At 53.5% G+C, this 57,671-nt stretch carries 54 protein-coding genes, 2 tRNA genes and 1 riboswitch (1 of these 57 running past the window's edge); of the genes, 40 read left to right on the top strand and 16 right to left on the bottom strand.

Going from position 1 to position 57,671, the window contains the following annotated elements; translation table 11 throughout:
* On the bottom strand, positions 1–206 hold the 5' portion of the coding sequence (locus C0623_06035; GenBank protein PLY01101.1) for a hypothetical protein. Its footprint begins 1,075 nt before the window's first position; 206 of the gene's 1,281 nt are visible here — the first part of the coding sequence; its start codon is at positions 204–206; its stop codon lies off the left edge, out of view.
* Positions 207–715: 509 nt separating this feature from the next.
* Between C0623_06035 and C0623_06030 the strand changes: the two genes are divergently transcribed.
* From C0623_06030 to C0623_05925, 22 genes are all read left to right on the top strand, one after another.
* Positions 716–919, top strand: coding sequence for an ArsR family transcriptional regulator (locus tag C0623_06030; protein ID PLY01100.1), 204 nt, complete (start codon positions 716–718; stop codon positions 917–919).
* 252 nt (positions 920–1,171) lie between these two features.
* Positions 1,172–1,247, top strand: a riboswitch (cyclic di-GMP riboswitch).
* Between the two features lie 79 nt (positions 1,248–1,326).
* Positions 1,327–1,719 carry a hypothetical protein gene (locus tag C0623_06025; protein ID PLY01099.1) on the top strand — a complete coding sequence of 131 codons (393 nt, stop codon included), beginning with the start codon at positions 1,327–1,329 and terminating at the stop codon, positions 1,717–1,719.
* 80 nt (positions 1,720–1,799) lie between these two features.
* Positions 1,800–2,744: a peptidase M23 gene (locus C0623_06020; GenBank protein PLY01098.1), complete on the top strand. Its 945-nt coding sequence runs from the start codon at positions 1,800–1,802 to the stop codon at positions 2,742–2,744.
* 94 nt (positions 2,745–2,838) lie between these two features.
* Positions 2,839–3,297, top strand: a complete 459-nt coding sequence (locus tag C0623_06015; GenBank protein ID PLY01097.1) for a hypothetical protein — start codon at positions 2,839–2,841, stop codon at positions 3,295–3,297.
* A complete protein-coding gene (locus C0623_06010; GenBank protein ID PLY01096.1) occupies positions 3,294–4,514 on the top strand; it encodes a hypothetical protein in 1,221 nt (406 codons plus the stop codon). The genes C0623_06015 and C0623_06010 overlap by 4 nt, the downstream gene beginning before the upstream one ends.
* Positions 4,515–4,706: 192 nt before the next feature.
* A tRNA-Met gene (locus C0623_06005) sits at positions 4,707–4,783 on the top strand.
* A 53-nt stretch (positions 4,784–4,836) separates the two neighbouring features.
* The gene (gene tilS, locus C0623_06000) at positions 4,837–6,210 is read left to right on the top strand and encodes a tRNA lysidine(34) synthetase TilS (GenBank protein ID PLY01095.1); all 1,374 of its coding nucleotides are present in this window, start codon (positions 4,837–4,839) and stop codon (positions 6,208–6,210) included.
* 106 nt (positions 6,211–6,316) lie between these two features.
* On the top strand, positions 6,317–8,206 hold the full coding sequence (locus C0623_05995) for a cell division protein FtsH (GenBank protein ID PLY01094.1): 1,890 nt from the start codon (positions 6,317–6,319) through the stop codon (positions 8,204–8,206).
* A gap of 88 nt (positions 8,207–8,294) precedes the next feature.
* Entirely contained in the window at positions 8,295–9,113 is an 819-nt protein-coding gene (gene folP, locus C0623_05990) for a dihydropteroate synthase (protein PLY01157.1), read from the top strand.
* Entirely contained in the window at positions 9,106–9,900 is a 795-nt protein-coding gene (locus tag C0623_05985; protein PLY01093.1) for a TIGR00159 family protein, read from the top strand. Before folP ends, C0623_05985 begins: the two co-directional genes overlap by 8 nt.
* A 2-nt stretch (positions 9,901–9,902) precedes the next feature.
* Positions 9,903–10,577 carry a YbbR domain pair protein gene (locus tag C0623_05980; GenBank protein ID PLY01092.1) on the top strand — a complete coding sequence of 225 codons (675 nt, stop codon included), beginning with the start codon at positions 9,903–9,905 and terminating at the stop codon, positions 10,575–10,577.
* Complete coding sequence (locus C0623_05975) at positions 10,577–11,953, top strand: phosphoglucosamine mutase (GenBank protein ID PLY01091.1); 1,377 nt, start codon at positions 10,577–10,579, stop codon at positions 11,951–11,953. The genes C0623_05980 and C0623_05975 overlap by 1 nt, the downstream gene beginning before the upstream one ends.
* 2 nt (positions 11,954–11,955) lie before the next feature.
* A complete protein-coding gene (locus tag C0623_05970) occupies positions 11,956–12,675 on the top strand; it encodes a pyridoxine 5'-phosphate synthase (protein PLY01090.1) in 720 nt (239 codons plus the stop codon).
* Between the two features lies 1 nt (position 12,676).
* Positions 12,677–13,060 carry a holo-[acyl-carrier-protein] synthase gene (gene acpS, locus C0623_05965; GenBank protein ID PLY01089.1) on the top strand — a complete coding sequence of 128 codons (384 nt, stop codon included), beginning with the start codon at positions 12,677–12,679 and terminating at the stop codon, positions 13,058–13,060.
* Positions 13,057–14,616 carry a bifunctional ADP-dependent NAD(P)H-hydrate dehydratase/NAD(P)H-hydrate epimerase gene (locus C0623_05960; GenBank protein PLY01088.1) on the top strand — a complete coding sequence of 520 codons (1,560 nt, stop codon included), beginning with the start codon at positions 13,057–13,059 and terminating at the stop codon, positions 14,614–14,616. The genes acpS and C0623_05960 overlap by 4 nt, the downstream gene beginning before the upstream one ends.
* Entirely contained in the window at positions 14,610–15,059 is a 450-nt protein-coding gene (locus C0623_05955; protein ID PLY01087.1) for a hypothetical protein, read from the top strand. Before C0623_05960 ends, C0623_05955 begins: the two co-directional genes overlap by 7 nt.
* Positions 15,056–15,538 carry a tRNA (adenosine(37)-N6)-threonylcarbamoyltransferase complex ATPase subunit type 1 TsaE gene (locus tag C0623_05950; protein PLY01086.1) on the top strand — a complete coding sequence of 161 codons (483 nt, stop codon included), beginning with the start codon at positions 15,056–15,058 and terminating at the stop codon, positions 15,536–15,538. Before C0623_05955 ends, C0623_05950 begins: the two co-directional genes overlap by 4 nt.
* Positions 15,539–15,542: 4 nt before the next feature.
* Positions 15,543–16,940 (top strand): dihydrolipoyl dehydrogenase, encoded by a 1,398-nt coding sequence (lpdA, locus tag C0623_05945; GenBank protein ID PLY01085.1) that lies wholly within the window; start codon positions 15,543–15,545, stop codon positions 16,938–16,940.
* Positions 16,941–16,988: 48 nt separating this feature from the next.
* On the top strand, positions 16,989–18,224 hold the full coding sequence (locus C0623_05940; protein ID PLY01084.1) for an aspartate kinase: 1,236 nt from the start codon (positions 16,989–16,991) through the stop codon (positions 18,222–18,224).
* A gap of 74 nt (positions 18,225–18,298) precedes the next feature.
* Complete coding sequence (locus C0623_05935) at positions 18,299–19,873, top strand: citramalate synthase (GenBank protein ID PLY01156.1); 1,575 nt, start codon at positions 18,299–18,301, stop codon at positions 19,871–19,873.
* On the top strand, positions 19,870–20,442 hold the full coding sequence (locus C0623_05930; protein ID PLY01083.1) for a hypothetical protein: 573 nt from the start codon (positions 19,870–19,872) through the stop codon (positions 20,440–20,442). The genes C0623_05935 and C0623_05930 overlap by 4 nt, the downstream gene beginning before the upstream one ends.
* 142 nt (positions 20,443–20,584) lie before the next feature.
* Positions 20,585–20,740, top strand: coding sequence for a hypothetical protein (locus tag C0623_05925; GenBank protein PLY01082.1), 156 nt, complete (start codon positions 20,585–20,587; stop codon positions 20,738–20,740).
* A 119-nt stretch (positions 20,741–20,859) separates the two neighbouring features.
* Here C0623_05925 and fadJ read toward each other — a convergent pair whose 3' ends face one another.
* Entirely contained in the window at positions 20,860–22,971 is a 2,112-nt protein-coding gene (gene fadJ, locus C0623_05920; protein PLY01081.1) for a fatty acid oxidation complex subunit alpha FadJ, read from the bottom strand.
* A gap of 182 nt (positions 22,972–23,153) precedes the next feature.
* On the opposite strand from fadJ, the gene C0623_05915 reads away from it, so the two are divergent.
* Both C0623_05915 and C0623_05910 read left to right on the top strand, forming a co-directional pair.
* Complete coding sequence (locus C0623_05915) at positions 23,154–25,658, top strand: hypothetical protein (protein ID PLY01080.1); 2,505 nt, start codon at positions 23,154–23,156, stop codon at positions 25,656–25,658.
* A gap of 41 nt (positions 25,659–25,699) precedes the next feature.
* Positions 25,700–26,503 carry a hypothetical protein gene (locus C0623_05910; protein ID PLY01079.1) on the top strand — a complete coding sequence of 268 codons (804 nt, stop codon included), beginning with the start codon at positions 25,700–25,702 and terminating at the stop codon, positions 26,501–26,503.
* A gap of 80 nt (positions 26,504–26,583) precedes the next feature.
* On the opposite strand, the gene C0623_05905 is transcribed toward C0623_05910, so the two are convergent.
* The 4 genes from C0623_05905 to C0623_05890 all read right to left on the bottom strand — a co-directional run bounded on the left by C0623_05905 (position 26,584) and on the right by C0623_05890 (position 30,203).
* Complete coding sequence (locus C0623_05905) at positions 26,584–27,072, bottom strand: universal stress protein (GenBank protein ID PLY01078.1); 489 nt, start codon at positions 27,070–27,072, stop codon at positions 26,584–26,586.
* 127 nt (positions 27,073–27,199) lie between these two features.
* On the bottom strand, positions 27,200–28,603 hold the full coding sequence (locus C0623_05900) for a C4-dicarboxylate ABC transporter permease (protein PLY01077.1): 1,404 nt from the start codon (positions 28,601–28,603) through the stop codon (positions 27,200–27,202).
* Positions 28,600–29,157, bottom strand: a complete 558-nt coding sequence (locus C0623_05895) for a TRAP transporter small permease (GenBank protein ID PLY01076.1) — start codon at positions 29,155–29,157, stop codon at positions 28,600–28,602. The genes C0623_05900 and C0623_05895 overlap by 4 nt, the downstream gene beginning before the upstream one ends.
* An 83-nt stretch (positions 29,158–29,240) precedes the next feature.
* On the bottom strand, positions 29,241–30,203 hold the full coding sequence (locus tag C0623_05890; protein PLY01155.1) for a C4-dicarboxylate ABC transporter: 963 nt from the start codon (positions 30,201–30,203) through the stop codon (positions 29,241–29,243).
* Positions 30,204–30,646: 443 nt separating this feature from the next.
* On the opposite strand from C0623_05890, the gene C0623_05885 reads away from it, so the two are divergent.
* The 12 genes from C0623_05885 (at position 30,647) to C0623_05830 (ending at position 41,036) form a co-directional block, all read left to right on the top strand.
* Entirely contained in the window at positions 30,647–31,507 is an 861-nt protein-coding gene (locus C0623_05885; protein PLY01075.1) for a 4-(cytidine 5'-diphospho)-2-C-methyl-D-erythritol kinase, read from the top strand.
* A 5-nt stretch (positions 31,508–31,512) separates the two neighbouring features.
* A tRNA-Gln gene (locus C0623_05880) sits at positions 31,513–31,587 on the top strand.
* 102 nt (positions 31,588–31,689) lie between these two features.
* Entirely contained in the window at positions 31,690–32,628 is a 939-nt protein-coding gene (locus C0623_05875; GenBank protein ID PLY01074.1) for a phosphoribosylpyrophosphate synthetase, read from the top strand.
* 58 nt (positions 32,629–32,686) lie between these two features.
* Positions 32,687–33,355 (top strand): 50S ribosomal protein L25, encoded by a 669-nt coding sequence (locus tag C0623_05870; GenBank protein ID PLY01073.1) that lies wholly within the window; start codon positions 32,687–32,689, stop codon positions 33,353–33,355.
* A gap of 17 nt (positions 33,356–33,372) precedes the next feature.
* Positions 33,373–33,948 carry an aminoacyl-tRNA hydrolase gene (locus tag C0623_05865; GenBank protein ID PLY01072.1) on the top strand — a complete coding sequence of 192 codons (576 nt, stop codon included), beginning with the start codon at positions 33,373–33,375 and terminating at the stop codon, positions 33,946–33,948.
* Between the two features lie 27 nt (positions 33,949–33,975).
* Entirely contained in the window at positions 33,976–35,991 is a 2,016-nt protein-coding gene (locus C0623_05860; protein PLY01071.1) for a sodium-translocating pyrophosphatase, read from the top strand.
* Between the two features lie 156 nt (positions 35,992–36,147).
* Positions 36,148–37,242: a redox-regulated ATPase YchF gene (locus tag C0623_05855; protein PLY01070.1), complete on the top strand. Its 1,095-nt coding sequence runs from the start codon at positions 36,148–36,150 to the stop codon at positions 37,240–37,242.
* 133 nt (positions 37,243–37,375) lie between these two features.
* Complete coding sequence (rpsF, locus tag C0623_05850) at positions 37,376–37,873, top strand: 30S ribosomal protein S6 (protein ID PLY01069.1); 498 nt, start codon at positions 37,376–37,378, stop codon at positions 37,871–37,873.
* Positions 37,874–37,906: 33 nt separating this feature from the next.
* Entirely contained in the window at positions 37,907–38,152 is a 246-nt protein-coding gene (gene rpsR / locus C0623_05845; GenBank protein PLY01068.1) for a 30S ribosomal protein S18, read from the top strand.
* Positions 38,153–38,158: 6 nt separating this feature from the next.
* Entirely contained in the window at positions 38,159–39,112 is a 954-nt protein-coding gene (locus C0623_05840) for a hypothetical protein (protein PLY01067.1), read from the top strand.
* Between the two features lie 24 nt (positions 39,113–39,136).
* Positions 39,137–39,589 carry a 50S ribosomal protein L9 gene (locus C0623_05835; protein ID PLY01066.1) on the top strand — a complete coding sequence of 151 codons (453 nt, stop codon included), beginning with the start codon at positions 39,137–39,139 and terminating at the stop codon, positions 39,587–39,589.
* Between the two features lie 76 nt (positions 39,590–39,665).
* A complete protein-coding gene (locus C0623_05830; GenBank protein ID PLY01065.1) occupies positions 39,666–41,036 on the top strand; it encodes a replicative DNA helicase in 1,371 nt (456 codons plus the stop codon).
* 57 nt (positions 41,037–41,093) lie between these two features.
* Here C0623_05830 and C0623_05825 read toward each other — a convergent pair whose 3' ends face one another.
* Positions 41,094–41,582 (bottom strand): dihydrofolate reductase, encoded by a 489-nt coding sequence (locus C0623_05825; GenBank protein PLY01064.1) that lies wholly within the window; start codon positions 41,580–41,582, stop codon positions 41,094–41,096.
* 115 nt (positions 41,583–41,697) lie between these two features.
* On the opposite strand from C0623_05825, the gene C0623_05820 reads away from it, so the two are divergent.
* Positions 41,698–41,940: a hypothetical protein gene (locus tag C0623_05820; protein ID PLY01063.1), complete on the top strand. Its 243-nt coding sequence runs from the start codon at positions 41,698–41,700 to the stop codon at positions 41,938–41,940.
* Between the two features lie 58 nt (positions 41,941–41,998).
* Here C0623_05820 and C0623_05815 read toward each other — a convergent pair whose 3' ends face one another.
* On the bottom strand, positions 41,999–42,478 hold the full coding sequence (locus tag C0623_05815; GenBank protein ID PLY01062.1) for a hypothetical protein: 480 nt from the start codon (positions 42,476–42,478) through the stop codon (positions 41,999–42,001).
* A gap of 56 nt (positions 42,479–42,534) precedes the next feature.
* A complete protein-coding gene (locus C0623_05810) occupies positions 42,535–43,212 on the bottom strand; it encodes a hypothetical protein (protein PLY01061.1) in 678 nt (225 codons plus the stop codon).
* A 163-nt stretch (positions 43,213–43,375) separates the two neighbouring features.
* Between C0623_05810 and C0623_05805 the strand changes: the two genes are divergently transcribed.
* Positions 43,376–45,859, top strand: coding sequence for a hypothetical protein (locus C0623_05805; GenBank protein ID PLY01060.1), 2,484 nt, complete (start codon positions 43,376–43,378; stop codon positions 45,857–45,859).
* Positions 45,860–45,873: 14 nt separating this feature from the next.
* Here C0623_05805 and C0623_05800 read toward each other — a convergent pair whose 3' ends face one another.
* Genes C0623_05800 through C0623_05775 form a run of 6 tightly spaced genes read right to left on the bottom strand, consistent with a single transcriptional unit; the run spans position 45,874 to position 53,728 of the window.
* Positions 45,874–48,060: a hypothetical protein gene (locus C0623_05800; protein PLY01059.1), complete on the bottom strand. Its 2,187-nt coding sequence runs from the start codon at positions 48,058–48,060 to the stop codon at positions 45,874–45,876.
* On the bottom strand, positions 48,050–48,271 hold the full coding sequence (locus C0623_05795) for a hypothetical protein (protein ID PLY01058.1): 222 nt from the start codon (positions 48,269–48,271) through the stop codon (positions 48,050–48,052). Before C0623_05795 ends, C0623_05800 begins: the two co-directional genes overlap by 11 nt.
* Complete coding sequence (locus tag C0623_05790; protein PLY01057.1) at positions 48,272–50,089, bottom strand: hypothetical protein; 1,818 nt, start codon at positions 50,087–50,089, stop codon at positions 48,272–48,274.
* A 12-nt stretch (positions 50,090–50,101) separates the two neighbouring features.
* The gene (locus C0623_05785) at positions 50,102–51,535 is read right to left on the bottom strand and encodes a two-component system response regulator (protein PLY01056.1); all 1,434 of its coding nucleotides are present in this window, start codon (positions 51,533–51,535) and stop codon (positions 50,102–50,104) included.
* 50 nt (positions 51,536–51,585) lie between these two features.
* Positions 51,586–52,695, bottom strand: coding sequence for a PAS domain-containing sensor histidine kinase (locus C0623_05780; GenBank protein PLY01055.1), 1,110 nt, complete (start codon positions 52,693–52,695; stop codon positions 51,586–51,588).
* On the bottom strand, positions 52,679–53,728 hold the full coding sequence (locus tag C0623_05775; protein PLY01054.1) for a tRNA dihydrouridine synthase DusB: 1,050 nt from the start codon (positions 53,726–53,728) through the stop codon (positions 52,679–52,681). The genes C0623_05780 and C0623_05775 overlap by 17 nt, the downstream gene beginning before the upstream one ends.
* Before the next feature lie 285 nt (positions 53,729–54,013).
* Between C0623_05775 and C0623_05770 the strand changes: the two genes are divergently transcribed.
* Positions 54,014–55,327, top strand: coding sequence for a type I citrate synthase (locus C0623_05770; protein PLY01053.1), 1,314 nt, complete (start codon positions 54,014–54,016; stop codon positions 55,325–55,327).
* A gap of 72 nt (positions 55,328–55,399) precedes the next feature.
* On the opposite strand, the gene C0623_05765 is transcribed toward C0623_05770, so the two are convergent.
* Entirely contained in the window at positions 55,400–56,200 is an 801-nt protein-coding gene (locus C0623_05765; protein ID PLY01052.1) for an SAM-dependent methyltransferase, read from the bottom strand.
* Between the two features lie 234 nt (positions 56,201–56,434).
* On the opposite strand from C0623_05765, the gene C0623_05760 reads away from it, so the two are divergent.
* Entirely contained in the window at positions 56,435–57,436 is a 1,002-nt protein-coding gene (locus C0623_05760) for a hypothetical protein (protein PLY01051.1), read from the top strand.
* Positions 57,437–57,671 lie beyond the last annotated feature (235 nt).

Raw genomic sequence — 57,671 nt, 5'->3', positions numbered from 1 at the left:
TCTTTGAAGCGATATAATTCGAACCCAACGGTTAATCCCGGAATAAGTTCGGCATTTTTGTTCCCAAGATTTTCAACAGCAAAATCTATGTCATAATTAAGTCGGCAGCCACCCATTACACCTTTTTCTAGAGTTTGGAGGTCGGGTTCAAATATTGCTGCTGTATGCCAATTGTGGTTTAGATATATTTCGATATGACAGTTCATTTGGTTCACTATAGTGATTTGAAATTGTCTTTTTTTGTCTTTTTAGTTCACTTAAGTGAACTTCTGCGGGTCTTTTAGTTGCTCTTTTTCTCTTTTTATTCACTATAGTGAGCCAAAATGCGTGTGTCTGCAAGAAAAAAATTCACTATAGTGAACTTGGTGAGTGGATGGATAGGTGCTGTCTTTTAAATAGGAAACTTTCCTCAAACTTTCCTGGGATCTGTGGGGATAGGTGGGGTTGTATGGGTTTTGGCGTATAATTCCGGAGGGCCCTTTTTTTTAACTTGCTGATATTTAGAGGTTTTTGTAATATCGACATGTAAGATAAATGACTGTGGGGGAATTCAAATCCTCCCCCCGCAACCAGAAAGTTAAAGGGATCTGCTTTTTAAGCAGGTCCCTTTTTGTTTGCAGGGGACTGCGCAGAAAAGGTGCCGGTCCCCTTTAATTTGATCGGTCTGATGCTATGCTTCTATAAACAGAACAAGCGGAATTTTACGGGAGGTACCATGAGTCAGGTCAATATTAAAAGAGTGACACCGCAAGATGCGTATAAAAGGGTCAACTCGGGTGAAGCGCTGCTGGTCTGTGCCTACGATTCAGATGAAAAGTTCGACAAGATGCATCTTTCCGGGGCGATTTCATACGGTGATTTCCAGGCTCGTTTGCCCGATCTTCGGATCGAGCAAGGGTTGATCTTCTACTGCGCCTAACCGGAGGAGGACAGCGCTGCCGGTCGGGCAGCCGAATACCAGAACCAGGGTTTCAAGAATGTTGCCGCCTTGCTCGATGGCGTCGATGGCTGGAAAAAGGCCGGCTATGCTCTTGAGTAGGTGGCCGGAAGAAAAAGCAGCTCGCCAGCCAGGCGGTGAGCGGCGAAATATTCTGTCTTGAAGGTGTTTAATAAGAAAAACTTATGTTGACATCGGAAGCTCTAACTGGCTAAGTGTATAGAAAATAAGTAACTCCGATAATGGCAAACCGCGGGTAACCGCGGGACGCAAAGCCACGGGTCCTGTTAAGGACAGCCGGGCTACCGAAGAGTCAGCTGGCGATAGAGCCGGCGTTAAGGTCTTTTCTTTTATCGGAGAAAAGACCTTTTTTGTATCCGGGACTTAATATGAGCTTGCGCATTCTTGTGATTGATGATGAAGAGAGCATCCGTGATTCTCTGGCCCTTTATTTTCGTGAGAAGGGTTACGATGTTGTCAGCGCGGATCACCCGGCACGTTGCGATGGCAACCGGAATCGGCTGTGTCATGGTTACGATGAGTGCGCCGATGTGCTGATCATTGATCAGTGGATGCCGGAGATGACCGGCCTTCAGTACCTTTCCGGCCGCCATGACTGGGGGTGCCGGGCCATGGCCCAACACAAGGCCTTGATGTCAGCCAACCTGCCGAACGAGCTGCGGGCCCAGGCGATTGAACTCGGCTGCAAGGTTTTTGCCAAGCCGGTCCGCTTTGCCGATCTCGATCAGTGGCTGGAATCGGTAGTCCGCGAGCGGGGGTAAGAGGGACTGCAGGACGATAAGACGCTTCCCTTTTTAGCGATAAATCTTTTACAATAAATGACTACCGCTTCGGAGTCATCATGACGTGTCGCTTGCCAATAATCTTTTCTCTTCTTTTTGTCGCTTTTTGTGGCTGGCCGAATGCCGGCCTGGCTGAAAAGCTGTTCAAGTATGTTGATGACAGCGGCAATGTGACCTTCACCGACCGCCAACTGAGCGGCAGCAAAACGGTCCGGGTTGATCAGGTCGAGAAAAAAGAGCCCGATCAGCGCTTTTTTATGAACCTGCGCGGAACCCGATCCTACGGGACATTGCAGGCAATCAACCAGTACTACGGCCCGGTCGAAGTTGAGTTGACGATGGCATCGCGGGAGAATGTAACCGTCGATAAGGAGCTGCCGATGCGGTTCGTGGTGCCGCCGCGTGATGAGGTTCCGGCCCTGCAGGTCAGGCAGCAGCGGAAGTTCCGGAGCTTCTCCTATCGGTACTCGTACTCGGTTGTCTTTGGCGATCCGGCGGCCACGCATACACCATCCCTGCCTTACCGTATCCCGGTTCCGGTGGGCAAGTTTTTCCGGATTTCCCAGGCGTTTCACGGCGACTCGACTCATAATGATGAACAGAACCTGTATGCCGTCGATATTCCGATGGAGGAAGGAACCCCGGTTCATGCCGCCCGGAGCGGGGTCATTATGGATGTTGCCAACGATTTCTTCAGTGGCGGCGTTGATGACGAGGCGTTTGCCCAGCAGGCCAATTATGTGAGGATTTTGCATGATGACGGGACCATGGCGGTCTATGCCCATCTGAAGCTGGAAACCTTGCAATTCCCGATCGGCACCCGGGTCATCCGCGGGCAGATGGTCGCCCTTTCCGGTAATACCGGTTATTCGACCGGGCCGCATCTGCACTTTGTTATCCAGAAGAATGCCGGGATGAAACTGGTTTCCCTGCCGTTTCAGTTTTCCGGAGCAAACGGGCAGGGTTTCACGCCGCGCGAAGGGATGGTTGTTGCTGTTAATTAGTTTGTTTTTTATTCATGATTTCAGGTAGTTAGGGTTGTTTTCTGTTGTATCGTCCAGGCTTTTACTGTATAAAGCTATGGAATAGCCTGAGGAAGTGATCCCGTTTTATTCGTTCAGTGAGGGGAGTGAAGGGTATGTCAAAATGACAATTCGCTCAGCGACTGAAGAACGGCAGCATCTGGATTTGATCGATGCCCTGGTCGTTAACCTCCAGCAGCGGGGTTATGAATCGATCCGGGCTGGGCACCTTGAAGGATTTGCCAGCCTGCGGCCGGAGCCGATATATTCAACGGAGCACGATCATCATTTTGTCCCCGATGTTATGGCGGAAAAAGACGGCCGCAAGGTCCTGTTCGAGGTGGAAACAGAGGGCAGTCTCGATGCTCCGTCGGCCCGGGCCGAACTGAAAACGTTTGCTGTTTATGCATCAGAGAACCAGGTTCTCTATTACATAGTTGTTCCGGATAATGTCCGCAAAAAAGCCGAGGCGATGCTTGCGATGATTCCGGAACGGCGGCAACGCGAGTCTTTTGTGTTGTCGATGCCTGCTTGAACTTGTTTGCACAAAAAATGAGGACAACCATGTTGCGAAATACAATCCTGATCACGCTGATACTCGGACTGCTTGTTTCACCCCTGTTTGCGGCAGTCGATATTTATGAACTTCTCGACAAGGCCGAAGCCGGCGATGTTAATGCCCAGTTTACGCTCGGCCGCATGTACGAAACCGGTGAAGGGGGTTATGTCGATGAGTACGAGTCGGTAAAATGGTATGAAATGGCGGCCGCCCAGGGGTTGCGCGAGGCGCAGCTGAATCTCGGGCGGATGTATGCCGAAGGGCGGTCTGTTGAGCAGAATATGGAAAAGGCGGCCGAACTGTACCGGCTGGCGGCGCAGCAGCAGCAGCCCGAGGCGATCAGTAATCTGGCGATGCTATACGCAACCGGAGAAGGTGTTGAAAAGGATATGGCGGAAGCTGCCAAGTGGTTCAAACAGGCGGCTGAATTTGGCGACGAGGAAGCTCAGTATAATCTCGGGGTTATTTATCGCGATGGCATAGCCGGTGAAAAAAATCCGGCCGAGGCAATCAAGTATTTCGGCATGGCGATCGAGCAGGGCCACGTCAAATCAAGTCTCGCTGCTGCTGATATGTATTTCTTCGGCGCAGGGATCGGCCAGGATTTTGCCAGGGCCGCTGAATTTTACCAGAAGCCGGCCGAGAATGGTGACCTCCGCTCGCAGCAACAGCTGGCCGATCTCTATTACGAGGGCAAGGGGGTTCCGCAGGATTATCGCGCCGCGGCCAAATGGTATGAAAAAGTTGCCAGGACCGGCGACGCCGATGCCCAGTACATGCTTGCCCTGATGTATGCCGAAGGGCAGGGCGTGCTCAGGAGCGATCGCCAGGCGGCCGACTGGTACCGGAAAGCCGCGAATCAGGGGCACCTGGAAGCCGAAGCGAGCATGGGACTGATGTATCGTCAGGGGCGCGGCGTCGAGCAGAGTGACCGAAAGGCTATCGGCTGGTTCGAAAAAGCAGCCCGCAAGGGCGAGCCGATTTCCCAGTTTAATCTGGCTGATTACTACCTGACCTGCAAGGGGGTGCTGGCTGATCTGGTGAAGAGTTACGCCTGGCTTTCGCTGGCCGCCGAACAGGGGAACGCCGATGCGGCGAGTGCCCTGCCGCGGGTGAAGGGCTTGCTTAACCCTTCACAGATTGCCCAGGCCGGAGTCGAAGCCCGGAAGTATCGCTCCGGCTATGCAGAGTGATGGTTTTTCCCACCCTTTCTGCTTGACATCAGCCGAGGCTTGTTATATAAATTTCTCCCTGTCGGCCGCCGCCACGATTGATTTGGCAAACCCTTGAATTTAAAGGGTAAAGCGACTACCTGTCAGCAGGCCGTCATGAGCTTGAGTGATTAATACCGGTTGCTTCCACGGGAGGCGCGGTTGAAATTTTAAGGCGGTGTAGCTCAGTTGGTTAGAGCATGCGGCTCATATCCGCAGTGTCCGGAGTTCGAATCTCTGCACCGCCACCATTTCAAAAAGCCCTTTCCGGTTTCCGCGGAGAGGGCTTTTTATTTGAGACCAGATGACTGACATGTTGAAGCGACTCGAACAGGTTCTCCGCACAGATGATCTCGTTGCCGACGATGAAAAATTGCTTGTTGCGGTCAGCGGCGGGGCTGATTCCATGGCCCTTCTTCATCTGCTTGCCGAATTGGCGCCGGCTTATCCTTTTTCACTTGCCGTCGCTCATCTTGACCATCAACTGCGGCCGGAAAGCGCTGCCGATGCCGGTTTTGTTGCCAATGTTTGTCACCAGCTTCAACTCGAACTGTTCCAGGAATCTGTTGATGTCAGGCAGCTGGCGACGACCCGGAAAACCGGGATTGAGGTGGCCGGGCGTCAGGCCCGGCGGAGTTTTTTCGAGCGGCTGGCCCGGCAGCAGAAATGTGCAAAGATCGTCCTTGCGCACCATGGCGATGATCAGGCCGAGACCATACTGTTCAGGCTGCTGCGCGGGAGCGGCCTGAGCGGCCTTGCCGCCATGCGGTTGAAGGCGGACCGGTACCTCCGGCCACTCCTCGGTTTCCGGGCGGACGAATTGCGCGAGTACCTGCAGCAGCGAAACCTTTCCTGGCGCGACGATTCGAGTAATGACGACATCGCCTTCACGCGGAACCGGATCCGGCATCAGTTGATGCCGCAACTTGCGGAGTATAATCCGAACCTGGTCGATGCGCTGAATCGACTGGCCGGCCAGGCGGCCGATGAGGAGGATTACTGGGCTCGGCTGTCCCGGACGCTGCTCGACGAGCATGGTGAATCGGCCGATGATGGCTGCATCTTCCCGATCGCGGTTCTCGAATCGATCAGCCGGGCTGAGCGGCGGCGCTTGCTCCGTGCTTTCCTGCGGCAGGTTCACAATGATCTGTCCGGTCTCGAGGCCGGACATATCGACCAGATTGAAGCGCTGATCTCCGGCAGTCGTCCGCAGGCGGATCTTGATTTGCCGGGCCTCTGGGTCGGACGTCGTTACGGCCGTTTGCTGTGCAGCCAATCGCGACCCGAGGTTGAAGCTTTTGAGCTGTCTGTTCCCGGTCCGGGCGATTATGCGCTGCCATCCGGTGACCTCCTGCGGGTCAGCATTAATGGCCAGGGTGAGGAGGACCACCGAACCGTTCTCTTCCCCGCATCGGCGCTCCGTTTTCCGCTGGTCGTCCGCTCACCACGTCCCGGTGACCGTTTTCAGCCCTCGGGCATGGAGGGGACCCGGCTGGTCAAGGATTACTTTATTGACGCCAAGGTCGAACGGGAAGAACGGCTGAAAACTCCGGTTGTTTGCACCGGAGAAGAGATCATCTGGCTGGCCGGAAAGAGGCGGTGCGGCCGATATTTCCCCGTTGGCAATGAAAAACTTTTAAAAATCACACTTCTTACGCCAAAACAAGCTGTTGAATAGCTTGTGAGGCGTCATTTTTTGTGTTAAATTTCCGTGTTACATAAGCCTAATATTTACGCATGATTACAAACGAAACTTCCACTCTCACACACTCTTAGGGGGTACGGTGAACCAGTTCTATAAAAATCTCGCACTCTGGCTCGTGATCTGTCTGGTCATGATCATGTTGTTCAACATGATGGGGCAAAAAAATCAGGATGAGAAACCGATCAGTTATACCGCTTTTCTGACCGCGGTCGAAGAGGGCCGGGTCGAGAAGATTACGGTGCAGGGGTCGGATATCACCGGATCCTATGTCGACGAAGGCAAGTTTACGACCTATTCGCCGAACGATCCGAACATGATCTCCGAGCTCCGGGATAAGGGGGTCGTCATCGAGGCGAAGCCGGACGAGGATCGCAGCTTCTGGTTTACGCTCCTCGTCTCCTGGGGGCCGATTCTCCTGCTGATAGCCGTCTGGATCTTCTTCATGCGGCAGATGCAGTCGGGCGGCGGCAAGGCGATGAGCTTCGGCAAGAGCCGGGCCAAGCTGCTCTCCGATACCATGGCGCGGGTCACCTTCAGCGATGTCGCCGGGATTGACGAAGCGAAGGATGAGCTCGAGGAGATTGTTTCCTTTCTCAAGGATCCGAAGAAATTCTCCCGCCTCGGCGGCCGGATTCCGAAGGGCGTGCTCCTGGTCGGGCCTCCCGGAACCGGTAAAACCCTGCTCGGCCGCGCAATCGCCGGCGAAGCCGGTGTCCCGTTCTTCTCGATCTCCGGTTCCGATTTTGTCGAGATGTTTGTCGGTGTCGGCGCCAGTCGGGTTCGCGATCTTTTCGTCCAGGGCAAGAAGAATGCGCCCTGTATCATCTTTATCGACGAAATCGATGCGGTCGGTCGCCATCGTGGTGCCGGTCTCGGCGGCGGGCACGACGAACGGGAACAAACCCTCAACCAGCTGCTGGTCGAGATGGATGGTTTCGAGTCGAATGAAGGGGTCATCCTGATCGCCGCGACCAACCGTCCGGATGTTCTCGATCCGGCCCTGCTCCGTCCGGGCCGCTTCGACCGCCAGGTTACGGTGCCGCGTCCCGATGTAAGGGGCAGAACCCGGATTCTTCAGGTCCATGCCCGCAAGACGCCGCTTTCCGAGGACGTAGACCTTGAGGTTGTCGCCAAGGGGACCCCCGGGTTCTCCGGTGCCGATCTCGAAAATCTGATCAACGAAGCCGCTCTGCTGGCGGCCCGGGCCGACAAGAAGCAGGTCGAAATGGAAGATGTCGAATCGGCCAAGGACAAGGTGATGATGGGGGCCGAACGGCGCTCGATGGTGATTACCGAAGAAGAGAAGAAAGTGACCGCCTATCATGAAGCGGGGCATGCGCTGGTCGCTCTGGTTACGCCCGGGGCCGATCCGGTGCACAAGGTTTCAATTATTCCGCGTGGTCGGGCCATGGGGGTGACCATGTATCTGCCGGAAGAGGAAAAATACAACGAGACCAAGGAAGGGCTCTATACCAAGATCTGTACATTGCTCGGCGGCCGTATCGCCGAAGAAATCAGCTTCGATTCGGTGACCACCGGTGCTTCGAATGACCTTGAGCGATCGACGGCATTGGCCCGCAAGATGGTCTGCGAGTGGGGCATGAGCGACAAGATCGGCCCGTTGACCTTCGGTGAAAAAGAAGGTGAAGTTTTCCTCGGGCGTGATATCGGTCATACCAAGAATTACAGTGAAGCAACGGCGATCGAAATCGACAAGGAGATCCGCGGCATTGTTCAGGAATGTTACGACCGGACCACCAAGATTCTCAGTGAGAACCGGGAGTCTTTGGTCTCTATTTCCGAAGCCTTGCTCGAGCGTGAAACTCTGGACGCCGAAGAATTGAAGAAAATTGTTTTTGGCGACGACGTACCCGAGGAGCTCAAGGAAAATGTCGGTGAAGAAGGCGAGACCGTCGCTCCGGCAGATGGCCCTTGTCTGAACGAGGGTCATCCGGAAACGGATGACTGAACGGGCTGATCGAACCGACGACAGCCCCGGGTTGCCTGCTTTTCTGCTTGGTCGAAACTGCCGACTCGACCTGACGCGACCGCGGATCATGGGCGTTCTCAATGTCACACCCGATTCGTTTTCCGACGGTGGACGATACCTCGATGCTGATTCAATCCGCGAGCGGATTGAATCGATGGTTGACGAAGGTGTCGATCTTATCGATATCGGTGGTGAAAGCAGTCGACCGGGAGCCTTGCCGGTCAGTATTGATGAAGAACTGGCCCGGGTTGTACCGGCGGTAGAGGCCGCCGTAAGGCTGGCCGATGTGCCGGTTTCAATCGATACAACCAAGGCCGACGTTGCCCGCGCGGCGGTTGAAGCAGGAGCTGCTTTTGTCAATGATATCAGCGGCCTGCATTTTGACCCTGATATGGCTGCTGTCGTCGCCGGACTCGGAGCCGGTCTGTTCGTGATGCATACCCGGGGGCGTCCCGACTCGATGCAGTCTGACACGACCTATCGGGATATCATGACCGAGATCAGCGCATATCTCGATGAATCGCTAACACTGGCAGACAATGCCGGAGTGCCGATAACGCATATCGCGGTTGATCCCGGCATCGGTTTTGGCAAGAGTGTCGAAGGGAACCTTGAGATTCTGAGAAGGTTACGGGAACTGCGGTCTCTCGGCCGACCGATTCTGCTCGGAACCTCGCGCAAAAGTTTTATCGGAAAAGTTCTGCATCAGGATGATCCGGCCCGACGCCTGGCCGGTTCTCTGGCTTCCATTGCCATGGGCGTGGCTGCCGGAGCACGGATTTTCAGGGTGCACGATGTCGGGCCGAGCCGTGAAGCGGCTACTGTCGCCTGGGCCATATCGTCTCAGGGTTCAACGGAGAACCGGGAATCATTTAATCATGGGTGATATTGTTCAATTTTTCCAGGGCTTCAGGTGGGTGCTCGATTTGCTCGACATTCTACTGGTTGCCTTTATTATCTACCGTATTTTTCTCCTGATCAAGGGAACCCGGGCCGTTCAGATGCTGCTCGGTCTGGCGGTCATCCTGATCGTTTACGTCGCTTCTCAGGTCGGAGAACTCTATACTCTGCACTGGATTCTCGATAATTTCCTGGCGTCGATTATTCTCGTTATTATCGTTATCTTCCAGAACGATATCCGCCGGGCCCTGATTCATGTTGGCCGCAACCCGTTCTTTGCCGATCTTTCATTTCGCGAAGAATCGGTCCTGATCGAAGAGTTGACCAAGGCCTCGATCAGTCTGGCGGGTAAGCGTCATGGCGCCCTGATCGTGGTTGAACGGGAAACCGGCATCAATGATTTTCTCGAAGTCGGCGTTGATCTCGATGCCAGGGTATCGAGCGAATTGATTCAGTCGATTTTCCTTCCCGGTTCGCCGATTCATGACGGAGCGCTGGTTATTCAGGAGGGGTGTCTGAAGCGAGCCGGATGTTTCCTGCCACTTTCGCAGGATGTTTCCATAAGCAAAAAACTCGGGACCAGGCATCGGGCTGCCATCGGGCTGACCGAACTGGTCGATGCGGTGGCGATCGTGGTCTCGGAGGAGACCGGCAAGGTTTCTATCGTTGTCGGTGGACGGCTGACCCGTGATCTTGACAGCACCGCCCTGCAGCGCGTTCTAAAAAGACTTCTCGAGCCCCGGACCAAACCGAAGATTAAAAAGAAGAAGTAACCATGCTGAATCTGTTGACTGAAAACCTGATGCTGAAGCTGCTCGCGTTTGTTTTTGCGTTGATCCTCTGGTTCTTTGTCATGGGGGAACAGAAAATTGAGAAGGGGTACGCCGTTCCTCTGGAGCTGCAGAATGTGCCGGAGGGGCTGATTGTCACCAGTGAGATCCCGAGCCTCGTCGATGTCCGGATCTCCGGACCGCGCACTGCTTTGCTCAATCTTGCTCCGGCCGATATGAATATTTCAATTGATCTTGAGGGGCTGGCACCCGGAGTGACGTCATTCAAGCGTCTTGATGAGACCTTCTCGATTCCGCGGACATTGAAGATTACCCGGATATCACCGGCGGTGGTCGATGTCCGGCTGGAAAAGGTCAAAGAGAAAGAGGTTCCGATCAGGACGGTCTTTTCCGGAATTCTTCCGGAGGGCCTTAAAGTCGAAAAGATTGAAATCACCCCGGAAAATGTCGTTGTCGTCGGTGCCGGGAGTGAGCTCAAGAATGTCAACGAGGTTGTGACCGAAGCGATCGATATTTCGGAAGTCCGTGAAAGCTTCCAGCTTGAAACGCCACTCGACTATGTCGGTAAGTTCACCTCTCTGAAGGAGAACCTGGCGGTCGAAGTGAATGTTGTTATCGAGCCGGTCAAGCCGGAACGCAAAAAGGGAACGAAGAAGTGATGGCCAAGCGACTTTTTGGAACCGATGGCGTCCGTGGTGTCGCCAATGTTTACCCGATGACGGCTGAAGTTGCGATGCAGCTCGGTCGGGCCGCGGCCTATCTCTTCAAGGAGAAACAGAGTGACCGGCGGCACCGGATACTGATCGGCAAGGATACCCGTCTCTCCTGCTACATGATCGAAAATGCCCTGGTCGCCGGCATCTGTTCGATGGGAGTCGACGCTTACCTGATCGGTCCGATGCCGACCCCCGGGATCGCATTTCTGGCAGCATCGATGCGGGCCGATGCCGGGGTCATGATTTCGGCTTCGCATAATCCGTTCCAGGATAACGGCATCAAGTTCTTTTCGCGCGACGGGTTCAAGCTGCCGGACAATATCGAGATCGAGATCGAGGATCTGATCGATTCCGGCAAAATCGACTCGGTTCGGCCGATTGCTTCCGATGTCGGCAAGGCCTACCGGATTGACGATGCCGCCGGCCGCTATATTGTTTTTCTCAAGCATTCCTTTCCGCGGGACCTCGACCTTAATGGGCTGAAGATTGTTCTCGATTGTGCCAATGGCGCTGCCTACAAGATAGCACCGACCGTTCTCGAGGAACTCGGCGCCGAGGTTGTCCGGCTCGGGGTTTCGCCGAACGGGACCAACATCAATGCCGGCTGCGGCTCGCTGCACCCGGATGTCATGTCGGAAGCGGTCAGGGCACATGATGCCGATCTCGGCATCGCTCTTGACGGTGATGCCGACCGGGTACTCTTCGTTGATGAAAAAGGCATCCTGATTGACGGCGATCATGTCATGGCGATTTGCGCGACGGACCTGTTGGCGCAGAAAAAGCTCGCCAAGAAGACGGTTGTCGCGACCGTCATGAGCAATATGGGGCTCGATATCGCCATTCGTGAAGCTGGCGGCAAGGTGGTCAAGACAGCCGTCGGCGATCGCTACGTTGTCGAGGAAATGCGCAAGCATGGCTACAACCTCGGTGGCGAGCAGTCGGGGCACATGATTTTCCTTGATCACAATACGACCGGTGACGGCATGGTTTCGGCGCTCCAGGTCCTGGCGATCATGCAGCGCAGTGGCCGCAAACTCTCCGATCTGGCCAAGGTTATGACCTCACTGCCACAGGTCCTTCTTAATGTCCGCGTAGATCGCAAAGCCGAGCTTGAAACGGTTCCGGAAGTGCAGAAGGTGATTGGTAAAGCCGAACGGGAGCTTGGCGGCAGCGGCCGCGTTTTGATCCGCTATTCGGGGACCGAACCGCTTCTGCGAATCATGCTGGAGGGAGAAAAGGAAGATCAGATTCTCGAATTGGCACACGATATCGCCACCGCGGTTGAAAAAAGCCTCGGCGGGCGCAGAGAGGAGCATTAGGCGTGGCGAAACTGGGAGTTAATGTCGATCATGTTGCGACCATTCGCCAGGCCCGTGGCGGAAGCGAGCCGGACCCGGTAACGGCGGCTTCGGTTTCCGAGTTGGCCGGCGCCGACGGCATCACCGTTCACTTGCGTGAAGACCGGCGACATATCCAGGAGCGTGATGTCATGCTGCTCCGGAAAACGATCCGGACCCGCATGAATCTCGAAATGGCTCCGACTGACGAGATGGTTGCGATTGCATTGAAAATACTTCCTGACGCGGTGACCCTGGTTCCGGAAAAGCGCGAAGAGTTGATGACCGAAGGCGGCCTTGATGTCAGCCTGCACCGCCTGCTGGTCAAGAAACAGGTCGAAATGCTGCGCCAGGGCGGGATTACCGTTTCCCTCTTTGTTGATCCCGAGATCGAACAGATCAAGATGTCACACCGGGTCGGCGCTGATTATATCGAGATCCATACCGGAACCTACTGCGATGCCAAAAAGCCGGAAATGCGGAAGAATGAGCTGGCGAAAATCGAAACCGCCATCCGGGCCGGCCGTAAACTCGGTCTCGGCATCAATGCCGGGCATGGTCTCGATTACTGGAATATCCGCGACGTCATCGCCCTCGGTGGAGTCGAGGAATACAATATCGGTCACAGCATTATTTCCCGGGCGGTACTGGTCGGACTGGACCGGGCGGTCAGAGAAATGGCCGACCTGGTGCACGGGGGCTGAGATGTCGCCGCTTGCCGGGATCGGTACTGATCTGGCACGGATCAGCCGTTTTGAAAAATTCCTTGATCGGAAAATGGCCGTTATCGAGCGGATTTTCACGGCCGGGGAAATCGAGTATGCCCTGGCAAAGAAATACCCGGCGCCACATCTTGCGGCCCGGTTTGCCGCCAAGGAAGCCTTCCTCAAGGCCCTCGGGCTCGGTCTGCGTGACGGCATTTCTTGGCATGACATGACCGTCGAATTGAACCCGCTGGGCAAACCATCGCTGCGGTTGTCCGGCCGGGCCCGGGAAATTTTCGATGGACAGGACTGTTCCGGGCTGCACCTTTCATACAGCCATGAAGGTGATTACGCGGTCGCGACAGTTGTGCTGGAGACAGAATGATTTTACTGACGGCAAAACAGATGCGTGAACTTGATCGGGCAGCGATCGAGGATTGGCATGTCCCCGGCCCGGTTCTGATGGAGAATGCCGGCAAGGCGACCGTCGACCAGCTCGAAGATGTTTTTGCTGAACTCTGTCCCGGTCCGGTCACGATTCTGGCGGGCAAGGGGAATAATGGCGGCGATGGTTATGTCATTGCCCGGCATCTGCTCAACCGCGGCTGGCAGGTTTTGACCATCGTTCTGGCGGCCGCCGAAAAGATAACGGGCGATGCCAGGATCAATCTCGATATCCTCCTGAAAAGCGAAGCAGAAGTCCTTTTTGTCACCGATAGTGATGAGCTCGAGCGCCTGTTGCCGCAGCTCGACCCGATTATTGTCGTCGACGCCCTGTTCGGAACCGGCCTTTTTTCCGCGGTTTCAGGGCTCTATGAAAAAGCGATTGACTGGGCGAATGAAGCTGCCGAAGCGATCATTGCCGTTGATATACCCTCCGGAATTGACGCGACGAGCGGCAAAGTACTCGGGACGGCGGTTGCAGCCGACCTGACCGTAACATTTGCCTGCGCTAAAGTCGGCCAGGTTATCTATCCGGGAGCCGAATATGTCGGCGATCTGGTTGTCGCCGATATCGGAATTCCGGTCCAGCTTCTGCAACAGCAGGATGTTGATCATCATTTTATCGATTTTGCCGCAGCCCGCTTCCTGCTGCCGGAACGGCCGGCTTCAGGGCACAAGGGGACCTTTGGACACCTGTTGCTGGTTGCCGGATCGAGCGGAAAGTCGGGAGCGGCTGCTCTGGCTGCTGAAGCGGCCCTGCGGGCCGGCGTCGGTTTGGCCACTTTGGCTTGCCCGGCACAACTGCATCCGGTTTTTGAGGAGAAACTGACCGAGGTGATGACTGTGCCGTTACCTGAAGTCGACGGGAGGGTCAGCATGCAGGCCTTGGTCGATATCCAACAGTTGTGGCAACAGAAGTCGGTGCTGGCCGTTGGTCCCGGACTCGGAACCGGCGAAGAAGTTGCCGGACTTGTCCGGCGCCTGGTTCGCGAGTGCCCGCTGCCACTGGTTGTCGATGCCGATGGTCTGAACGCACTGGCCGGTCATCTCGAAATATTACAGGAGCGGATGGCGCCGACAGTGCTGACTCCGCATCCCGGAGAAATGGCCCGATTGACCGGTCTGTCGGTTGCCGAAGTCGAGTCGGACCGAATTTCAATTGCCCGGCAGGTTGCCTGCTCCCGGCAAGTTGTTGTTGTCCTCAAGGGGGCCCGAACCATTGTTGCTACGCCCGATGGTGCGGTTTTTATCAATGGCAGCGGTAATCCGGCTCTTGCCAGCGGCGGGACCGGGGATGTGCTGACCGGGGTGATCAGCGGCCTGCTTGCCCAGGGTATGAAAGCTGAAGCGGCGGCGCTGCTTGGCGTTTATCTGCATGGCCGGTCAGCCGACCGCCTTGCCGAAAGCCGAGGCCAGGCCGGTGTTCTGGCGTCGGATCTTCTGGCCGATTTACCAGCAACACGAGAAGAACTATTGACAGGGGATGAATTATGTTGACAGCTAAAGATGTGATGACCAAAGACGTGCGGTCGGTTAGCCGGGAGAGCAGTCTTGAAGAATTGGCCAAGCTTTTCGAAGAAACCCGCTACAATGCATTGCCGGTTCTCGATGAAAATGGCCACCTGGAAGGAATCATATCGCAAAACGATCTGATTGAGCGGGATCGGCCATTGCATATACCGACCGTCGTTTCGATCTTCGATTGGGTCCTGTACCTCGAAAGCGAAAAGGCATTCATGGAAGATGTCAAAAGAATGTCCGCCCGTACGGTCGGCGAAATTATGACCGAGCCGAAGGCGACCTGTTCGCTCGACACACCGGTCAGCGAGATCGCCGAAATGATGAGCAGCCAGACAGCCCGGCTTGTTCCGGTTGTTGAAAATGAAAAAGTTGTCGGTGTTGTCGCGCGACTCGATATTATCAGGGCCATGGGAGCGTGAAGCCTCTGGCGTTTGTCAGCCATTCGCCGGAACAGACGCAGCATGTCGGCGAAGCGCTTGGCCGCCTCTGCTCCGGCGCCACGGTCTTTCTGCTTGAGGGTGACCTTGGCAGTGGCAAAACCTGTCTGGTTCAGGGGATAGCCAAAGGGCTCGGCGTCCCTTCAGAGGTCGCGGTCAACAGCCCGACCTATACGCTGATGAACCTTTACCGCGGCCGCTTCGAAATCGCCCATTTTGATCTTTACCGTCTCGCTTCTGCCGACGAGTTGATTGAGCTTGATTTTGACTCCTATCTGCGGGGAGAGGGTGTGACGATCGTTGAATGGCCCGGACTGGTCGATCAGCACAGGTTGAAAGGATTGCATCTGCAACTCGATTATGGCGAAGAAGAGAATGATCGAACATTTCTCCTGACCGCGCTCGATGCATCGGGAGAAGACCTGCTGACCGACCTGGCCGAAACCAGGAAGGAGTACTGACCGGATGCCGAATAAGGAATATGATATTGCCGTAATCGGTGGTGGACCTGGCGGCTATGTTGCAGCCATCCGCGCCGCCCAGCAGGATGCCTGCGTCTGCCTGGTCGAAGCCGACCGGGTCGGTGGAACCTGCCTGAACCGTGGCTGCATTCCGACCAAGGCGCTCTACAGCACCGCCCTGCTCAAGGAGCGTCTGGCACATGCCTCCGATCACGGTATAAGCGTGGGCGAGGTCGGGTTTGATTTTTCCCGGGCTATGGAACGCAAAGATGGTGTTGTTGAGCAGCTGGTCGGCGGTATTGAGCAGTTGCTGAAAAGCCGGAGCGTTGATGTCATCAAGGGCAAGGCGTCGCTTGAGGGGGAAGGGCAAATCTGCATCCGTCAGCCGGGGGTCACCGGTCGCATCAAGGCGAAAAAGATTATCATTGCGACCGGCTCGCTTCCGGCCCGTCCGCAGGCCCTGTCAATCGACGGGAAAAATATTTTGACCAGCAATGAAATTCTTGCTATTAAAGACCTTCCCGAGAGCCTGCTGGTGATCGGCGGGGGCTATATAGGTTGTGAATTTGCCGGTATTTTTGCGGCTCTCGGCAGCCGGGTGACAATCGTAGAAGCACTGCCGCAAATCCTCTCGCTGAGTGATCGGCAGATTGTCCGGGAAGTCGAAAAATCGTTCAAGGAACGTTCGGTCGCCGTTCATGTCGATACGGCAGTCGAATCTCTTGAAGTCACCCCGGATGGCGTCCGGGCGAAATTTGGTGATCAGGAACAGCTTTTTGCCAAAGTCCTGGTTGCGGTCGGCCGGGTTCCGAACATCACCGGCCTTGATCTTGACTCGGTCGGTGTTGAGGTTGAAAACGGCGCCATCAAGGTCGATGAAGGCTTGCGGACGTCGGCTTCCGATATCTATGCCATCGGTGATGTCACCGGCGGAATCCAGCTGGCGCATGTCGCCTCCTATCAGGCCGGTATTGCCGTAGCCAATGCTCTCGGCGGTAACGAGAGCACTGATTATTCGGTGGTGCCGAGCGCCATTTTCACCTTGCCGGAGATCGGCCAGGTCGGTTTGACCGAAACCGAATGCAAGGAACAGGGGATCACTGTCAATATCGGCCGGTTTGCCTATATGGCTTCCGGTAAAGCTCTCTGTGATGGCGAGAGCCGTGGTTCGATCAAGATCATGGCAGAAAAAAAGAGTGACCGGATCGTCGGCGCGGCGATCGTTGGCGCAGAGGCTTCGGCCCTGATTTCCGAAGTGGCGGTGGCGATGACCCATGGCCTGACCGCCGGGCAGCTTGGCGAGGTTATTCATGCCCACCCGACCTTGCCGGAGATTGTACTGGAAGCGGCCGAGGACGTCGGCGGCCACGCCATTCACAAGGCCGGCCGCAAAAAGAAATGAGAACTCCCGACGCGGAGTGATTAACAGAGGATAGAAGGAGATAACCGGATGGCCCTGGTCGTACAGAAATATGGCGGAACCTCGGTCGGTTCTGTTGAAAAGATCAAAAATGTTGCCCGCCGGGTGGCCCGCACCTTTGATGAGGGGAACCAGGTCGTCGTTGTTGTTTCGGCAATGGCCGGCGAGACTGACAAGCTGGTCGGCCTCGCCAACGAGGTCTGTGATATTCCGGATGAACGTGAATATGATGTCCTGGTCGCCAGCGGCGAACAGGTCTCGATCGCGTTGCTGGCCATGACCCTGAAGTCGATGGGCTATCAGGCGAAAAGCTACCTCGGCTGGCAAATTCCGATTTACACAGACGAAGCACATTCAACGGCCCGGATCAGTGAGATTCAGGGCCAGAATATCCGGGCCGACCTTGAAAAAGGGACGATCTGTATTGTCGCCGGTTTTCAGGGGATTACTGCCGATGGCAGTATTGCAACCCTGGGGCGAGGTGGTTCCGACACCTCGGCCGTCGCTGTGGCGGCGGCGATGGAGGCCGATGTCTGTGAGATTTACACCGATGTTGACGGGGTTTATACCACCGATCCGCGGATCGTCGCAGCCGCTTCGAAAATTGATAAAATCTCTTATGATGAAATGCTCGAGATGGCATCACTCGGAGCCAAGGTTCTGCAGATCCGTTCGGTTGAATTTGCCAAGAAATACGGCGTGGTCATCCATGTCCGTTCGAGCTTTAACGATAACCTGGGAACACTGGTAAAGGAGGAGGATGCCGATATGGAAACGGTCCTCGTTTCGGGAATTACATACAACAAAAACGAAGCAAAAATCTCTGTCATGCGGGTACCGGACAAGCCGGGAATTGCCTCAGCACTCTTCACTCCGCTGTCCGATGCGAACATTACGGTCGATATGATTATTCAGAATGTTTCGCACGAAGGTTTTACAGACCTCACCTTTACGGTGCCGCGGACCGACTTCAAAAAAGCTCTTCAGATTGTTGAAGAGAGTGCCGGTAAAATCGGTGCCGAGGAGGTCAAGACCAATGAAAATATCGCCAAAGTCTCGATTGTCGGTGTCGGCATGCGATCGCACTCCGGTATTGCCAGCAAGATGTTCGAGACCCTTTCGGCCGAAGGTGTCAACATCGAGATGATTTCAACCAGTGAGATCAAGGTCTCCTGTGTTATCGCCGATAAGTACACCGAACTTGCCGTCCGGGTGCTGCATCAGGCTTTCGGCCTTGACGATGAAAACGTCAAGAGCGAAGAGTAGTTTTTTATTAATGCATGCAATGGGCACTTTGCCCTTATTGTAGTGTGAGGAGAAGGAAGATGGGGAAACAGAGGATGGTCAAGCTTTACGATACGACCCTGCGTGACGGCACGCAGTCCGAGGATATATCGTTCCAGGTTGCGGACAAGATCCGGATTGCCCGGAAACTTGATGAACTCGGCATTCACTACATCGAGGGTGGCTGGCCCGGTTCGAACCCGAAGGACATCGCCTTCTTTAAGGAAATCAAGAAAGAGAGTCTGGAACAGGCTAAAATTGCCGCTTTCGGCTCAACCCGACGGGCCAAGACAACTCCGGACAAGGATGACAATATCCGCACTCTCATCCAGGCCGAGCCTGATACCGTTACGATCTTCGGCAAGACCTGGGATTTTCATGTGAAAGAGGCGCTGCGGATTTCCCTCGAAGAGAACCTCGAACTGATCTTTGATTCGCTGGAATATCTCAAGCAGAATGTTGGTGAGGTTGTTTACGATGCCGAACACTTCTTCGATGGCTACAAGGCGAACCCGGAATACGCCCTGAAAACGCTGCAGGCCGCCCAGGATGCCGGGACGGATTGCATCGTGCTGTGTGATACCAATGGCGGCACCATGCCGTATGAGGTCGGATCGATCATTGGCGAGATTAAAAAAACGATCAAGACTCCGCTCGGAATCCATACCCACAATGATAGCGAATGCGCTGTTGCCAATTCTCTGGTTGCTGTCGAGCACGGGATTGTCCATGTTCAGGGGACGATGAACGGTTTTGGCGAACGGTGCGGCAATGCCAACCTCTGTTCGATCATCCCGGCCCTCAAACTCAAAATGGGCCGTGAATGTGTGACCGATGAGCAGATGCGGAATCTCAGGACCGCCTCGCGCTACGTTTATGAACTGGCCAACCTGATTCCGAACAAGCACCAGGCTTATGTCGGCAACTCGGCCTTTGCCCACAAAGGCGGGGTGCATGTCTCAGCGATCCAGCGCCACCCCGAAACCTATGAGCACATCCGCCCCGAGCAGGTTGGGAATCTGACCCGGGTTCTGGTTTCCGATCTTTCCGGGCGCTCCAATATCCTGGCCAAGGCGGAAGAATTCAATATCAACATCGACAGCAAGGACCCGATGACGATGGAGCTGCTCGAGGAGATCAAGGAACTCGAGAACAAGGGGTTCCAGTTCGAAGGAGCCGAAGCCTCTTTTGAACTGATGATGCGCCGGGCCCTGGGTACGATCAGGCCTTTCTTTACGGTCATCGGCTTCCGGGTTATCGATGCCAAGCACAGCGAGAACGAGAAGCCGCAGTCCGAGGCAACGGTGAAGGTAAAGGTCGGCGGCCGGGTCGAGCACACTGCTGCCGAAGGAGACGGGCCGGTTAATGCTCTTGATAACGCCTTGCGCAAGGCCCTGGAGAGTTTCTATCCGACCCTGAAGCAGATTAAACTTTTTGATTACAAGGTTCGCGTTCTTCCGGCCGGCAAGGGAACGGCCTCGGTAACCCGGGTTTTGATTGAATCGGGTGATAAGACCGGGCGCTGGGGAACGGTCGGGGTCAGTGACAATATTATCGATGCCTCTTACCAGGCATTGGTTGATGCCTTGCAGTATAAACTGTTGTGCGAGCAGGAGGGTGCCGAGGAATGAGCCGGTCTGGCGGACAGTTTCTACTGATTGCCCTACTGCTGATTATTTTGACAATCCAACTGAACCGGGCCCCTGCGAATGAGGAGAGCCCGGTTTTTTTATTCACGCAACCGGGAAAGGTGTTGGTTGAGTTCGGATCAGGTTTCCCGGGGCCAGGAATTCATCAAATTATTGACGGTTCCGTGTGGCGGGGTGTCATTAATTTGACGAATCGTGATGTCGATTATTCTGTTGTCCCGATGGAACTCCTGCAGAAACCTGTTCTTTCCGGGGCCAGGGTTGACCTTGTGATAAAAAGCGATATGATTAAAGAACTTAGCATCTCTTGGATGAGTGCGGCCAAGCGCGCGGCATTGGGGATTCCGCTCCATCCCGACCGCATGTGTGAGGAGGACTGGTTGTTTTTGCCGGGTATCGGCGAGAAAACAGCTTTACGGATAGTCAATAACCGTCAAAAATATGGCGAATTTGGCTCGCTTTCCGGCTTGCAACGTGTTCCCGGTATCGGCAAGAAGAGCCTATCTGCTTGGAATCAATATTTTTTTACCGATTATGATTCAGCTAAGTGACTGGAAAATAGCAATTTTTTAATAGTGTCGTATCTGATGGATTTTTCCGGCCGGCCTTAACCTTAAATATGGCACAACTTATGTAGTAGTAGCATCTCACCCCATGCGGGGAATAGTCCTATACATTGAAGGGAGAGATGCTATGAAATGTCCGAAATGCCGTGGTCGCATGTATGCCGAGAAGTATTATGATTTTGTCCGGGCTTTTGATGCATGGAAATGCTGTTCATGCGGCGAGGTGATTGATCCGACGATTCTGGCCAATCGCGCCCGCAACCATAATCTCCATCTCGGCTGAACATAAAAATTGATAGCTAATCAGAAAGGGCACCCTGCAATCATGCATGGGTGCCCTTTTGTCTGCCAGACTTTCGCTAAAGATCAACCACAGGAATTACTTATTCCATCTCCTTGCCTTTAAGGCTTCTTCTCATAAAAGCGTTTTTTGCTTTGCAGGTAGGCGCAAGGTGCAAATCGTTCTCCATGCAGACCGGCAAAGTCTTTTAATGTTTTGACGATATCCGGAAGCCCTTCAGCGTCGGCCCAGCGGCAAAGTCCACCGTGAAAAGGTGGAAAACCGGTCCCGAACACCATTCCGGTATCAATATCTTCCGGTGAAGCAATAATGCCTTCGTCAAGACACCGTCCGGCTTCATTGACCATCAGGTAAAGCAACCGCTTCAGCTCATTATGGCCCGCGTCGCGCCCGGTTGCCGGGAGGACCTGCTCAATTTCGTGGTTGGCACCCTGGCAACGGCCGTTGGCGTAACTGTAAAAACCTTTTTCACCTTTTTTGCCGAGCAATCCGAGATCAAGGATTTTCTGCAGCAGGTCAGTTGGCTGCAGGTAGCCGAAGCTCTGGCAGAGGGTGTCGCCAACTTCCACTGCAATGTCAATCCCGACTTCATCGACCAGCCGGAAGGGTCCCATCGGATACCCGAAACGGGTGATAAGTTTATCGAGTGACATCCAGTTGACCCCTTCGGTTGCGGCCAGAGCAGCTTCAAGCAGGTAGGTCACAAGTAGTCGGTTGACCAGGAATCCGGTCCGGTCGCCGGTTATGATCGGGGTCTTGCCGATCCTGCCAGCCAGTTTGAAAAGTGATCCTGTGGTTTCGTCCGAACTCTGCTTGCCGCGCACGACCTCGATCAATGGCATCCGGTCAACAGGATTGAAGAAATGAAGGCCACCAACCCTGCCGGGTCGCATCGCGTTCGTCTGCAGATCACTCACCGAAAGGGCAGAGGTGTTGGTCGCGAAAATGGCATGCGATGGCAGGTGAGGTTCGGCCTCTTTCAGTACGGCCTGCTTGATCGCAATTTTTTCAACCACAGCTTCGATCACCAGATCGACATCTGCAAATTGTGTGTAATCAAGTGTTGGCGTGAGCAGGGACATCTTTTCATCAAGTGTTGACGAGGCGCCGTTTTTCTTCTCGATTTCCTTCCGGAAGAGGGTGCGGGCGTGCTCGATCCCGGCATCAAGTGCCTGCTGATTGATATCCTTGATCAGGGTCGGTATGCCGCGGCTGGCCAAAAGATGGGCGATACCGCCCCCCATGACGCCGGCGCCAAGAACGGCTGCTTTTTTTATCTCAATGGTTTGGTCGAACCGCTCACCAATTTTCTTCGGTCTTTGCGAAAGGTGATACAGGTGGACCAGATTCTTGCTTTCCGGGGTGATGATCAATTCACCGAGAGCCGCCGCTTCTAGTTTCAGACCGGTGTCAAGAGGAGTACCGTATGTTGTTTCGATAACGTCCAGGGCTTTGAGAGGGGCCGGGTAGTGGCCGCCGGTCTTTTTGCCTAATTGCTTGCGAGCCTGCTTGAAAAGAATTGTCCGGCCGATCGGATTTTTTTCAAGCAGAAGTCGGCGCCACCCCCCCTGCTTCTTCATCCGAGCAGATTCGACTCTGTCGCGGTTGTTGATGATTTCAGCGAGAAAATCGCTGGCCGAATGTTTCAGGTCATGATTATTTGCAATCCGGTCAACGAGGCCTGAGGAAAGGGCTTCTTTTGCCCTGACGGTGCGACCGCTGAGGATAATATCGAGAGCTTTTTCAAGTGAGATCAGGCGGGGAAGACGCTGTGTTCCGCCAAAACCGGGCAGAATGCCAAGTTTTATTTCCGGCAGGGCGAGAGTTGTATCCTCAGCAGCAATTCGGAAGTGGCAGGCGAGAGCGAACTCGGTGCCACCACCCATACAGTGGCCATGGATGGCTGCAACAACGGGGAACGGCAGATTCTCCCAGCGAGTGAAAATGCGTTGGCCGACAGCCGCAAGCCCGGCCCCTTTTTCGGCGTCGGATACGCTTTCAATTTCGCTGATATCGGCTCCGGCAATAAAGCCGCCCGGTTGATCACTTGTGACAATCACACCTTTTAGCGAATCATTGGCAGCTAGTGTAATCGCTGCTTGTTCAAGCTCATTCAGAAACCCGGCGTTGAGGATGTTGACTTTAGCCTCGGCAGCGGCCAGTGTCACCGATGCAATTCCGTCAGAGATGGCAATTTGAATATTTGCGCCCATAATCTCTCCTGTGAAATGGTAAATGACTGTATTTACACAATGATATCGTTTATCAGGCGCAGGACAAGAAGTTGAGGCAAATAATTTTGCGAAATGTTTTGGCTTGTGTGAATACGGATTAATTATGTTATTATGTCGATTCAGCGCGAATGCCCGTATGAAGTTTTGTTGATTCAGGGAGGATGTTGATGAGATCAGAAATCCGTATGCCGAAAGTAAGTGAATATTCCGACGAAGGACGAATTGCCAAGTGGCGGGTCGCGGTCGGCGATGTTGTGCAAAAAAATCAAATAATTGCCGATGTCGAAGTCGATATGGATACCCTTGAACTCAAGGCCGACGCACCCGGCAAAATAGCTGAAATATGGGTGCATGCCGGGCAAGCTGTTCCGGTCGCGACGGTCATCGCCATGCAGACGGTCGATGAAACGGATCTCGAGGAAGAAGATGATTCAGACGGCAAAGAAGAAAATAGTCCTGATCAGGAAGAGGAAACCGAATACCTGACCGAAGCTTTCGGCGAGCCGTCGGAACCTGTTTCTGCGACAGCGGATAGTCCGGCCGGAGCTGAATCGGGAGATGCAGTTGTCCAGTATGGCCATATCCTGGCAGCGCCGGCAGCCATTGAACTGGCAAAGCAGAACAATATCAATCTGGAGACCGTGACCGGCACCGGAATGTGCGGTCGTATTGAACGTGAAGATGTTGAGGCAAGCCTGCAGTCGACCAGCCAGTTTATCACGCCTGAGGATGTTGATGACCTGATGAATTTTGATGGAGATTTTTCAAGCCGGATGCCGTCAGATGAGGAAAAAGAGGTGGTTCGAGCTGCTGGCGTTAATCCGGATGCCGCCGAATCTGGCATTGCAGAAGAATCGGCTGATGACCTGACCGAAGGGGAACCGGATGGTGACTCGGCAGAAGATCAATCCGAGCCGACAATTGAAACAGTTGAAGCTTCGGTGACGGAACCTGCCGCAGCGTTAAATGAGGACGTGACCGAAGAGCAGGCTGGGCCTGATGCCGAGGAGAACCTGCCCGGTGAAGATGCCGTCCCGACGGCTGGCGAGGATATGATTGAAGACCAAACGGTGGCGGAGACGGATGAAGAATCCGGCGAAGAAAAGGATGAACCACCGGTCGCTGAAGAGTCTGATGAAGCCCTGGATGAAACAGCTTCCGGAGAGGAAGAACCGGCTGAGGACGAGTCGGCTGAGGACGAGTTGGCTGAGGACGAGTTGGCTGAGGACGAGTTGGCTGAGGACGAGTTGGCTGAGGACGAGTTGGCTGAGGACGAGTTGAATAGTGACACCGAAGAGCATGATCAGGAAGAGGTAGCGCATGCCGCATCCTGGGCTGCTCCAGATGACGTTGAAGTTGAAATTAACGCCGCGGCGCTCGGTTCAGAAGATGAGGAAACCGGCACTTCAGCAGCCGCTGATGATTATACAAGCGATTCCTTTGAAGCGACCGCAACAGAAGCCGGCGAAGAGGGGCCTTTTCTTGAAGATTTTCCAACCACTGAAATGGAATCGGGAACCGGAGAAAACGAAGAGGCTGCTTTTGCCACTCCTGATATGAATGCAATGGAAGGACCTTCTGCCGGCGATGTTCCCTTGCCCGGAAATGATGAAAACGATATCGACGTCCCCGGCTCCGAAGGTGAAGAAGAGTTCGCATCGGATTTCGATGAATCTTCGACCGAGAACCCTGCAGGGACGGTGGTGAGTGATGATACTCCGGTCGTGGATGAGACGTCCGGACTGGTATCTTCTTACGAACAGACTCCTGCTGAAGCAGAAGAGGTCTCCGGTTTTGCTACGGTTGCGGATGACGGTGAATCAGAAGCATTGGCAATTGATGAATCGGATACGATCGGTCCGGACGAAATGGCCGATATCGAATCGGTCATCAGCGAAGAGCTGACCGACCAGCAAATGGAATATGATTCAGAAGAGGAGCTCCCACAGGACGTTGCCGCGACAAGTAACTATGCCGCTGCGGAACACGATGCCGGAGCACCGCGCAAATCGGTCAAGGTTCGGCGCCTGATTGCCCGAAAGATGGAAAAAAGTTGGCAATCGGCACCGCACTTCTTTGTCACGGTCGCTGTCGATATGACCGATGTTATCCGCTTCCGCTCTGATCTCGGAGTAACGATCAACGATTTTATCCTCGCGGCAACGACCCGGGCCCTGCAGGAACACCCCTGGATCAACAGCCATTTCATCGATGATGAAGCCGTAGAGCTGTCTGAAGTCAATATCTCACTCGCCGTTGAAACAGAGTCCGGACTTTATTATCCGGTTCTTCGCAACTGCGCCGGAAAATCGGTAAAAGATCTTGGCCTTAACGCTGCCGAGATGGTTCTCAAGGCTCATTCAGGAAAGCTGACTGATGAGGATATGGACGGAGGAACCTTTACGATCTCAAACATGGGGATGCTTGGTGTTGAATCATTCGGTGCTATCATTACGCCTCCGCAGGTTGCCGTGCTGGCGGTCGGCACGGTCAGGGGGGAAGTGGTTGTCGATGAACATGAAGAGATGGTCATGGCCCCGATGGTCCGCCTGACCCTGTCGGCCGATCACCGGGCTCTCGATGGCGCCGACGCTGCCGATTTTCTCGGAACAATGAAAAGCTATCTTGAGGCGCCGATCACTCTAGTCGCCTCGCAAGAGGATTAACCGGAAAGAATAGAGGGGGCGTAGGCCCCCTTCTTAATTGAATGATGAAACGATGTTTGCTCCATATTGTACTGGCTATTATTCTTCTTATGGCGGTCGCTGCACCGCTATTGGCTTCACCGCAGCTGTCGGCCCGGATTGTCGAGTTCGACCCGAAACCGGGTGCCAGCCTCGCTTTTTACGACAAGCTCTTCCTGAGGATCAGCTACGAGAGTGATATTCCGCTCCGCTTCCAGGCAATTCCGATGCGTGACGGGCAACCGCTTGAGTATGGTGCGATGGGTAACAAGCCTTTTCTGCAGGAATCAGGAAAAGATGAAGCGTTGGCCTGGGTCAGTTTCTCTAATGCGACGCATATTGATGAAGTCGGTGTCAATGTTCTCGATACTGAATGGAGCAAGATTGACCATCTCAGCGTTAAAATCGACGTAATCTGGAATCTGCCGAAGCGGGAAGAGAGGAGACCGGTTCCTGACTGGGTCAGTCGCCTCGAAAAAAAAGAGGAATATCAACTGCAGTTTGTCTTCGATCCGGTTCCTGACAGGAAGGAAACAATCTACGACGCTTTTTTCTATCTCTCTGTATTTTCCATACCTTTTTATGCCTTTCTCCAGATCCAGTTCCTGCGGCGTTGGCGTAAGCGCTGGCGTGAACTGGCGTTTATCCCGATCCTTTCGATTATCCCGATGCTGATCATGTCGGTTTTCGGGCTCGGCATGGAGTTTCGTCTCTGGGTGATTTTTATGTTTCGTGGAATGCCGCTGGCTTTATTTTATCTTCTGGTACTATGGTTTGCCAAAAAGGTGAGCGCCAGGGACATTGCTGAATCTTCAAGTCAAGAATAATATAATTCGCAATACAGGCTCCTGGCAAAAAGCCTCCGCATGCGGAGGCTTTCTGTTGCCTTGAAAACAGTATAGCGAATTCAGTCCGGAAGGGGGATGACGTAAACTGGTCGTTTTGAACTGCGGAGCACCTTTTCGGTGACACTGCCGAGAAAGGTCTGCTCAATGGCGCCTTTGCCATGAGATGCCATAACGATCAGATCGACACCAAGTCGGTTCGCCGCTTCGAGGATCTTCATCGCCGGGCGGCCATGCGCAATTTCAATTTCCCCGATGCGTGCCAGGTCTTCCGGATGGTCGGATAACTCCTGTCTGGTGAAGTCATCGAGAACCTTATGGAAATGGTCGCGGGCGCTCTCTTCGTGCGACGATTCGATTTTGTCGAGATTCCCCTCGCCCATAACAGCCGCAACATAAGTACGGATACTCGCCTCGACTTCCGGGATGACATGTAAAATATGGATTTTCGCCTGATCAGATCTTGATAGAACGACGGCATGTTTGAATGCTTCACTGGCATTGTCGGACAGGTCGGTTGCGAGAAGTATTGACTTGATTGATGGCAGCATGATTCTTCTCCTTGAATGAATTCGTATACAGACATCTTAACATATCATCGCCGTCCGTCACGTCGGGCCGGCAATAAAAAAGGGAGGCATATTGCCTCCCTTTTTCGTTTTACAGTCAATTTACTTTTTAGTTGTATCCCTTGAGCTGATCGATATATTCCGGCAGCCAGAGCGAGATCTGCGGAATGTAGGTGATCAGGATCAGGAACGTCAACAGGACCAGCAACCACGGCAGGGCGGCTCTGAGGACCCAGGTTATGTTGTGCCCGGTTATGCCGGCGGTGACGAACAGGTTGAGTCCGACCGGCGGGGTGATCATGCCGATTTCCATGTTGACAACCATGATGACACCGAGATGGATCGGGTCGATGCCGAGTTTGACGGCGATCGGGAACAGGATCGGAGCCATAATCAGCAGGATGGCCGACGGCTCCATGAAGTTGCCGGCGGCCAGCAGCAGGATGTTGACAACAATCAGGAAACCCCATGCCGGCAGGCCCCAGTTGACGATGATTTCGGCGATCTGGTGAGGAATCCGTTCGGTAGTCAGGACATGGGCGAACAGCATGGCATTGCCGATGATGAACAACAACATGATCGAGACCTTCGAGGCATCACGGAAAACCTTCTTGGTATCGGGATGAACAACCGAGCGTGGAAAGGCGAGAATCGACTGCCAGACGTTGCGGACGATGGTCATGAAGACACCTTCGTCTTTGCGGCTCAACCATTCCTGCCCCTTCATCGGCCCCATGTCGCGGTAGACGAACACAGCGATAATGAATGCATAAACAGCTGAAACGGCGGCCGCTTCGGTCGGGCTGGCGACGCCGCCGTAGATCGATCCGAGGACGATAAAGATCAACATCAGGCCCCAGATCGCCTTGCCGCTCGACCTGAACAGACTCTTCCACCCGACCCACGGTTGCGCCGGCAGACCGGTGACGCGGGCGACGATGTAGATAACAATCATCAGCATCGTTCCCATCATGATCCCCGGGATGAAGCCGGCCATGAACAGGCGGGCCGCAGATTCCTCGGTCGCCGCGGCATAAACCAGCATGACGATCGATGGCGGAATCAGGATGCCGAGGGTGCCGGCGTTGGTAATAACACCGGCCGCCAATTTCTCCGGGTAACCTGCTTTGACCATGCCGGCGATAACGATCGAACCGATTGCGGCAACGGTCGCCGGTGAGGAGCCGGAAACTGCGGCGAAGATCATACAGGCGAGAACCGAAGCCATGGCCAGGCCACCCCGAATCCAGCCGACGCAATCTATCGCGAAATTGATGATCCGGTTAGCGACACCGCCGGTCGACAGGAACGTCGATGACAGAATAAAAAACGGGATCGCTAGCAGGGTATAGTGTTCCGATTCGGCCTCGAACAGTTTCAGGGCAATTGATGCCAGCGAATCGTGTGAGAAAAGCAGAATCGTCGTGATGCTCGAGAGGCCGAGAGCGAAAGCGATCGGCATGCCGGTGATCAGACACAGAAACAGTAGGATAAACAGGGCTGCGGTGGTCATGCCGAATCACCTCCTTTTGAAGCCTGGGCCTTGGTCTCTTCGGCCAGGTGCATGCTCTCCTTGGCTTCATCAGTCAGATGGAATCCTTCGGCCTTGCCGGTAATGATATCTTTCAAAAGTATCAGCAGGCGGATGGCGATCATCACCATGCCGATCAGCAGGATACTGTGAGCAATCCATTTCGGGATCGGCAGGTCTTCCATCTCGATGCCGATCATGCGAATCATGTCTAGGTAAACCCAGGCGCCCTTGATGAACAGAGAGGTATAGAACAGACAGGCTATAACGGCGATGCCGCCAATGACTCTGCGGGCTCCCGATGGCAGTATTTTGACCAGAGCATCAACACCGATATGCGAGCCGACCTTGATGCCGTATGATACACCGAACAGAACCATCCAGGCCGAAAGGTGCAGCGTCAATTCCTGGGCCCACATCAGCCCTTCTCCAAAGCCGAAGCGCAAAACGACTTCGACGAAGACCAGTAGCGTCATGACTGCGAGAAGAATCGCGATGACCGATTCCTCAAAGCTATTTATTATTCGCGTCCACATATTCAATCCTCACACAAGACCTGCCTGCAAAAACGACGGACCCCGTTGCCGGGGTCCGTATGGATTAGTTGCAGCACTGTCGATTAATTCGAAGAGATGGCTGCATCGATAAAGTCTTTACCAATCTGATCTTCGAACTTTTTCCAGACCGGCTTCATGGCGTCGACCCACTTCTGACGCTCGGCGTCACTCAACTCAATAACCTCGGAGCGACCGGAATCGACGATCTTCTGGCGGTCTTCAATCGCCTTGTCAAAGGAAACCTTGTTGCCAAACGCGATCGCTTCGTCGAGAGACTTCTTGACAACGCCGCGGATATCATCAGGCAGACCCATCCAGAATTGGGTCGAGGTGATGACCAGATAGTCGAGAACACCATGGTTCGATTCGGTGATGTACGGCTGGACTTCGAAGAACTTCTTCGAGTAGATGTTCGACCAGGTGTTCTCCTGACCGTCGATCGCCTTGGTCTGCAGCAGGGTGAAAACTTCAGAGAAAGGCTTCTTCAGCGGAATCGCCTCGACTGCTTCAAACTGGGCAGCCAGAACATCGGAACTCATGATGCGGAATTTCTTGTCAGCGGCGTCGGCCGGGACCCGAAGCGGTTCGCTGGCCGAAAGCTGCTTCATGCCGTTATGCAGGTAACCGAGACCGATCAGCCCTTTGTCTTTCATCGACATCAGGAGTTCCTGGCCCTTGTCGCCCTGCTGGAATTTCTCGACAGAGTCCATGTTCTTGAACAGGAACGGCAGGTCGTAGATCTGCAGCTTTTTCGTGTACTTCTTGAACTTGGAAAGGGATGGTGCAGCGAGCTGTACGTCGCCGAGCAGCATCGCTTCGAGAACCTTGTTGTCACCGAACAGCTGGGAGTTCGGGAACACTTCAACGATGACCTTGCCGTCGAGGCGCTCGGCCACCAGGTCCTTGAACTTGTTGGCCATCTGGCCCTTCGGGGTGTTCTCGGCAACAACGTGCGAGAATTTGATAACGATCGGTGCTGCCATTGATGCAGTTGCAGTGAAAATCATTGCAGCTGCAGCCAGCATCAGTACTACCAGAAGCTTGTTCTTCATTTCTACTCCTCCTCAATAAAAAAAGGTTTGTGATATTTGTTGCGACATGCAACAGAAGCTTGAGTTCTCTCTTTCTGAATATATCAGCCTTATTAATATTACTAGGGTAGTAACTCAATGGCAAGGATGGTGCCATTTTTAAAATAGTGTTATTTTTCTGTCGAACTGTGCAGTATTGCAAAGTTTTTAAGACTTCACAGTGGCGTAAATTATTTGAAATTCAAAAACCTGTGTGTCCAAAAATGGCCACTGCTGGCCATGGGTGGTCAATATGAGTCAGGTAGAGCCTGTATGTAAGGGGGGCTTGTTGTGTTTTTTCTGATTGCTTCGGGCTCCTCCTCTGGCGTGACGGGGGTTGACAGGAGCCGCTACTTCCATGAAGATGGCGTTTGAATCTCTGTGTGCAAGGATTTTCAGTGACCAGGAAAGAGAGACAATTCAAGGCGCCTGCCAAGATCAACACCTGTTTGCACGTCCTTGGTAGAAGAGACGATGGCTACCACGACCTGGCTATGCTGTTGCAACCGGTATCGCTTTACGATGATATTGATATCAGGGTTGAAGATGGTACCGGTGTCGAAGCAAGATGCTCCGGCCTCGAGCTGCCGGAGTCTGCCGATAATATTGCAGTGCTTGCGGCCCGGGCTCTGCTTGCCGCATCCGGAATCGATTGCTCGGTATCAATTGATATTACCAAGAATATTCCGGTCGCTGCTGGCTTGGGTGGTGGCTCCTCCGATGCCGCGACAGTTCTGTGTGGATTGAATGAAATGCTCGGAACCGGGTTCAGTAATGAACAACTGAGAGATATCGGAGTTAAGCTCGGTGCCGATGTTCCGTTCTTTGTGGCGGGTGGTTCTGCCTGGGCAACAGGGATCGGCGACGTTCTCGAAAAGGTCGATTCAATGCCCGCTCTCTGGTACGTTCTGGTTAACCCGGGAGTCGCTGTTTCGACCGCCTGGGTTTACGGAAATTTAAGGTTGACATCCCCCGGTGATGTAGCTAAACTGCGCAGGTTTCCCAGAACGACGGAGGAATTCGTACGCCTGCTTCACAATGATCTGGAGGCGGTGACGATGCGGAAATATCCGGTTGTCGGGAAGATCAAGCAGAGGCTTGCGGAGAGTGGCGCGGTCGGCTCTCTGATGTCGGGTAGTGGACCGACCGTCTTCGGTGTTTTTGTCTCCGAAGAGTCGGCCCTCGACGCGGCCAGCCGGTTGTCTCGTGAAGATGGCTGGCGGGTATTTACTGTTCATCCTCTGGGTCGAAATGATTGATCTACTGGGGCGTCGCCAAGTGGTAAGGCACCGGATTTTGATTCCGGCATTCGCAGGTTCGAACCCTGCCGCCCCAGCCACTTTATACTGCTGCTGAAATTAACTCTATATAAATTCAGAGGACAGGTCATGGCAAGGTTCATGACCTGCTCTCGTTCATCGGAAACATCAGGGAGTTGGTTGTGGACAAACTGAAGGTTTTTTCGGGCAATGCCAATCAGCCCCTGGCTCAGGAAATTTGCGATTACCTGAATGTTCCTCTCGGTCAGGCGATTGTCAAGGGTTTCTCGGATGGTGAAACCATGGTTGAGATCGGCGAAAATGTTCGCGGTCGAGATGTTCATGTGATTCAGTCGACCTGTGCTCCGGCCCACAAGAACCTGATGGAACTGTTGATTATGATTGATGCCCTGAAACGGGCCTCTGCTGAAACAATTACCGCGGTCATTCCGTATTTCGGTTATGCCCGGCAGGATCGCAAGGTTGCGCCAAGAACCCCGATTACCAGCAAACTTGTTGCCGATCTGGTCACAACGGCCGGTGCTGACCGGGTTGTGACCATGGACCTGCATGCTGGCCAGATTCAGGGCTTTTTTGACATCCCGGTCGACCATCTTTTTGCGGCTCCGGTCCTGCTCGATGAGGTCCGCCAGCGCTTCAGCGAAAAGCTGGTAGTCGTTTCGCCGGATGCCGGTGGTACTGAGAGAGCACGTGCCTTTGCCAAACGGCTTGATGCCGGTCTGGCGATTATCGACAAGCGGCGCAGCGGGCCGAATGTTTCCGAGGTCATGCATATCATCGGTGAAGTCAAAGACCAGATCTGCATTATCGTTGATGACATGATTGATACGGCAGGAACGCTCTGCCAGGCGGCTCAGGGACTCAAGGATCATGGCGCCAGGGCCGTTTACGCCTGCGCTTCACACCCGGTTCTTTCCGGTCCGGCGATTGATCGTATCAACGAAAGTTGTCTTGAGCAGGTTATTGTAACCAATACCATCCCGACTGATGGCAAAATGGCCGAGTGCCCGAAACTGAAATCACTCTCTGTTGCCGGCTTGCTGGCGGAAGCGATCAAACGCATCTACAGCGACGAATCGGTCAGCTCGCTGTTTGTTTGAATTTGCCGGGGTTTCCCCGCAAAAAAAATAAAGAATAACCTTATGGAGGAAACAATCCATGGCTAAATCAGAACTCCAAGTCATACCACGTAACGATGCAGGCAAGGGAGTTGCCCGTTCCCTGCGTCGCGAAGGACTCGTACCTGCCGTGGTCTATGGCAAGGATATGGACACCTGCAGTATTACCGTTGACCCGAAGGCCCTGAGAAAAGCTATCTCGACCGAGGCCGGCTGGAATACCTTGATCACGCTTAAAGGGGACGGACATTTTAACGGCAAGGTCGTGCTGCTCAAGGATATGCAGGTTGATGCAATCAAGCGTAACGTGCTGCATGCCGACTTCGGCACAGTTGACCTCAAGCAGAAGATTTACGTTGAGGTTCCGGTCAACGCTATCGGTACTCCGAAGGGCGTTATCGAAGGCGGTACCCTGTCGATTGTTCGTCATGAGCTTGAAGTCTACTGCCTGCCGGGCTCAATTCCGAAGTCGATTGACATTGATGTCTCGCAGATGGAAGTTGGCGATGTCTTCCATGTCGATGAACTCGAAGTCGAAGATGGGGTCGAGATCCCGCATGACGTTAACTTTACCATTCTGACAGTTGTCGGCCAAATGGCCGAAGAAGTCGAAGAAGTCGAAGGTGAAGAGGTTGTTGCAGGTGAAGAGGCTGCCGAAGGTGAAGAGGCTGCCGAAGGTGAAGACACCCCGGAAGAAGCGGCTGAGTAAGCCTGGTTCGATCGCGCATGAAACTGATTGTCGGTCTCGGGAATCCGGGCGACAAATATGCCGATACCCGACACAATATCGGCTTCAGGGTTGTCGGTCAGCTTGCACTTCGAGCTGGTATGACTCTGAAGAAAAATGGGCACCAGGGCGCCTATGGTGTCGGTCGAATTGCCGGCGAAGAGGTGATGCTCCTGTTGCCGCAAACATTCATGAATCTCAGCGGGGCCTCGGTCGGTTCCGCCAGCAAATCCCTCGGTATCGATCCGGGGGATTTGATTGTGGTTCATGATGATATCGATCTTGATTTCGGGGTTCTCAAAATCAAGACCGGCGGCGGGCATGGCGGCCACAATGGAATTCGCCACATCAGGGAAGTTCTCGGAACCGGTGATTTTATCCGGGTCAAGGTCGGTGTCGGACGGGGCGATGAACGGAGCGATGTCTCCAGCCATGTTTTAAGCCGCTTCAATACCGTTGAACGAAAAAGCCTTGAAACGGTTCTGACCGGAGTTTGCGAAGCGATTGAAGAGATTATTGATAACGGCGTTCAGGAAGCAATGAACGCATACAATAATAAAGATTTATCCGAATAACGAACAGCTAAAGAGAGGAAGAGAAAAATGGAACTGCAGATGTTTGCTCCCGTGCTGGGGGCGGTCGGTTTTGTTATTGCCATTATCCTTTACAACATCGTAAAGGCTCAGCCGGTTGGCGATGCACGGATGAAAGAAATCTCCGAAGATATTCATGGTGGAGCCATGGCTTTCCTGGGACGAGAGTATCGCGTTCTTGCGATCTTTATCGTTGTCGTCTTTGGTCTGATCGCCATGGGCATGAATTTCAGTACCGCTCTCGCCTTCCTGGGAGGCGCTATTTGCTCGATGACCTGCGGTTTTATCGGCATGAAGGCAGCGACCCGGGCCAATGTCCGGACCACAGAGGCGGCCCGTCTGCATGGACAGGCGAAGGCGCTTGAAGTCTCCTTTAACGGTGGTGCCGTTATGGGGCTGGCGGTTGCTTCCCTCGGCCTGGTTGGCGTCGGTGTTGCCTATATCTTCTTCGGCGGCGACATGAATACGGTCAAGTATATCAACGGTTTTGCCATGGGCGCTTCCTCGATTGCCCTGTTTGCCCGTGTCGGCGGCGGAATCTACACCAAGGCGGCCGACGTCGGCGCCGACCTGGTTGGCAAGGTTGAAGCCGGTATTCCGGAAGATGATCCGCGTAACCCGGGTGTTATTGCCGACAACGTCGGTGACTGTGTCGGTGACACCGCCGGTATGGGCGCCGATATTTTCGAATCGTATGTCGGTTCGATTATTGCGACCATGGCGATTGCCGCAGCCGCCGGTCCTGCTCTGCTGGCCAAACTTGGCGGTGGCGCTATGGTTCAGGAGAACGCTATCATGCTGCCGTTGATTCTCGCGATGGTCGGCCTGGTCTTCTCGTTTATCGGTATCGGTTCGATGAAAATCCTGAAGTCAATGGATCCGGCCAAGGCGCTGCATTACACGACCTTTGTCGCCGCTGGCGGCTTCCTCGTCGCAGCTTTCTTTGTGATCAAGGCTTACGGCCTGAATACGGGTGTCTTCTGGGCTATTCTGGCCGGTACCCTGGCCGGTATCGCCATTGGTCAGATTACCGAATACTATACCGCCGCTGCACCGGTGACGCGGATTGCCGAAGCGAGTAAAACCGGTCCGGCGACCAACATTATCACCGGCCTGGCTGTCGGCCTCGAGTCAACGGCGCTGCCGATTCTGATTATCTGTATTTCTATCTTTGTTGCCAACAGCTTTGCCGGCCTTTATGGAATCGGTATTGCTGCAGTCGGCATGCTCGCCACGGTTGGTGTCACGATGACCGTCGATGCCTATGGTCCGATCGCCGACAATGCCGGCGGTATCTCGGAAATGGCCGGTCTCGGTCCCGATGTCCGAAAAATCACCGACGGCCTCGACGCCATCGGCAATACCACTGCTGCCATTGGCAAGGGTTTTGCCATCGGTTCGGCTGCGTTGACCGCATTGGCTCTGTTCTCGGCCTATGCCACGACTGTTGGGCTTGAGGCGATTAACCTGATTCAACCGAAAGTCGTAATCGGCCTTCTGATCGGTGGTGCCCTGCCGTTCTTCATCGGCGCCCTGACCATGACCTCGGTCGGCCGCGCTGCCGGCAAGATGGTTGATGAGATTCGTCGTCAGTTCCGGGAAATCCCGGGCCTGCTCGAAGGCAAGGAAGGCGCCAAGCCGGATTCGCAGAAATGTGTTGATATCTCGGCGGCCGCGGCTCTGAAAGAAATGGTCTTGCCGGGTGTCGTTGCCGTTGTCGCTCCGGTTGCAACCGGCTTCATTCTTGGTCCGGAAGCTCTTGGCGGCATGCTTGCAGGCGCAACCCTGGCCGGTGTCCTGCTCGCCCTGATGATGTCCAACGGTGGCGGTGCCTGGGATAACGCCAAGAAATACATCGAGCAGGGCAAGGTTGCCGGTGAGGAGAAGGGCGGCGAAGCCCATGCTGCTGCCGTTATCGGTGACACCGTCGGCGACCCGTTCAAAGACACCTCCGGCCCGGCCATGAACATCCTGATCAAGCTGATGAGCGTCGTGGCTCTGGTTATAGCTCCCCTGCTGGTTTAATAACCGGATACATTGTTGACATCGATAGCCGGAGCCGGATGGCTCCGGCTATCGTTTTTGTGAAAAGGTAGTGACGCGTGACAAGTGACGGGTGGTCTGATTCTCCTGGAACTGTTGCTCGTCACTCGTCACTTTTAACTCGTTACGGATTAAAACATGGGATTCAAATGCGGAATCGTCGGACTGCCGAATGTCGGCAAATCGACCATCTTCAACGCCATCACCTCGGCCGGAGCCGAATCGGCCAATTACCCGTTCTGTACGATTGAGCCGAATGTCGGCATTGTTACGGTGCCGGATATACGTCTCGAGGCCCTGGCTGCTATCGTCAAGCCGCAAAACGTGTTACCGACAACGATGGAGTTTGTCGATATTGCCGGACTGGTCAAAGGGGCAAGCAAGGGCGAAGGGCTCGGCAACCAGTTCCTCGGCCATATCCGCCAGGTCGATGCGATTGCTCATATCGTTCGCTGTTTCGTGGATGACAACGTCGTCCATGTCGATGGCTCGGTCGATCCGTTGCGCGACATCGAAGTCATTCAGACCGAGCTCAATCTGGCCGACCTCGAGACCGTTGAAAAGCGGATCAACCGGGTCGCCAAACTGGCCAAAAGCGGCGACAAGGCTGCCCGGCAGGAGTTGGATCTGCTACAGAAGGTAGAAGCTGTTCTCAACGAGGGGAAGCCAGTGAGCAGTGCCGGACTCGGCCGCGAAGAACGGATGAACCTGCGCGATCTGCATCTGATCACGGCCAAGCCGGTGATGTATGTCGCCAACGTCTCCGAGGATGATCTGCTCGAGGGGAATCCGATGGTCGACCAGGTTCGGGAACATGCTTCGGCCGAAGGGGGCGAGGTTGTCGTGGTTTGTGGCAAGATCGAATCGGAAATTGCCGAGCTCGACAATGACGAAAAAGCCGAATTCCTCTCTGAACTCGGACTTGATTCCTCCGGTCTCGACCGGATGATCCACGCCGGGTACAAACTGCTCGGCCTGCAGACCTATTTCACAGCCGGTGAAAAGGAGGTGCGGGCCTGGACGGTGCGTCAAGGTGCCAAAGCGCCGGAAGCAGCAGGAGTCATTCACACCGATTTCGCACGCGGTTTTATCCGGGCTGAAGTGACCGCCTACGACGATTACATTGCATCAAGGGGAGAGAGCGGTGCCCGCGAAAAGGGACTGCTCCGTTCCGAGGGGAAGGAATATGTTGTCAAGGACGGCGATGTGATTCATTTCCGTTTCAACGTATAGGTGGTAAAAGCTTGCATTGGCAAGCTGTTTGTGATAGATAATCATGTTTTCGCCGACAGGGCGTGAAAACCTGCGGCCTGTCAGCTCCTTGCTCCGGATCGATTTCGGGGCTACCAACCCATGAGGAGGTCATATGCGTACCTACGAAACTATCTTTATTATCCACCCGGAAGTGGCCGGCGATGCCTACACCGAGGTTGTCGAGAAGTTTAAAGGCATCCTGATCGAACTCGGTGCCAATATGCTGGCCGTTGAAGAGTGGGGCACCCGAAAACTCGCTTACATTGTTCAGAAACAGGAGCGCGGTACCTATGTCCTGTTTGCCTACGAAGGCAAGCCGGAAGGGATCCGTGAACTCGAGCGTCGTTTCCGGATCGATGACAAAGTCATCAAGTTCATGACGATTCAGCTCGAGGGTGAGTACAAGCCTTCAGGTTTTGTTCGCAAGACCGATGATTCGGAATCGAAAGCTTCGACCGAAGAATCGCCAAAAGCCGAAGAGGCTCCGAAGTCAGAAGCGGCGTCTTCCGAAAAACCGGCTGAAGCACCTGCTGCCGAAGAGACTGCAGCCAAGGAAGCACCGACTGAAGAAGCTTCTGCCAAAACCGAAACCGAAAAAGAATCTGCCTGAATCTGAATCACTAGACACCTGGAGGACAATATCATGGCTTTTCAACCACGTCGCCGTTTTCATCGCCGCAAGGGTTGCCGTTTCTGTATTGATAAAAACGAAGTCGATTACAAGGAAATCCGCAACTTGCGTTATTTTGTTTCCGAGCGGGGTAAAATTGTGCCGCGCCGGATCTCCGGTAACTGTGCCGAGCATCAGCGCAAAGTAACCGAAGCAATCAAGCGGGCCCGCAATATTGCACTGCTGCCGTTTACGGCCAGTCATTCGCTCGACCGCTAGGAACCGATGTCTCCCGCAGCGGAGCAACAGAAATATGTGCACTATCTCCTGTTTTCGATCGGAGCGACTGCACTGACCCTGGTTCTGCTGGTCGCAACAGGCAGTCTCGGTGTTGCCGGATTTCTGCTGGTCGCATTGATTGCCGTACCGGCCGCTTACGTTCACATGCGTTTCGGCACTGCTGCGGCGACGACGACCGTTGTTCTCGTTGCCTTCGGCAGTCACCTGCTTGACGGGATGACAGGAAGTATCGGCTACCTCCTGCAGTTCGGCCTGGTCGCCCTGATTTTACCTTATCTTCTCAGGCGGGGATGGCCGTGGGCGCGTTCAGTTGCTGTCTCGGTTGCGTTCATTGTGCTGGTTTCTTATCTTTTTCTCGCCGGTTATGCCGGTATGATCGACAGCACCGTTTCCGGCCAGATTGACAGTTTTGCCGATACCCAGGTAGAGCAGGCAATGGCACTTTATGCCAATTCCGACCTGAAACCGGAGCAGGTCGATGAATTGCGGTCCGCCGCTGAACAGATGGCGGACTACCTTCGCTACGCTTATTTTGGCGCGGCCGTAACAATAACCGGTCTACTGGCCATGCTGTTGCTCTGGTTACTCTCGGTTGCAGCCAGGGGGGATTACCGTATTCCGGTAGCCGGGTTCCAGGACTGGAAAGCTCCGGAGATGCTGGTCTGGGCACTGATTGCAGCCGGATTTATATCGTATTTCGCAGCTGGTGATCTAAGGCAGGCGGCAGTCAATCTGCTGATTATTCTGTTGCCGGTCTATTTCATACAGGGATTCGCTATCGTCGTCAATTTTCTGAACCGACGTCAGATCCCCCCGATCATGCGGGGATGCGCTTATGTACTGATAGCGTTTTTTAACCCGCTGCCGATTATCGTGACCGGCATCGGAGTATTCGACCTCTGGGTCGATTTTCGAAAACCACGAGTAAAAACGACATAGGTCTCTTTTTACGGAGGATATATCATGAAGGTTATTCTGAACGAGAATGTTGAAGGTCTCGGGGGCATTGGCGAACTGGTCAATGTCAAGCCGGGCTACGCACGTAATTTTCTCCTGCCGCGCAACAAGGCTGTGGTTGCTGATGAAAAGAATGTCAAGGAATTTGAGCACCAGAAGCGTCAGGCCGAACGCAAGCTCGAAAAGCTGACCGCGGAAGCAGCGAGCCTTAAAGACAAGGTTGAAGGGGTCTCCTGTACGGTTGTTCACCGGGCCGGCGATGATGGCAAGTTGTTCGGCAGCGTGACCAATATTGAACTGGCTGAGAAATTGGCTGAAGCCGGACTTGATATTGATCGCAAGCAGATTGTTCTGTTGCAGCCGATCAAGTCACTCGGCGAGCATGAGGTGCCGGTCAAGCTCAACGCCGGCGTCACAGCAACCCTGAAAGTTGTTGTTGAAGCGAGCGAAGAAGAGTAGTATTTACGTCGTCTGAACAAGGAAGAAGGGGCCACCCTTCTTCCTTGCCTTGTCATTTTTAGCCCGGGAGAGGTGCATGGTCGAAACGCCATCCCATCGATTGCCGCCTCAGAACCTTGAAGGGGAGATGTCTGTCCTCGGAGGAGTTCTGCTGGAAAACGAGGCCATGAACAAGGCCCTCGAGATCCTGCGTCCGGAAGATTTCTACCGCGAAAGTCATCGCAAGATATTCAGCGCCCTGCAGGATCTTTCTGAAAAAGGCGAGCCGGCTGACCTGGTCACCCTGACCGCGGCGCTCAAACAGAGCGGCGAGCTCGACGCGGTCGGCGGCTCGGCCTACCTGACGACACTGGTCGATTATGTCCCGACCGCAGCCAATATTTCCTACTATGCCAAGATGGTCAAGGAGAAGTCGATCGCGCGCCGCCTGATTCAGGTTGCGACCGATATTGCAACCAAGGGTTATGAAGGTGGCGAGATTGAAGGGACTCTCGACTGGGCCGAAAAATCGATCTTCGATATTGCCGGGTTGCGCATCAAACCGTCTTTTTTTTCAACCAAGGAAATTCTCAAGGATACCTTCAAGACCATCGAAAAACTTTATGATCGAAAGGAGAAAGTGACCGGGGTTCCAACCGGTTTTCTCGACCTCGATGATATGACCGCAGGTTTACAGTCGGGCGATCTGATTATTATCGCCGGTCGGCCTTCGATGGGCAAAACAGCCTTCTGTCTGAATGTTATTGAGCAGGCTTCGGTGCACCTCGAAGAGAAGGTGCCATCGCTGGTTTTTTCTCTCGAGATGAGCAAGGAGAAGCTTGTACAGCGGATGCTCTGCTCAATATCCAGAGTTGACGCAAGTCGCCTGCGAACCGGTCATCTCGGTGAGTCGGACTGGCCAAAACTGACCAGTGGCGCCGGGCATCTGTCGGAAGCACCGATTTATATTGACGATACGCCGGCGATTTCAATCCTTGAATTACGGGCCAAGGCGCGGCGGCTCAAGGCAGAAAAGAATATTGGCCTGATTGTGATTGACTACCTGCAGCTGATGCAGGGCAATAATCCGGAAAGTCGTCAGCAGGAAATCTCTGAAATCTCCCGCTCGCTGAAAGCTCTGGCCAAGGAGTTGAGTATCCCGGTCGTTGCCTTGTCGCAGCTTAACCGCTCGCTTGAAAGCCGTACCGACAAACGACCGATTATGGCCGATTTGCGGGAGTCGGGAGCGATTGAGCAGGACGCCGACGTCATTATGTTTGTTTATCGCGAAGCGGTCTACTGCGAAGCCTGCAAGAGCAATGAGAAAACCTGTGAAAAGAATCATGAACAGGATGCCGAGATTGTTGTCGGCAAGCAGCGAAACGGTCCGATCGGGACGGTTCATTTGACCTTCCGTGGCCAGTACACCCGTTTTGAAAATCAGGCGAAACGCCAGGAGGGGTATTAAGCTTCGATCAGGTCCGAGAAGTCAGGCATGAAGTGTGAAATACTGAAGGAGGCAGAATTAATTCTGCCTCCTTTTTCTTTTGTAGGAGATGTGAGTGAAGCCGGCATGGCAGCTTCGGTTTGTCTCCTGCCAATTATCGAGGTTGAATCCAGGAAAGTACGTATTGCCTTCATAGTCACCTTCAACCCATGAAATATGAAGCTCGGTTGCCAGAGGCAGAGCTGCAGCAAATATCTCCCGGCCGCCGATACAGAAAATTTTCGCGCCGATGTCAACCGCCCGACGGACTCCTTCGTCAAAGGATGAAAATGATTCTACCGAATTATCAGTGACAGTCTTTGATGTAATGACAATATTGTTGCGATCGGCCAGAACTTTTCCGATGCCGGTATAGGTTTTACGTCCCATAATCACGGTATTGCCGATAGTCTTTTTTTTGAACAGGTGAAGATCTTCCGGCAGGGTCCACGGAAGTTTTCCCGCGTTACCGATCAGCAGGTCGCTGGTCATGGCAACGATAATATGGATGTCAGGTTTGCGGGTCATTGTAAAGAGCCTTGATTGCTATCCTGGCAAGAGTCATTCATTCGGGGTGATCTTGTCAAGAGATAAGAAAGTGTTAGAATTTACTTATATTCAGGGTAGTGAAAGGAGGTTCGGTATGGGAGTTCAGGTTGAGTTCAAAGATGGTGTGAGGGGTGAAGTTCCGGAAACGGTTCTCAATCGACTGATCGACCTGAACCTGATTGCCCGCTTCAAACGTCAATCGGGATGGGTCTCTCTCGGCCGTGATCCGGTGCGCAAAAGCCGCATGCCGGTGATCAGTATTCCGGAACGACGTTCAGCGATGCTGGCATGGACTGAATCGCCCGATTTTCCCTGCAGGAATGAAGCTCGGAAGTGAACCTCAGGCTCTTCCATTATGCACTATTCAGGTTTTTTGCTGCCAACTCAAATTATTTTCAGTGGAACCGCCCGGCTCCAATCAATCTCTTATCCCAGTAGGGATTGTCAAGGCGTCCAGCGCTCACCTGTTTTCCCGATGAGGGGGCGTGAATGAATCGGCCCTTGCCCGAGTAGATGGCGACATGGGAGACCTTGTTCCGGGAAACTTTGAAGAAGAGAAGGTCGCCCGGCTGCAGATTTTTCAGGCTGACCTTCCGGGCTTTCTGGTAGAGCCGGCGGGAGGAGCGGGGCACGTTGATTCCGACCTGGCGATAGACATAATGCACCAGGCCACTGCAGTCAAAGCCGGCCGGGGTCGTGCCGCCATAGCGATAAGGGGAGCCGAGCAGACGTTGAGAGATGGCAACAATTTCTTCGCCGGTTTCCGCTCCTGCTTTTTTTGACCCTGTTTCAGGTCTTCCTGTTGTGCATCCAATCAGCAAAAGCAATAGCGTGAAAATGCCTAGACAGCATCTCAACTTTCGCCATTCAACCATATCTAGCTCCGTGTAAAGAAGTTATTCAGAGCAAGCAGCAATGACTGTACCGGTGATCAGGTCCGCTTGATGCGGAAACGGATCGGAATGCGAACCGTACCGACAACCGGTTCCGATCCGAACCGGGCCGGAGTGAAGTGCCAGTCCTGAACCGTTTCGATTGCCGTTTCGTCGAGAACCGGGTAGCCGGAGCTCTTGTCGATTTCAACCCCGCTGACTGTTCCGCTTCGACTGACCGAAACAACCAGCCAGACTTCTCCCTCCCAGCCGTGCCGCAACGCATCAGCCGGATAAACCGGTGCCCTGTTTCTAGAATATAGCGGGGCGGCAGCAATAGAGACAATGGGTCCTTTTGCGTCGGAGGGGCTGGCGCTCTCCACCGATTCACTGTTCTCCGGTTTCGTCGAAGTGTTGTCGTCATGTTTTTCTGTCGCAGGTTCAGGCATTTGCACCGGCGGAGCTGGTGGCGCTTCAACCGGTTTCGATTGCATGCTCACAGTTTTGCTTAAAGGTTGTTGCGGCATCTGTTGATGGCTGCTTGTGTGGATCTTTTCAATTTTCGGAAGCATAACCAGACCGATTTCGATATCGCTTTTTTGAGACGCTTCCGGCTTATGGTCGGTACTCGGCCATAAGCCGAACAGGGCGGCATGCGCTGTGATCGACATAGCTGTAAATATTATAAAGGGCCGGTTGGTCATGGTTATCATTACTAGATGCCAGGGATGTACCATTTAAAATGATCTGGGACGATCGGTCAAGTCATGAGTCTACACGGTTCAGGTTTGAGTTCAGATCCGACAAGTTAAATCTAATTTTTTTATTGGCGTAAAGATTGCTAATTTTACTCTATTACTTTGCTTGCAAAGTTATTATTGCTGTAAGAATGGACTCTTCTTGGCTCAACATCAGATTTATAAAAGCTTGATATCCGGTTTTCTTACTATTTTATTTGTCGCGCTCTGGAGTTTCAGTACGCCGGCGGATGCTGTCGAATCATCTGTTGACGTTCCAAATATGGAACCGGTTGTTGTCGTCGGGACAGTCGAGAGTAGCACAACCGGCAAAACAGTCATTAGTTCTGACCAGATCAATTCGACCCCGACCGCCAATGCCAATCCGGAAGATCTGATTAAGTTGACTCCAGGTGTTCAGATTTCCGATGAGGCCAACAGTTCTCTTCAAGGCGGGGAAATTATTCCACCACTGATCTCTATTTCCGGTGGCCGTCCCTACGATAATAATTTCCAGATCGACGGGATCACTAATAACAGTCTTCTCGATCCCGGTTCGAATAATCCTCCCAATAGTACAACTGATGTTCCTGGTCACCCGCAGGAAATATTTCTCAATACCGGTTTGATTGAAAAAATTGAAGTTTATGACAACAATATTCCCGCCCGGTTTGGTGATTTTTCCGGAGGAGTTGTGGCTATCGATACAATTGACCCGGAACCTGATTTTGCAGGATCTGTTTTTTATCGGACGACTCGCGATAGTTGGACCTCATTTCATATCGATCCGGCAGAGCAGACCACTTTTGAATCTTCCTACAACGAATCGCGGCAACCTCGGTTTCAAAAACAGGATGCCGGTTTCGGTGTGAGCATTCCTGTCAACGAATCGAATGGTTTCCTTCTGTCATATTCCGTGTTGTCTTCAAAGATCCCTTTATATCACTTTGGCCAAACCGAAGAGCAGAAGAGACGTTCGGAAAATTTTCTTCTCAAGTATGTCAAAACATTCCCCGGCCGAGCTAAATTAACCATCCAGGGACTGCATAATCCCTACGAAGGTGAATATTTTATCGAAAGGACCAAGGACAGCTTCTTTACAATCAACGGTGGCGGATCACAGGTCAGTGTCGAGTATGAGCAGAAGGGTGGAGACGGTCATTTGCTTATTAATTCAGCGCTGAAGTTCAGTGAAAACTCTCGTAAAGCGCCTCTATATCACCGCAACTGGGATCAGACAGCCAGCAAGGATTGGGGCAGTCTGATCAGTCCGACATTCCCGAGTCGAGAGGGTGGTTACGGCAGTGTTGATAAAGAGCAGAAATCATTTGAATCTTCTGCTGACTGGCTCTCTGAGGTCGTTGTTGTTGGAGAGACTTCACACCAACTTAATGCTGGGCTGCAACTCAGCATGACCGCAGCGAGTTTTACACGTCCCAATACCAGTTACGCTTATAAAGGCGCCCAAGTCGCCCCGGTGGATTTTGATCCAACAGGTTTCTCCTGTGGTGCTGATAGTTTTGCGTGTGATGACACCGTCAACTCAGAACAATACTTCGAGAAACGGAATGTTTATCAGGCTGTTGATGTCGATGCCAATATTTTACAAATGGCAATTTACTTCGATGACACGATCGATTTCCACCACTTCGAATTTCGGCCTGGATTTCGAGTTTCCTATGACGACTTCATGGGGAATACTAATTTCGCCCCAAGGTTGGCAGCGAAATACGACCTGTTTGGAAATGGCCGGACTGAGTTTGTAGGCGGCTGGAATCGTTACTATAGTCAGAATCTCCTGACCTATAAATTGCGGGAGTCGATCATTCCGTTGGTTCAAGAGCGTACTTCGGTTGTCGATAATGACTCCGAGTGGACGGATAGTGCTCAGACCTGGCCAAGTGAATATTCATATTCCAACCTCAAGACGCCTTTCAGTGATGAATTGGTTCTCGGAATGAACCAGAGTTTATGGGGCGGCAGACTTGAGTTGCGTTACGTCAAGCGCGATGGAGATAATGAGTTTGCCAGGGAAAAGGATCCGTTTGATTTTACTGATTTTAATGCAACTCTGTTTAACCGCCTGAACAATGACGGAGAAAGTCATTATGAGAGCATTCGCCTGTCGTGGGAGCGGCAGTGGGTCAGTCAGTCAGTTACAATTAATGCAACCTATTCGGAGACAACGACTTCAAACGGCAGCTACGAAGACAATTTCGAGCTTGACGATTTTGATCCGGATGAACGGGTCTGGTTTAAAGGTGAACTGCTCTGGCCGGATGAATTACCCCGCGAAGACTTTAATCGCCCATGGGATGCCAACCTGATTTATTCTGCAAAACTCCCGTACGGGATTATATTTACCAATGTGACAACATACCGCAGCGGTTACAAGGGGATTAACGATAGCGGTAACACCATTAATGTCAATGGTGTCAATCATGATGTGTATACTGAGTTTTCCCGCCCCAGTTCAACCCTGTTTGACTGGAAGATAGAATGGCTACCGGAATATACTTCAGGGCAGACCCTGACGCTTAGTCTGGATATTCTGAATGTGCTTAACCGAAAAGTCTATCTCGGTCCAGAATCTGACGAATTCGAACTCGGCCGTCAGTTCTGGCTCGGAGCCGAATACCGCTTCTGAACCTTCAACTTCCCTTAATTGTCGGTGATCTTGACTGCGCCGACGAACTCCTGCAACTGATTCCCGGAATACAAATCCAGATTATAGGTCCCCACTTGTTTTAATGGCGGTATTTGGAGCGTTATCTGCGAAGAGATCCTTGATCTCTTATCAACAATGCTGCCATCGGCGAGATTGATCAGATGCGGTTTGGGTAGCAAGGTCAAACCCTTCACACCATTCGCCAGAAGAAAAAAATCTTGCCGGTCGATCAGGTCGTGGGTTGTTCCAAGGGTGTCGATCCTGGCGCGGTACTTGATGACGCCATTTTTCTCCCGCTGCAGCCAGGTCAGTTTGCCGAGACGCGAAGTGGCGTAGATATTCTCTTCCTTTACTGAAACACTGATCACCTCATCATCAACTTCGATAATGTTCTCGATGACCGGGTTGTTTTCATCGGCTATGTTGAACAGGATAAGTTTTGCCTCTCCGGCAGCCAGGTAAGCTGTTTCACCGCTCACGACAAGCCGATGGCTTCTGGCAAGTTCCTGCAGCGGCCAGGGGAGCGGACATCGACTGATTTCGACTGGCGCAGACGGAGTTGAAATATCGATGACATGCAGACCACTCTTCGAAGAAGAGACATAGACCCGGTTCCCCGCTAACGCAATTCGCCAAGGCTCCGGCACTTTCAAGTGGCCCACGATAACGGGATCAACCGGGTCAGCGATATTGACAGCCAGGAGCTTGCCTGTTCCTGAGGCAATGTAAAGGTGCTGATCCCGGAAAGTCAGGTCCTGGAGGTCTTTGGGGTCATTCAGACTGCTGACATTGACCGGATGCTTTCGGTCGGAGATATCAACTACAGTCAGGCCTTCGATGGAAGAGATGAGGTAAAGATAATCTCCGGATTTGACCATAGCCCTGAACCGATTGGGCCCCGGCAGTGAAGAAATAATGGTTGGCAGGGCCCCCCGGTCATCCTTGCGGGCAATGAATAGACCGTGCTCTTTCGTTGCCAGGTAAAAATATTCGCTGTCCTCAATAACCTGTTTCAGGTCGCTGGACAGGCGGAGACTGGCAACCAAGGGCTTCTCCGGGAGAGCTGTCAGGTCGAGCTTTATCAGCCCTTCCACGCCGGCGGCGACATAGATCGAGTTTTTGGCAATGTCAATGTTGCGTACGTTGAACGGGAGATCGGCTCGTTTGAGTTGTTTTGGCTCGGCCGGATTAGACAGATCGTAAATATAAAACTCGCCGCGCCGGTTTGTCAGGTAAGCCTTTCCCCCCCTGATGCTGATTGTCTCTACGTCAACCCCTTGATCGATCCTGGCTATTTCAAGCGGATTTCGCCGGTCGGAAACGTCGGCTATGATCAGACCGGCTTTGCGGGTCGGAAGGTACAGGTAGCCGCCGGCTGCACGCATTTCCCAACAGCGCCCGGGGATGGTGAGTTGGCCGGTCGGTATCGGTCGCTCCGGATCGGACAGGTTCAATACTTCAATGGTGTCCTTGCCAGCGGAGAGATAGAGGTCTGTTGCGCCGACTGAAACGCCCCACACCCCGTCGTTCTGATGCAAGGTGCCAAGATGTCGGGGGGCCGAGGGGGAGGTTATGTCAACCAGCTGCAGTCCTTTCCACCCAGTGCTGGCATAAAGTGTGTTCTTGTGGAGTGCAATCTTTAAAAAAGAAACGTCAGGGATTGTCAGCTCCGCGACATGGGCCGGAGCCGCAGGGTTGCTGATGTCGATCACCTGAAGTCCGCCTTGCGCTGCCGCGAGATAGAGAGTTGTCCCGCGCCTGACAATATCCCAGACACGACCTCGAACTTCAATAGCGCCAATCAGGTTCAATCTGTTCGGCTCGCTGATGTCGATAATCTGCAGTCCGGTGAAGCTGTTGGCCAGATAGGCAAGGCTTCTCTCGTGATCGATCAAAACAGCTTGCAGGTTTCCCGGGAGTTTCAATACGGCTGATATTGCGTCGCGATTACCGATGTCAACGCTGATAGCTGCCGATGTCAGGTCCGCAATGGTATTGCCATTAAGGGTCAACTGAATCTTTTCTCCCGGGGAGGCTATGACCGGGTTCGTCAGGTTGATTCGGCGGTCGCCGCTCAGCGTCGGATGGGGTGTCAGAATGCCGGAAAAAGAGAGGAAGCCCAGGGTGGCCGCCGTCAGTCCGAGGCTGATAAAAGCGATCGCTTTGCCATTACCCGTCATGGTTGCTTTCGATCTGCTGCGGCAACCACTTGCCCATCATCTCAAGCAGCTGTTGTTGCCGGAATGGTTTGCTGAGACAGTCATTCATGCCAGCTTCGAGGCAACGGTTCATGTCTTCCTTGCGGACATGGGCGGTCAGGGCAATGACCGGTGTCTGGCAGTTGCTGTTGCGCAAGGCCCGTGTTGCTTCGAAACCGTCCATCTCGGGCATTTAGCAGTCCATTAAAATCAGGTCGTATTGGTTTTCCTTTATCGACTCAATCGCTTCACTGCCGTTGCCGGCGATGTCAAGGTGAAAGCCGGTCTTTTTGAGAATCAGCTGCAGCAGTTGCTGGGTTGTCGGATTATCTTCGACAAGGAGGATGCTGCCGGCAGAATCGGCGGCATTGAGGGCAGCAGGTGTCTGTGAGAGGGTTGCGGCGGACCTGTTGCTCCGATTCTCTTGCTCGACAATCGGCAGATCGAGAATGATCCAGAATGTGGACCCTTTCCCGGGGGAGCTCTGGAGGCCGCAGCTGCCGCCCATCAGGTGAGTCAGTTGCCGAACGATGGCGAGCCCGAGTCCCGACCCTCCATACTTGCGGGTCATCGAGTTGTCGGCCTGCGAAAATGAGGTGAAAATGTCTTGCTGCGCTTTCTCCGGAATTCCGATGCCGGTGTCGTTCACTGCCAGCCAGATTGCCCGATTCGAATCACCGCCACCGTACCCTGCGGTGAGCACGACTTCTCCTTCGTTGGTGAACTTGACCGCATTGCCGACCAGGTTGAGCAGGATCTGTTTGATTCTTATCGGATCTCCCATAAAGAAAGCGTTGCACTGCGGATCGACCAGACATGACAGTTTAATCCCCTTTTCCAGCGCCTGTTCGGTAAAAATTGCAATCACATCATCGCACAGGTCCTGCATTGAGAACGGGATCTCCTCAAGCTCAAGTTTGCCGGCTTCAATTTTTGAAAAATCAAGCACATCATCAAGAATACTGAGCAGGGTCTCTCCCGAACGATGCACGGTCATGGCGAGGCGCATTTCATCTTCCGCCAGCGAAGAGGTTGTCAGTTGCTCCGCCATTCCCATGATCCCGATCATCGGGGTCCTGATTTCGTGACTCATTTTTGCCAGGAACTGCGATTTGGCCTGATTCGCCTGTTCTGCATCGCTTTTTGCCCGTTTCAGTTCCCTTATCACCTCTTGAAGTTCGGTATTAGTATTCTGCAGCTCACGGGTTCTCTGTTTAACAAGTGTTTCAAGGTTGTTTCTGTGCTCTTCAAGTTGCTTGTCACGGCTTTCAATCTGGTTCAACATCAGGTTGAAGCCGTCGATGAGCTCGCCGATTTCATCTTGCGTCCGTTTTTCGGCGCGGATTGTGAAGTCCTTTTCTGAAGAGACCTTCTCGATGGTTTCGGCCAGCTCCCTGATCGGTCTTGATATGATCATCTGCAGCCGTGACGAGAGGATGAATGCAAGTATTGCCAGCAGGATGAAAACGACAAAGGTGGCGGCCACGAACTGGTAAACGAAATTATAGAGCTGGCCGAGGTTTGCCTGGAGTGCAATCGCGCCAACCGGGTTGTTGTGGCCGAAGACCGGTGCGATCAGCAGGAAATGGTCTTGACTGAATCTGTGCAGGGGGCGGCCCGTTTCGATTACTTCTGCAACTTCGCCCCGGTTGAGAGAGATAATATGGTTTTTTTGATACCCGTAAGGCTTGTTGTTCAGGTAGTGGCCGAGCGGGGTGGCATTTTCCGAGAAGACATATGCGGCGTTGACTTCCGGTTCCTGTTGCAGCGAAGAGAGTGTCTCGACAATCACAAACTTTCGCTTAAGGAGGATCGCAGATTCAAGATTGGAGCCGATTACTCCGGTCACGGAAAGGTAGCGGTTGACAGTATTCTGTTGATAGGTCAAAAGCTCTGACATGATAAACGTGCCGGAGGCAAGAAGGAGAACGATCAGGCTGATTGCCATGATGATGGTCGTCAGCTTTTTGTTCAACGGAGCCGTTGATAAATATTTCTGGAGCAGACCCATCGACTTACCTTGTCAGCTTTTTCTGATGTCGATTCCGAGCGTCTGGATTTTCTTGCGCAAGGTGTTGCGGTTGATACCGAGGATTTCGGCTGTTCTGACCTGATTGCCACGGGTTTTCTCGAGAATGATCCGGATCAGCGGTCGTTCCATCTGGTAGAGAACCATTTCGTAGAGATCATCAAGTTCGTTGACATCCATCTGGGCGAGCGAGCTGTGAAGCTTGCCGGCGATCAGGTTCTCAAGGGAGGAGTCACTTTCGCGGCCGGAAACATCGCCGGTCATGTCGGGGAAGTCCTCCGGGGTCAGGGCGCTGTCCGATGAGAGCAGCACCGCCCGGCGGATAGCATTTTCCAGTTGCCGGATATTGCCGGGCCAGTCGTAACTGACCAGGAGGTTAAGCGCTTCTTCGGTGCAGCCGCTGATGTCGGTGTCGAGCTCTTCGTTGGCGTGACCGATAAAGAAATCGATCAGAAGCGGGATGTCGTCCTTGCGATCCCGGAGCGGTGGCAGGGGGATCGGTACGACATTGAGCCGATAATAGAGATCTTCCCGAAAGGCTTTGCTCCGAACCTTCTCTTCAAGATCCTGGTTGGTTGCGGCAATAATCCTGACATCGACCGACAGGGTCGAGTTGCCGCCGGTTCGGGTAATTTCCTTCTCCTGCAGTACGCGCAAAAGCTTGGCCTGCAGCTCAAGCGGCATGTCGCCGATTTCGTCAAGGAACAGGGTGCCGCCGTGCGCCTGCTCGAATTTTCCGGCACGCCGTTCCTTGGCATCGGTAAATGCACCTTTTTCGTGTCCAAAGAGCTCGCTTTCGAGAAGTTCGCGCGGTATTGCTGCACAGTTCAGAGCGATAAAGGGTTTGCCGAGACGCGGGCTATTGTAATGGATAGCCCGGGCGACCAGTTCCTTGCCGGTTCCCGACTCACCCGTAATCAGAACGGTAATGTCGGAGGGTGCAGTTTTGCCGACAATCTTGTAGACATTCTGCATATCCTGGCTGTTGCCGATAATGCTGCGATCGAGCTGGTACTGACCCTGAAGCTCCGACTTGAGGCGATGGACCTCTTCGCTGACATCGGAAGCCTTTTGTGCCTTCAAAACAACCGCATCGATGGCATTCAGGTCGAAAGGCTTGGTAATGTAGTCGTAGGCACCGGATTTCATCGCTTCAACCGCGTTTTCCATCGATGATTCCGCGGTCATGATGACGACCATCGTGTCAGGTCTGCTCTCCCGAAATCTGCGGAGCAGTTCGAGGCCGGTCACGCCCGGCATTTTGATGTCGAGAATCGCCAGGTCATAATCATTCTGCTTGAACAGCTTCTGCGCTTCATCCCCTGATTCAGCCAGGTCGACCTGGAACCCCTTTTTGTTCAGGGTTTTTGACAGAACCCAACGAATACTTTCTTCATCATCTGCGACAAGAATTCGGTGTATCGACATAGGTTAAATCCTCTGCTCTCTACTTTATTAGTTCCACAGAAAACCGGTTATTATGAACTTTGCCGAATAAACGGAAGCGAAACCCGAAAGGTTGTCCCTTCGTTCGGCTTGCTTTTGACACTGATAAAACCCTGGTGACTCCCGACAATTTTCTGGCAGGTCGCCAGGCCGAGTCCGCTTCCGTTCTGCTTGGTCGTGTAGAACGGTGTAAAGATCCTTTCCCGGTCGGTCGCCGAGATGCCGGGGCCGTTATCGGTAATTTTCACAACAATCCACGGGACCGGTTTTCGGCCGGGATTGTGGACATGATAATCCGATGCAATTTTGCAGCTGATCTTTATGTGGCCATCGTGCGGGACCGCTTCGGCTGCGTTCTTGATCAGGTTCAGAAAGAGCCGGGTCAACAGCGCTTCGTCACCGCGGATCGGTGGGATGCTAGGGTCGAGTTCAAGGGTGAAACGGATGTTTTGTTCGCGGTGCGCTTCCTGCTGCAGGAGAACGATATCATCAATCATCTGGGCCAGATTGACGTTGCTCATTGCCGGTGGCCGGGGATGGGAGAGATCCATCAACTCCTCGATAATACCATTGACCCGCTCGACCTCCTTGATCATGACCGTTGTGTATTCGCCCAGTGAAGAATCCTCATCAAGTTCCATCTCCAGCAGTTGAGCGGCACCGCGAATACCGCCGAGCGGATTCTTGATTTCGTGAGCCAGACCGGCAGCGAGGGTGCCGAGCATCGACAGCCGATCAGCATGCCGCAGCGCCTCTTCCAGTTCGCGGACCCGGCTGAGATCACGGATAATCATAACGGCTCCCTCCTGATCGCTGCTACTACCGAAAATCGGCGAGACGGTAACGCTGATCGGGATATCGGGAGAGGAGGCCCGGCTGAGGTAGATGTTTTCGTCATCCGATATTGAGCGCCCTTCGGCAAGGGTCTGACGAACCAGTGCGATGATGCTGTCCTGCCCGGCAAAGAGATTTTCGAAATTGCGCCCGAGACTCTGTTTCTCGGAGAGTCCGGTGTAGGACTGGGCCGTTGGATTGAACAGAATGATGTGCCCCTGCTGGTCGATCGCTATGACGGCACGATCGAGGTTGTCGAGAACCCGTGAATATATCTGTTGTTCTGTCTGCTTACTGTCGGGGCTCATTATCGGTAAAAAACTCCTCAACCAATGTTTTTTGTCGGTCAATCGATTCGGCCTTGTTGATTGCCGCGCGAAAGGCTGCAGCACCAGGCAGACCGCGTGCGTACCAGCAGAGATGTTTGCGCATCTCGAGAAGTGCTTTTTTCTCTCCGTAAATCTCGATGTGCAAATCGTGGTGCCTGCGGGCGACTTCCAGGCGCTCATCCGGATCCGGTGGTGCAGGGGGCTCTGTTCCGGCGATGTGGGCGATACTGTCACGAACGAGCCATGGATTGCCGTAACCGCCGCGGCCGATCATGACCGCGTCGCATCCGGTCTGTTTAATCATCCGGTCGGCATCACCGGGAGTGAAAATATCGCCGCTGCCGATGACCGGGATCGACAGAACCTTTTTGAGCTCGCCAATTTCCTCCCAGGCGGCTTCGCCACCGAACCCCTGGCTGCGCGGTCGCGGGTGGAGCGTTATCGCATCGGCTCCTTCATTTTCGGCGATTCGACCGACCTCGAGAAAATTTCTGCTGTGATGGTCCCATCCCGACCGGATTTTGACCGTCAGCGGCAAGTCGGTTGTCGCTCTGACTGACGCGATCATCCGGGCAATTATCGCCGGACTCTTCATCAGGGCGCTGCCGGAACCGTCCTTGACAACCTTGTTGACCGGGCAACCCATATTGATATCGAGAAGGTCGCCGTATGGTTCTGCCAGTCTGGCGGCGGTCGCCAGCGTTTCCGGTTCGCTGCCGAACAGCTGGATGCCGAGTGGTCGCTCCTCCGGCCGGCTCTGCAGGAGTTCACTGGTTCTTTTTCCCGCATAAGTCAACCCCTTGGCACTGACCATTTCACTGAAAACAAGTCCGGCTCCGAACTGCTTCATCAAAAGCCGGTAGGGTAGATCAGTGATCCCGGCCATTGGTGCGAGGATGACACGGTTTTTTAGTTCGAGTGGACCTATAAACATAAGCCTTGTCTGCACAAATTTTGGGCATTTTAGCACGGGCTCCGGAGTTTGCCTAGAGAGAAAAGAGCGGATACGCATCAGGAACTTTGCCGGAGCATCCTAACTGGATACTGTATACAAAATGCGCTTTACAATGTTCAGTCGACTTGCTAGAACAATATTTGGAAATTGTGACCATACAAGGTTAATTAGGGTTGATTAATATGCCTGCGGGCCTTCCTAAATTTCTGTAAAATATAGCTTTTTGGTCGTTTTTTTTGTTCTTTTTGCCGGGGACGGCATTTTATTTCTGTCGTTTGACGGCCTGTTTTTTCACTTTGGGCGGTGCTGCCTGCCGCCACTTAATGCTAAAGGAGAGAATGTATGTCGACTTTAAAGGAAACTCTGCGCAAGAAAATTGATGAGCATCGTCCGCGGACAACCAAACTGGTTAAGGAATTTGCTGACGTCAAGCTTGGTGACGTTACGATTGGTCAGGCTATCGGTGGTGCCCGTGGCGTCAAATGTCTCGTCACCGACATTTCCTATCTTGATCCGATGGAAGGTATCCGCTTCCGTGGCAAGACCATTCCCGAGACGTTCGAAGCCCTGCCGAAAGTTCCGGGGAGTGAGTATCCCTATGTAGAGGGCTTCTGGTACATGCTGCTGACCGGCGACGTTCCGACCATGGAGCAGACCCTGGAGGTTGTTGAAGACTGGAAGAAGCGTTCTGAAATTCCGCAGTATGTCATTGACGTTCTCAATGCTCTGCCGAAAGATGCACACCCGATGGCAATGTTCTCCTCTGCCGTTCTGGCTATGCAGCGTGATTCGGTCTTTGCCCAGAACTATCGTGACGGCAAGTTCAACAAGATGACCTGCTGGGAAGATATGCTGGAAGATTGCACCAACATGATGGCCAAACTCGGCCCGATCGGTGCTTACATCTACAACATGAAATATCGTGATGGTGATCAGATCGCTGCCGACCCGAGCCTTGACATGGGCGGTAACTTTGCCCACATGATCGGCCAGAGCGATGATTACAAGGATGTTTCCCGGATGTACTTCATCCTCCATTCCGACCACGAGTCGGGTAACGTTTCGGCCCACACCACGCATCTGGTTGCTTCGGCCCTGTCTGACGCCTATTATGCATACAGCGCCGGCCTTAACGGTCTCGCCGGTCCGCTGCACGGCCTGGCAAACGAGGAAGTTCTCCGCTGGACCCAGAACTTCATGGATCAGCTCGGTGGCGAAGTCCCGACCGAAGAGAAGCTCAAGGAAGCTCTGTGGGACACTCTCAACAGCGGCCAGGTTATCCCGGGTTACGGTCACGCCGTTCTGCGTAAGACCGACCCGCGTTACACCTCGCAGCGTGAGTTCTGCATGAAGACCGAAGGTCTCAAGGACTACCCGCTGTTCCAGCTGGTCCGGATGATCTTCGAAGTTGCTCCGGGCGTTCTGACCGAGCATGGTAAAGCGAAGAACCCGTGGCCGAATGTTGACGCCCAGTCCGGTGTCATCCAGTGGTACTACGGTGTGACCCAGTACGAGTTCTACACCGTACTGTTCGGTATCGGTCGTGCTCTCGGCTGCCTCGCCAATATCACTTGGGACCGTGCCCTCGGTTATGGCATCGAGCGTCCGAAGTCGCTGACCACCGCGATGCTGGAAGATGCTGCCGGTATCAAGTAAGATATCTGCAAAACAATAGAGAACGGGGTGCCAATGGCACCCCGTTTTTTTTTGCCAAAATTTTATCTTGAGTCAGGTGTCGCGGCGGGTATCGATCCTGGTTGCATAGATAAGAAGCTTTTTGTCGGTATAGGATTCAACATCACCGGCGAAGGTTTCGATCTTGAAGTAATTCTGAACCTTTTCCGGTGCGTCGATAAAATACTGATTGAGCTGGTCGAAATGCTTCCCCTGGAGTCCGGCCCGTCTGGCCCATGATTTGAAATCATGAGTTTTTTTGAAGATAACGGTTTTTTGCACCTCAAATCCAGCTGATTCGATCATCTGGCGCCACTCCTTTTCGGTGAACGCCCGGATATGGGTCGGGTCACGCATCTTTTCCATGTTCTGGTAGAATTCGGCGATCTCCGGATCTTCCGGCAGCAGGGTGTCGATAATGACCATCCGGCCGACCCGGCGCCGCAGAACCCGATGAAACTCCTGCAATGAACGGGGCACATCGGGGAAATGGTGTGGTGCGATGCGGCAGGTCAGGATCGTAAATGAACCGGACGGGAAGGGCAGGTCCTCGGCGTCCGCCTCCCGGAAGGTCACGTTCTCAACTCCACCTTCCTCGCTGATATGTTCCTGCGCCTTTTTCAACATCTGCATGGTCAGGTCAGAGGCAACGACATTCCGAACCAGCGGTGAAAAGAACAGGGCAGTGTGGCCGCCGCCGGTCGCGACATCGAGCACGATGTCTTCCTGGGTCGGTTTCAGTAGACGAACGGCTTCTTCGAGGTCAGGGCCGGAGGCAAATCCCTTGTCGAGAATATAACCGTCAGCTGCTTTTCCGAAATGTTCAATGACACGATCTTTTATTGTCTTTGGCATAAGCGATCTCCATCAAGTCGAATTATACCATCCGCTGAGAAAAAAGCTTGCACTGATAATACTCCTGCGGTAAGAGAGCATTTCCTGAAAGTGGAACGGCTTTTGCTCAGTTACCGGAAGAATAACTGCGATGTCTGGAAACAGCGCTCTTTTCCGGTCCCAAAGGGCGGGAAGCTGTCAGGCCGACTCACGGGCTGACAAAAAGTTAACGTATTAATTGTAAAGGGTTGCCCTATGGAAGGCTTTGGTGCCACTTCGCTTGAACTGCTCACGAAAATTGGAGACGAGGCTCTCTACATTCTGCCTTATCTGGTGGTGGGTGTGCTGTTTGAAGCGATCATTCGTACCTTCAAATGGCACGTCAAGATTCGCCATGCCCTGACCCGTTTCGGCTCTTTTTCAATTGTCGCGGCAACGGTACTCGGGGTCGCCAGCCCGCTCTGCGCCTGTGCAACCCTGCCGCTGGTCATCTCGCTACTGCTGGCCGGACTTCCGCTCGCACCGGCCATGGCCCTGCTGATAACCTCGCCATTGATGAGTCCGGCCTCTTACTCGATGCTTTCGGGAATGCTCGGTGCTTCCTGGGCGACTCTGGTTGTCGTCTGTGCTGTTTCTCTCGGCCTTTTTGGCGGGGCGGTGACCCTGTTTCTGCGACGCTACGGTTTTGACGAAGAGAATATTTTCCGGAAGAAATTGCCAAAAGGTGATTTCCACGATCCGGATTACCCGGTGGAAGAGTTGCGTTGCGAATGCGGAAAGCAGTTGTCGCATCGGGTCAATCGTTGCACCCATAATAAGTTCCTTGTCTTCCTGGCCCGGTTCTGGGAAGGTTCACTCAAGATCGGAAAGTTTGTCCTGATCGGTCTGGTGGTTGAGGTTGTGGCGCATTTCCTGATTGTAAAGTACTGGGATATCAATCAGCTGACGACGCTGCTCAAAACCGGAGGCATGGTTGAAACAGCGATCATCATGTTTGCAACGGTGCCGTTGCACTTGCCGCAAGTTACGGCTGCCTCGATCCTTTTCGGCTTCTATCTGCCGGATCCGGGGCAACTGATTCCTCTGGCCAAGGGGCCGGGCATCGCCATGCTGGTCGGCGGCCCGGTCACCGCCCTTCCGGTCATGGCGATCTTCATCTCGATGTTTAAGAAGAGGGTGCTTTTTCTTTACCTGGCGTTGTGTATTGTCGGGACGCTGACGCTGGCATTCATTTTTTCGACATTTCCGCCGTTTTAGGTTTGTTCAGTGGCGAGGAATATGTGTGCGGTTGCGGCCGGGCACATCGCCATTCAGAGGAACACTTTTGGATAGGGACACTGCCCGAAGTTGAGGGTAGTGTCCCCTGACCTGAAGGCAGAAGACAGAAGTCATGAGAACCGCCGGGTCCCGGCCCGGCAGCCGGGTTCATTTCTTTATTGAGCGATAAAGAAACGAACCAAAGAAACCGCTCCCTTGCAGGGGGCTTTTTTGT

It is taken from the genome of Desulfuromonas sp., assembly GCA_002869615.1.
Classification (GTDB): Bacteria; Desulfobacterota; Desulfuromonadia; order Desulfuromonadales; family UBA2294; genus BM707.
The sequence above is the reverse complement of the archived record's forward strand: the minus strand, read 5'-3'. Positions and strand labels throughout refer to the sequence as shown.

What these genes read in the sequence shown, in the direction of transcription:
- C0623_05905 (PLY01078.1), bottom strand. Translation starts at nt 27,072, where the DNA reads ATGCTGCCATCAATCAAGTCAATACTTCTCGCAACCGACCTGTCCGAC.
- C0623_05895 (PLY01076.1), bottom strand. Translation starts at nt 29,157, where the DNA reads ATGTGGACGCGAATAATAAATAGCTTTGAGGAATCGGTCATCGCGATT.
- C0623_05935 (PLY01156.1), top strand. Translation starts at nt 18,299, where the DNA reads ATGGTCAAGCTTTACGATACGACCCTGCGTGACGGCACGCAGTCCGAG.
- C0623_05825 (PLY01064.1), bottom strand. Translation starts at nt 41,582, where the DNA reads ATGACCCGCAAACCTGACATCCATATTATCGTTGCCATGACCAGCGAC.
- C0623_05955 (PLY01087.1), top strand. Translation starts at nt 14,610, where the DNA reads ATGTTGACAGCTAAAGATGTGATGACCAAAGACGTGCGGTCGGTTAGC.
- C0623_05815 (PLY01062.1), bottom strand. Translation starts at nt 42,478, where the DNA reads ATGGTTGAATGGCGAAAGTTGAGATGCTGTCTAGGCATTTTCACGCTA.
- C0623_05765 (PLY01052.1), bottom strand. Translation starts at nt 56,200, where the DNA reads ATGCCAAAGACAATAAAAGATCGTGTCATTGAACATTTCGGAAAAGCA.
- C0623_05790 (PLY01057.1), bottom strand. Translation starts at nt 50,089, where the DNA reads ATGGGTCTGCTCCAGAAATATTTATCAACGGCTCCGTTGAACAAAAAG.
- C0623_05925 (PLY01082.1), top strand. Translation starts at nt 20,585, where the DNA reads ATGAAATGTCCGAAATGCCGTGGTCGCATGTATGCCGAGAAGTATTAT.
- C0623_05915 (PLY01080.1), top strand. Translation starts at nt 23,154, where the DNA reads ATGTTGATGAGATCAGAAATCCGTATGCCGAAAGTAAGTGAATATTCC.
- C0623_05940 (PLY01084.1), top strand. Translation starts at nt 16,989, where the DNA reads ATGGCCCTGGTCGTACAGAAATATGGCGGAACCTCGGTCGGTTCTGTT.
- folP (PLY01157.1), top strand. Translation starts at nt 8,295, where the DNA reads ATGGGCGTTCTCAATGTCACACCCGATTCGTTTTCCGACGGTGGACGA.
- C0623_05930 (PLY01083.1), top strand. Translation starts at nt 19,870, where the DNA reads ATGAGCCGGTCTGGCGGACAGTTTCTACTGATTGCCCTACTGCTGATT.
- C0623_05980 (PLY01092.1), top strand. Translation starts at nt 9,903, where the DNA reads ATGCTGAATCTGTTGACTGAAAACCTGATGCTGAAGCTGCTCGCGTTT.
- C0623_05860 (PLY01071.1), top strand. Translation starts at nt 33,976, where the DNA reads ATGGAACTGCAGATGTTTGCTCCCGTGCTGGGGGCGGTCGGTTTTGTT.
- rpsR (PLY01068.1), top strand. Translation starts at nt 37,907, where the DNA reads ATGGCTTTTCAACCACGTCGCCGTTTTCATCGCCGCAAGGGTTGCCGT.
- C0623_05835 (PLY01066.1), top strand. Translation starts at nt 39,137, where the DNA reads ATGAAGGTTATTCTGAACGAGAATGTTGAAGGTCTCGGGGGCATTGGC.
- C0623_05840 (PLY01067.1), top strand. Translation starts at nt 38,159, where the DNA reads ATGTCTCCCGCAGCGGAGCAACAGAAATATGTGCACTATCTCCTGTTT.
- C0623_05785 (PLY01056.1), bottom strand. Translation starts at nt 51,535, where the DNA reads ATGTCGATACACCGAATTCTTGTCGCAGATGATGAAGAAAGTATTCGT.
- C0623_05855 (PLY01070.1), top strand. Translation starts at nt 36,148, where the DNA reads ATGGGATTCAAATGCGGAATCGTCGGACTGCCGAATGTCGGCAAATCG.
- C0623_05770 (PLY01053.1), top strand. Translation starts at nt 54,014, where the DNA reads ATGTCGACTTTAAAGGAAACTCTGCGCAAGAAAATTGATGAGCATCGT.
- C0623_06025 (PLY01099.1), top strand. Translation starts at nt 1,327, where the DNA reads ATGAGCTTGCGCATTCTTGTGATTGATGATGAAGAGAGCATCCGTGAT.
- C0623_05985 (PLY01093.1), top strand. Translation starts at nt 9,106, where the DNA reads ATGGGTGATATTGTTCAATTTTTCCAGGGCTTCAGGTGGGTGCTCGAT.
- C0623_05820 (PLY01063.1), top strand. Translation starts at nt 41,698, where the DNA reads ATGGGAGTTCAGGTTGAGTTCAAAGATGGTGTGAGGGGTGAAGTTCCG.
- C0623_05870 (PLY01073.1), top strand. Translation starts at nt 32,687, where the DNA reads ATGGCTAAATCAGAACTCCAAGTCATACCACGTAACGATGCAGGCAAG.
- C0623_06030 (PLY01100.1), top strand. Translation starts at nt 716, where the DNA reads ATGAGTCAGGTCAATATTAAAAGAGTGACACCGCAAGATGCGTATAAA.
- lpdA (PLY01085.1), top strand. Translation starts at nt 15,543, where the DNA reads ATGCCGAATAAGGAATATGATATTGCCGTAATCGGTGGTGGACCTGGC.
- rpsF (PLY01069.1), top strand. Translation starts at nt 37,376, where the DNA reads ATGCGTACCTACGAAACTATCTTTATTATCCACCCGGAAGTGGCCGGC.
- C0623_05900 (PLY01077.1), bottom strand. Translation starts at nt 28,603, where the DNA reads ATGACCACCGCAGCCCTGTTTATCCTACTGTTTCTGTGTCTGATCACC.
- C0623_05910 (PLY01079.1), top strand. Translation starts at nt 25,700, where the DNA reads ATGATGAAACGATGTTTGCTCCATATTGTACTGGCTATTATTCTTCTT.
- C0623_05975 (PLY01091.1), top strand. Translation starts at nt 10,577, where the DNA reads ATGGCCAAGCGACTTTTTGGAACCGATGGCGTCCGTGGTGTCGCCAAT.
- C0623_06020 (PLY01098.1), top strand. Translation starts at nt 1,800, where the DNA reads ATGACGTGTCGCTTGCCAATAATCTTTTCTCTTCTTTTTGTCGCTTTT.
- C0623_05775 (PLY01054.1), bottom strand. Translation starts at nt 53,728, where the DNA reads ATGCGTATCCGCTCTTTTCTCTCTAGGCAAACTCCGGAGCCCGTGCTA.
- C0623_05810 (PLY01061.1), bottom strand. Translation starts at nt 43,212, where the DNA reads ATGGTACATCCCTGGCATCTAGTAATGATAACCATGACCAACCGGCCC.
- C0623_05865 (PLY01072.1), top strand. Translation starts at nt 33,373, where the DNA reads ATGAAACTGATTGTCGGTCTCGGGAATCCGGGCGACAAATATGCCGAT.
- fadJ (PLY01081.1), bottom strand. Translation starts at nt 22,971, where the DNA reads ATGGGCGCAAATATTCAAATTGCCATCTCTGACGGAATTGCATCGGTG.
- C0623_05780 (PLY01055.1), bottom strand. Translation starts at nt 52,695, where the DNA reads ATGAGCCCCGACAGTAAGCAGACAGAACAACAGATATATTCACGGGTT.
- C0623_05795 (PLY01058.1), bottom strand. Translation starts at nt 48,271, where the DNA reads ATGCCCGAGATGGACGGTTTCGAAGCAACACGGGCCTTGCGCAACAGC.
- C0623_05890 (PLY01155.1), bottom strand. Translation starts at nt 30,203, where the DNA reads ATGCTGGCTGCAGCTGCAATGATTTTCACTGCAACTGCATCAATGGCA.
- C0623_05800 (PLY01059.1), bottom strand. Translation starts at nt 48,060, where the DNA reads ATGACGGGTAATGGCAAAGCGATCGCTTTTATCAGCCTCGGACTGACG.
- acpS (PLY01089.1), top strand. Translation starts at nt 12,677, where the DNA reads ATGTCGCCGCTTGCCGGGATCGGTACTGATCTGGCACGGATCAGCCGT.
- C0623_05760 (PLY01051.1), top strand. Translation starts at nt 56,435, where the DNA reads ATGGAAGGCTTTGGTGCCACTTCGCTTGAACTGCTCACGAAAATTGGA.
- C0623_05830 (PLY01065.1), top strand. Translation starts at nt 39,666, where the DNA reads ATGGTCGAAACGCCATCCCATCGATTGCCGCCTCAGAACCTTGAAGGG.
- tilS (PLY01095.1), top strand. Translation starts at nt 4,837, where the DNA reads ATGACTGACATGTTGAAGCGACTCGAACAGGTTCTCCGCACAGATGAT.
- C0623_05960 (PLY01088.1), top strand. Translation starts at nt 13,057, where the DNA reads ATGATTTTACTGACGGCAAAACAGATGCGTGAACTTGATCGGGCAGCG.